39 protein-coding genes and 1 tRNA gene (1 of these 40 running past the window's edge) are annotated in these 45,034 nt (G+C 70.4%); 11 read left to right on the top strand and 29 right to left on the bottom strand.

The window, feature by feature from the left end; translation table 11 throughout:
• The 6 genes from uvrC to Ani05nite_RS00915 all read right to left on the bottom strand — a co-directional run.
• Positions 1-1,529 (bottom strand): excinuclease ABC subunit UvrC (gene uvrC / locus Ani05nite_RS00940; RefSeq protein WP_239129061.1); only part of this gene is annotated, 1,529 nt, incomplete at its 3' end.
• 146 nt (positions 1,530-1,675) lie between these two features.
• Complete coding sequence (locus Ani05nite_RS00935) at positions 1,676-2,221, bottom strand: Rieske (2Fe-2S) protein (protein WP_203762933.1); 546 nt, start codon at positions 2,219-2,221, stop codon at positions 1,676-1,678.
• Between the two features lie 208 nt (positions 2,222-2,429).
• Positions 2,430-5,387 carry an excinuclease ABC subunit UvrA gene (gene uvrA, locus Ani05nite_RS00930; RefSeq protein WP_203762930.1) on the bottom strand — a complete coding sequence of 986 codons (2,958 nt, stop codon included), beginning with the start codon at positions 5,385-5,387 and terminating at the stop codon, positions 2,430-2,432.
• A 110-nt stretch (positions 5,388-5,497) separates the two neighbouring features.
• A complete protein-coding gene (locus Ani05nite_RS00925) occupies positions 5,498-7,294 on the bottom strand; it encodes a DUF6311 domain-containing protein (RefSeq protein WP_203762927.1) in 1,797 nt (598 codons plus the stop codon).
• A gap of 22 nt (positions 7,295-7,316) precedes the next feature.
• Positions 7,317-8,357: a ribosome small subunit-dependent GTPase A gene (gene rsgA / locus Ani05nite_RS00920; RefSeq protein WP_203762924.1), complete on the bottom strand. Its 1,041-nt coding sequence runs from the start codon at positions 8,355-8,357 to the stop codon at positions 7,317-7,319.
• A 38-nt stretch (positions 8,358-8,395) separates the two neighbouring features.
• Positions 8,396-8,542 (bottom strand): hypothetical protein, encoded by a 147-nt coding sequence (locus Ani05nite_RS00915; protein WP_203762911.1) that lies wholly within the window; start codon positions 8,540-8,542, stop codon positions 8,396-8,398.
• Between the two features lie 60 nt (positions 8,543-8,602).
• Here Ani05nite_RS00915 and Ani05nite_RS00910 point away from each other — a divergent pair, with 60 nt between their 5' ends.
• Both Ani05nite_RS00910 and Ani05nite_RS00905 read left to right on the top strand, forming a co-directional pair.
• Positions 8,603-9,307, top strand: a complete 705-nt coding sequence (locus Ani05nite_RS00910) for a maleylpyruvate isomerase family mycothiol-dependent enzyme (protein WP_203762908.1) — start codon at positions 8,603-8,605, stop codon at positions 9,305-9,307.
• A 1-nt stretch (position 9,308) separates the two neighbouring features.
• Positions 9,309-9,962 (top strand): MBL fold metallo-hydrolase, encoded by a 654-nt coding sequence (locus tag Ani05nite_RS00905; RefSeq protein ID WP_203762905.1) that lies wholly within the window; start codon positions 9,309-9,311, stop codon positions 9,960-9,962.
• 4 nt (positions 9,963-9,966) lie between these two features.
• Here Ani05nite_RS00905 and Ani05nite_RS00900 read toward each other — a convergent pair whose 3' ends face one another.
• Positions 9,967-10,581, bottom strand: coding sequence for a cysteine hydrolase family protein (locus tag Ani05nite_RS00900; protein ID WP_203762902.1), 615 nt, complete (start codon positions 10,579-10,581; stop codon positions 9,967-9,969).
• A gap of 151 nt (positions 10,582-10,732) precedes the next feature.
• On the opposite strand from Ani05nite_RS00900, the gene Ani05nite_RS00895 reads away from it, so the two are divergent.
• Positions 10,733-11,338: an ATP-dependent Clp protease proteolytic subunit gene (locus Ani05nite_RS00895; RefSeq protein ID WP_239129060.1), complete on the top strand. Its 606-nt coding sequence runs from the start codon at positions 10,733-10,735 to the stop codon at positions 11,336-11,338.
• 49 nt (positions 11,339-11,387) lie between these two features.
• Here the strand turns inward: Ani05nite_RS00895 and Ani05nite_RS00890 are convergent, their stop codons facing one another.
• Complete coding sequence (locus tag Ani05nite_RS00890; protein ID WP_203762896.1) at positions 11,388-11,813, bottom strand: uL11 family ribosomal protein; 426 nt, start codon at positions 11,811-11,813, stop codon at positions 11,388-11,390.
• A 182-nt stretch (positions 11,814-11,995) separates the two neighbouring features.
• On the bottom strand, positions 11,996-12,787 hold the full coding sequence (locus Ani05nite_RS00885; protein WP_203762892.1) for a transglycosylase SLT domain-containing protein: 792 nt from the start codon (positions 12,785-12,787) through the stop codon (positions 11,996-11,998).
• 161 nt (positions 12,788-12,948) lie between these two features.
• Between Ani05nite_RS00885 and typA the strand changes: the two genes are divergently transcribed.
• Positions 12,949-14,814, top strand: a complete 1,866-nt coding sequence (gene typA / locus Ani05nite_RS00880) for a translational GTPase TypA (protein WP_203762876.1) — start codon at positions 12,949-12,951, stop codon at positions 14,812-14,814.
• 55 nt (positions 14,815-14,869) lie between these two features.
• On the opposite strand, the gene Ani05nite_RS00875 is transcribed toward typA, so the two are convergent.
• A complete protein-coding gene (locus Ani05nite_RS00875) occupies positions 14,870-15,865 on the bottom strand; it encodes a TerC family protein (protein WP_203762859.1) in 996 nt (331 codons plus the stop codon).
• 388 nt (positions 15,866-16,253) lie between these two features.
• On the opposite strand from Ani05nite_RS00875, the gene Ani05nite_RS00870 reads away from it, so the two are divergent.
• Entirely contained in the window at positions 16,254-16,556 is a 303-nt protein-coding gene (locus tag Ani05nite_RS00870) for an antibiotic biosynthesis monooxygenase family protein (protein WP_203762984.1), read from the top strand.
• Between the two features lie 289 nt (positions 16,557-16,845).
• On the opposite strand, the gene Ani05nite_RS00865 is transcribed toward Ani05nite_RS00870, so the two are convergent.
• The 5 genes from Ani05nite_RS00865 to rpsA form a co-directional block, all read right to left on the bottom strand.
• Entirely contained in the window at positions 16,846-17,391 is a 546-nt protein-coding gene (locus Ani05nite_RS00865) for a GNAT family N-acetyltransferase (protein WP_203762856.1), read from the bottom strand.
• A 909-nt stretch (positions 17,392-18,300) separates the two neighbouring features.
• On the bottom strand, positions 18,301-18,699 hold the full coding sequence (locus Ani05nite_RS00860) for an ester cyclase (protein WP_203762853.1): 399 nt from the start codon (positions 18,697-18,699) through the stop codon (positions 18,301-18,303).
• Positions 18,700-18,703: 4 nt separating this feature from the next.
• Complete coding sequence (gene uvrB, locus Ani05nite_RS00855; RefSeq protein ID WP_203762850.1) at positions 18,704-20,827, bottom strand: excinuclease ABC subunit UvrB; 2,124 nt, start codon at positions 20,825-20,827, stop codon at positions 18,704-18,706.
• Between the two features lie 395 nt (positions 20,828-21,222).
• Positions 21,223-22,422: a dephospho-CoA kinase gene (coaE, locus tag Ani05nite_RS00850; protein ID WP_203762847.1), complete on the bottom strand. Its 1,200-nt coding sequence runs from the start codon at positions 22,420-22,422 to the stop codon at positions 21,223-21,225.
• Between the two features lie 82 nt (positions 22,423-22,504).
• Positions 22,505-24,031, bottom strand: coding sequence for a 30S ribosomal protein S1 (gene rpsA / locus Ani05nite_RS00845; protein WP_203762806.1), 1,527 nt, complete (start codon positions 24,029-24,031; stop codon positions 22,505-22,507).
• 358 nt (positions 24,032-24,389) lie between these two features.
• Between rpsA and Ani05nite_RS00840 the strand changes: the two genes are divergently transcribed.
• The 3 genes from Ani05nite_RS00840 to Ani05nite_RS00830 are packed head-to-tail and all read left to right on the top strand — an operon-like array spanning position 24,390 to position 25,754.
• The gene (locus Ani05nite_RS00840) at positions 24,390-25,226 is read left to right on the top strand and encodes a class I SAM-dependent methyltransferase (protein WP_203762981.1); all 837 of its coding nucleotides are present in this window, start codon (positions 24,390-24,392) and stop codon (positions 25,224-25,226) included.
• A complete protein-coding gene (locus Ani05nite_RS00835) occupies positions 25,223-25,438 on the top strand; it encodes a hypervirulence associated TUDOR domain-containing protein (protein ID WP_203762803.1) in 216 nt (71 codons plus the stop codon). Before Ani05nite_RS00840 ends, Ani05nite_RS00835 begins: the two co-directional genes overlap by 4 nt.
• Positions 25,431-25,754 carry a DUF3140 domain-containing protein gene (locus Ani05nite_RS00830; RefSeq protein ID WP_239129058.1) on the top strand — a complete coding sequence of 108 codons (324 nt, stop codon included), beginning with the start codon at positions 25,431-25,433 and terminating at the stop codon, positions 25,752-25,754. Before Ani05nite_RS00835 ends, Ani05nite_RS00830 begins: the two co-directional genes overlap by 8 nt.
• 185 nt (positions 25,755-25,939) lie before the next feature.
• Here Ani05nite_RS00830 and Ani05nite_RS00825 read toward each other — a convergent pair whose 3' ends face one another.
• The 12 genes from Ani05nite_RS00825 to Ani05nite_RS00770 all read right to left on the bottom strand — a co-directional run bounded on the left by Ani05nite_RS00825 (position 25,940) and on the right by Ani05nite_RS00770 (position 40,712).
• A complete protein-coding gene (locus Ani05nite_RS00825) occupies positions 25,940-26,302 on the bottom strand; it encodes an ArsR/SmtB family transcription factor (RefSeq protein WP_377880048.1) in 363 nt (120 codons plus the stop codon).
• Positions 26,303-26,621: 319 nt separating this feature from the next.
• Complete coding sequence (locus tag Ani05nite_RS00820) at positions 26,622-27,800, bottom strand: alpha/beta hydrolase family protein (protein WP_203762800.1); 1,179 nt, start codon at positions 27,798-27,800, stop codon at positions 26,622-26,624.
• A 1,652-nt stretch (positions 27,801-29,452) separates the two neighbouring features.
• Positions 29,453-32,146, bottom strand: coding sequence for a DNA polymerase I (gene polA, locus Ani05nite_RS00815; RefSeq protein WP_203762797.1), 2,694 nt, complete (start codon positions 32,144-32,146; stop codon positions 29,453-29,455).
• Positions 32,147-32,200: 54 nt separating this feature from the next.
• A complete protein-coding gene (locus Ani05nite_RS00810) occupies positions 32,201-32,965 on the bottom strand; it encodes an amino acid ABC transporter ATP-binding protein (RefSeq protein ID WP_275410485.1) in 765 nt (254 codons plus the stop codon).
• On the bottom strand, positions 32,962-33,975 hold the full coding sequence (locus Ani05nite_RS00805; RefSeq protein ID WP_203762794.1) for an amino acid ABC transporter permease: 1,014 nt from the start codon (positions 33,973-33,975) through the stop codon (positions 32,962-32,964). The genes Ani05nite_RS00810 and Ani05nite_RS00805 overlap by 4 nt, the downstream gene beginning before the upstream one ends.
• Before the next feature lie 8 nt (positions 33,976-33,983).
• A complete protein-coding gene (locus Ani05nite_RS00800; protein WP_203762969.1) occupies positions 33,984-34,895 on the bottom strand; it encodes an ABC transporter substrate-binding protein in 912 nt (303 codons plus the stop codon).
• A 32-nt stretch (positions 34,896-34,927) separates the two neighbouring features.
• On the bottom strand, positions 34,928-35,638 hold the full coding sequence (locus Ani05nite_RS00795; protein WP_203762791.1) for an ABC transporter ATP-binding protein: 711 nt from the start codon (positions 35,636-35,638) through the stop codon (positions 34,928-34,930).
• Positions 35,628-36,395, bottom strand: coding sequence for an ABC transporter ATP-binding protein (locus Ani05nite_RS00790; RefSeq protein ID WP_203762963.1), 768 nt, complete (start codon positions 36,393-36,395; stop codon positions 35,628-35,630). The genes Ani05nite_RS00795 and Ani05nite_RS00790 overlap by 11 nt, the downstream gene beginning before the upstream one ends.
• A 115-nt stretch (positions 36,396-36,510) precedes the next feature.
• Complete coding sequence (locus Ani05nite_RS00785) at positions 36,511-37,539, bottom strand: branched-chain amino acid ABC transporter permease (RefSeq protein ID WP_203762966.1); 1,029 nt, start codon at positions 37,537-37,539, stop codon at positions 36,511-36,513.
• Positions 37,540-37,682: 143 nt separating this feature from the next.
• Positions 37,683-38,633, bottom strand: a complete 951-nt coding sequence (locus Ani05nite_RS00780) for a branched-chain amino acid ABC transporter permease (protein WP_203762788.1) — start codon at positions 38,631-38,633, stop codon at positions 37,683-37,685.
• Positions 38,634-38,714: 81 nt separating this feature from the next.
• Positions 38,715-39,878 carry a branched-chain amino acid ABC transporter substrate-binding protein gene (locus tag Ani05nite_RS00775; RefSeq protein WP_203762785.1) on the bottom strand — a complete coding sequence of 388 codons (1,164 nt, stop codon included), beginning with the start codon at positions 39,876-39,878 and terminating at the stop codon, positions 38,715-38,717.
• 216 nt (positions 39,879-40,094) lie between these two features.
• Positions 40,095-40,712, bottom strand: a complete 618-nt coding sequence (locus Ani05nite_RS00770) for an ANTAR domain-containing response regulator (RefSeq protein WP_203762782.1) — start codon at positions 40,710-40,712, stop codon at positions 40,095-40,097.
• Positions 40,713-40,842: 130 nt separating this feature from the next.
• Between Ani05nite_RS00770 and Ani05nite_RS00765 the strand changes: the two genes are divergently transcribed.
• The 3 genes from Ani05nite_RS00765 (at position 40,843) to Ani05nite_RS00755 (ending at position 42,944) form a co-directional block, all read left to right on the top strand.
• Positions 40,843-40,916, top strand: a tRNA-Leu gene (locus Ani05nite_RS00765).
• Between the two features lie 84 nt (positions 40,917-41,000).
• Entirely contained in the window at positions 41,001-41,699 is a 699-nt protein-coding gene (locus Ani05nite_RS00760; protein ID WP_239129055.1) for a transcriptional regulator, read from the top strand.
• Positions 41,700-41,840: 141 nt separating this feature from the next.
• On the top strand, positions 41,841-42,944 hold the full coding sequence (locus tag Ani05nite_RS00755) for an HdeD family acid-resistance protein (protein ID WP_203762777.1): 1,104 nt from the start codon (positions 41,841-41,843) through the stop codon (positions 42,942-42,944).
• Positions 42,945-43,061: 117 nt separating this feature from the next.
• Here the strand turns inward: Ani05nite_RS00755 and Ani05nite_RS00750 are convergent, their stop codons facing one another.
• Both Ani05nite_RS00750 and pyk read right to left on the bottom strand, forming a co-directional pair.
• On the bottom strand, positions 43,062-43,940 hold the full coding sequence (locus tag Ani05nite_RS00750; RefSeq protein ID WP_203762773.1) for an acyl-CoA thioesterase: 879 nt from the start codon (positions 43,938-43,940) through the stop codon (positions 43,062-43,064).
• Positions 43,937-45,034 carry the 3' portion of a pyruvate kinase gene (gene pyk / locus Ani05nite_RS00745; protein ID WP_203762770.1) on the bottom strand. The gene runs 351 nt beyond the window's last position, so the window shows 1,098 of its 1,449 coding nt (coding positions 352-1,449); its start codon lies off the right edge, out of view — the gene reads right to left on this strand; its stop codon occupies positions 43,937-43,939. Before pyk ends, Ani05nite_RS00750 begins: the two co-directional genes overlap by 4 nt.

Raw genomic sequence — 45,034 nt, 5'->3', positions numbered from 1 at the left:
CCGGCCGCCCCGGCCGACGGACCCGCCACTCCGGCCGACGAGCCCGCGAAGCCGGCCGCCCCGGCCGACGGACCCGCCACTCCGGCCGAGGAGTCAGCCGAGCCGCCGCCCACCGGCGAGGTCTCCGCGCGGTAGCGGGCGAACCGTCGCCGCATCACCTCGCTCATCGCGGCCAGGTCGTCGGTGCCCGAGCCGTCCGGGTTGCCGCGGACCGCGAACCGCCTGTACTCGCTCTTGCGGGCCAGCCCGTCCTCGAAGACCACCATGCTGGCCACCACGTCGGTGCCCTGGATCTGGGAGACGTCGAAGCACTCGATGCGCAGCGGCGCCGTCTCCATGCCCAGCGCCTCGGCGATCTCGTCCAGCGCCTTGCTGCGGGTGGTCAGGTCGCCGGCGCGGCGCAGCTTGTGCCGGGCCAGGGACTCGCCGGCGTTGCGGGCCACCGTTTCGAGCAGGGAACGCTTGTCGCCGCGCTGGGGCACGCGCAGGCTGACCCGGCTGCCGCGGTGCTCGGTCAGCCACTTCTCCAACGCCTCGGCGTCCGGGGGCAGGGCGGGGACCAGCAGCTCGCGGGGCACGTCGTTCTCGCCGTGCTCGTCGCCGTACACCTGGGTGCAGAAGTGGTGCACCAGGTCTCCCGTGGTGAGGTCCTCGACCTTCTCCACCACCCAGCCGCGCTGGCCGCGGACGCGGCCGTCGCGGACGTGGAAGACCTGCACCGCCGCCTCGAGCGGGTCCTCGGCGAACGCGACGACGTCGGCGTCGGTGCCGTCGCCGAGCACGACGGTCTGCTTCTCCATCGCCTTGCGCAGGGCGGCGATGTCGTCGCGCAGCCGGGCCGCCTTCTCGAACTCGAGCTGCTCGGACATCTGCATCATGTCGCGTTCGAGGCGCTTGACGAACGTGTCGGTGCGCCCGGCCATGAAGTCGCAGAAGTCGTCGACGATCGCCCGGTGCTCCGCCGCGGAGACCGTGCCGACGCACGGGGCCGAGCACTTGCCGATGTAGCCCAGCAGGCAGGGGCGGCCGATCTGGCCGGCCCGCTTGAAGACGCCGGTGGAGCAGGTGCGGGCCGGGAAGACGCGCAGCAGCAGGTCGAGGGTCTCGCGGATGGCCCAGGCGTGCGAGTACGGCCCGAAATACCGCACCCCCTTGCGCTTGGCGCCCCGCATGACCTGCAGCCGGGGGTATTCCTCGTTGAGCGTGACGGCGAGGAACGGGTACGACTTGTCGTCGCGGTACTTGACGTTGAAGCGCGGGTCGAACTCCTTGATCCAGGAGAACTCCAGCTGCAGCGCCTCGACCTCGCTGCTCACCGTGACCCAGTCGACGGCGGCCGCGGTGGTGACCATCTGCTGGGTGCGCGCGTGCAGGCCGAACGTGTCGGCGAAGTACGAATTCAGCCGGCTGCGCAGGCTCTTCGCCTTGCCCACGTAGATGACGCGGCCGGTGGGGTCACGGAAGCGGTAGACACCGGGGGCGTCCGGAATGGTCCCGGGCGCCGGACGGTAGCTGGACGGGTCAGGCACGACTCAACACTAGTGCGGACCCCTGACATGATTGTCCGACCGGAGGCCCGTTGCCGCCGCCACGGCGTCGGGCCTCCGGCCGGAGGGTGTCGGGGCCGGCCGCGTCGGCAGGATCACGCCGGCCCCCGCTCATCGGGTGCGTGCCGTCAGGCGGCGACGATGTTGTCGCCGTCCACCTTGACCTTGGTCTCGGGCAGCGGCTTCTTGGCCGGGCCGCCGGTGGGCGAACCGTCCTCGATGGAGAACGTGCTGTTGTGGCAGGGGCAGGTGATCACGCCGCCGTCGACCTTGCTGACGTCGCAGCCCTGGTGGGTGCAGACCTTGCTGAACGCCTTGAACGTGCCCGAGGCGGGCTGGGTGATGACGTAGTCACCCTTGATGATGCCGCCGCCCTCGGGGATGTCGGCGACGAGCGCGAGCGCCGAGCCGCCGGAGTCGCCGCCCGAGTCGCCGCCGGTCGTGCCGGTGTCGGCGCCCTTGCTGCCGGCCGGCGCGGGGTTGTTGCTGAAGTCGCCGCCGCTGGAGCCGTTGCTGCCGGCGCCGCTGGTGTCGGTCCCGCAGGCGGCCAGCAGGCAGCCGGCACCGAGGGCGGTGGCCCCGGCCAGCACGACGCGCCGCGACGAGCCCGCTCCCCCGCAGGCCGGCTGGGCGGCGGTGATCTCGGCGTCGGGCCTCGTCTGCACGTCAGTCATCTGTTCCGAACCCTTCCCGTACCCCTGGATCCGCGCGCTTGCGTCACGCGGCGTCGCCTGTACATACGCTGCCATCCGCGAAGTGGTTCATGGGCCGGACGGAAAACATCGGCCCGGATGCCGGGTTTCGCGGGGGTTTCGGCCACGCCGCGGCGCCCGCCCCAGGTGGCGGGGCGGACGGGCGGCGTAGCTGTGCGTTACCTGTGGATCAGACCGCGGCCTTGGCCCGGGACCGGGTGGCCCGCGGTTTGGCCGCGGCCTTGGGCGCGCCGTTGGCCTTGGCCGCGCGGGCCAGCGCGGCAGCCGCGCCGGCGGGCTCGCCGGTCAGCCCGAGCATCGGGCGCAGGTACTGCCCGGTGTGGCTGCCCGGCACGTCGGCGAGCTCCTCGGGGGTGCCGGTGGCCAGCACCAGGCCGCCCTTGTTGCCGCCCTCGGGGCCCATGTCGATCAGCCAGTCGGCGTTCTTGATCACGTCGAGGTTGTGCTCGATGGTGATGACCGTGTTGCCCTTGTCGACCAGGCCGTTGAGCACCAGCAGCAGCTTGCGGATGTCCTCGAAGTGCAGGCCGGTGGTCGGCTCGTCGAGCACGTACACCGTGCGGCCGGTGGAGCGCTTCTGCAGCTCGGAGGCGAGCTTGACGCGCTGCGCCTCGCCACCGGACAGGGTCGGCGCGGGCTGGCCGAGGCGCACGTAGCCCAGGCCCACGTCGACCAGGGTCTTGAGGTGGCGGTGGATCGAGGTGATGGGCTCGAAGAAGGTCGCGGCCTCCTCGATCGGCATCTCCAGCACCTCGGAGATGGTCTTGCCCTTGTAGTGCACCTCGAGGGTCTCCCGGTTGTACCGGGCGCCCTTGCACACCTCGCAGGGGACGTAGACGTCCGGCAGGAAGTTCATCTCGATCTTGATGGTGCCGTCGCCGGAGCAGTTCTCGCAGCGGCCGCCCTTGACGTTGAACGAGAACCGGCCGGGACCGTACCCGCGGACCTTGGCCTCGACGGTCTCGGCGAACAGCTTGCGGATGTTGTCGAAGACCCCGGTGTAGGTGGCCGGGTTGGACCGCGGCGTGCGCCCGATCGGCGACTGGTCCACGCCCACGACCTTGTCGACGTGCTCCAGCCCGGAGATCCGGGTGTGCCGGCCCGGCACCATCCGGGCGCCGTTGATCTGGTTCGCCAGCACGGTGTAGAGGATGTCGTTGACCAGCGTCGACTTGCCCGACCCGCTCACCCCGGTGACCGCGATGAACTGCCCCAGCGGGAACCCGACGGTGATGTCGCGCAGGTTGTGCTCGCGCGCGCCCTGCACGACCAGCTCGCGGCCGGGCTCCTGCGGACGGCGGGTGGCCGGCGTGGGGATCTTCTTGCGGCCGGACAGGTACGCCCCCGTCGGCGACTCCTTGTTGGCCAGCAGCCCCTTGACCGACCCGCTGTGCACGATGTGACCGCCGTGCTCGCCGGCGCCGGGGCCGATGTCGACGATCCAGTCCGCGGTGCGGATGGTGTCCTCGTCGTGCTCGACCACGATCAGGGTGTTGCCCAGCTTCTTGAGCCGCACCAGCGTCTCGATGAGCCGGTGGTTGTCGCGCTGGTGCAGGCCGATGGACGGCTCGTCCAGCACGTACAGCACGCCGACCAGTCCGGAGCCGATCTGGGTGGCCAGCCGGATGCGCTGCGCCTCGCCGCCGGACAGGGTGCCGGCGCCGCGGTCCAGCGACAGGTAGTCCAGGCCGACGTCGACCAGGAAGCGCAGCCGGGCGTTGATCTCCTTGAGCACCCGCTCGGCGATCATCTTCTCGCGGTCGGACAGCTCGATGGTGGCCAGCAGCTCGGCGCACTCGCCGACCGACAGGTTGCAGACCTCGGCGATGCTCTTCCCGGCGATCGTGACCGCCAGCACCTCGGGCTTGAGCCGGGCCCCGCCGCAGGTCGGGCACGGGATGTCGCGCATGTAGCCCTCGTACTTGTCGCGCGACCAGTCGCTCTCGGTGTCGCCGTGCCGGCGCTCGATCCACTGCACCACGCCCTCGAAGCCGGTGTAGTAGGAGCGCTCGCGGCCGTACTTGTTGCGGTAGCGGACGTGGACCTGGTCCTCGGAGCCGTACAGGATCGTCTTCTGGGCCCGGCTCGGCAGCTGCCGCCAGGGCGTGTCGATGCTGAACTTCTCCGCCTTGGCCAGGGCCTCCAGCAGGCGCAGGAAGTATTCCAGGGTGGAGCCGCCGGACCAGGGCTGGATCGCGCCCTCGCGCAGGCTGCGCTCCTCGTCCGGCACGATCAGCTCCGGGTCGACCTCCTTCTTGGTGCCCAGGCCGGTGCACTCCGGGCAGGCGCCGTAGGGCGCGTTGAAGGAGAAGACCCGGGGCTCCAGGTCCTCGATCGCCAGCGGGTGGTCGTTGGGGCAGGCCAGGTGCTCGGAGAAGCGGCGCTCGCGGTGCGGGTCGTCCTCGGGCAGGTCGACGAAGTCGAGCAGCACGATGCCGCCGGACAGCGCCAGCGTCGCCTCGACCGAGTCGGTGAGGCGCTGCTTGCTGCTGGCCTTCACCGAGAGCCGGTCGACGACCACCTCGATGGTGTGCTTCTCCTGCTTCTTGAGCTTGGGCGGCTCGGCCAGCGGGTGCACCACGCCGTCGACCCGGGCCCGGGCGTAACCCTTGGACTGCAGCTCGGCGAAGAGGTCGACGTACTCGCCCTTGCGGCCGCGGATGACCGGGGCGAGCACCATGAACCGGGTGCCCTCCTCCATCGCCAGCACCCGGTCGACGATCTGCTGCGGCGACTGCTTGCTGATCCGCTCGCCGCAGACCGGGCAGTGCGGGATGCCGGTGCGGGCGAAGAGCAGGCGCAGGTAGTCGTACACCTCGGTGATGGTGCCGACGGTCGAGCGCGGGTTGCGCGAGGTCGACTTCTGGTCGATCGAGACGGCCGGGGACAGACCCTCGATGAAGTCCACGTCCGGTTTGTCCATCTGGCCGAGGAACTGCCGCGCGTACGACGACAGCGACTCCACGTACCGGCGCTGCCCCTCCGCGAAGATCGTGTCGAAGGCGAGGCTGGACTTGCCCGAGCCGCTGAGACCGGTGAACACGATCATCGCGTCGCGGGGCAGGTCGAGGTTGACGTCGCGCAGGTTGTGCTCCCGCGCGCCGCGGATGATCAGTCGGTCGGCCACAGCCAGCCACTCCGTAACGTCAAGACAATGGGCGCCGCCACCCTAGCCGCGGGGTACGACAAGTTTTCCGCCAACCAGAAGCAGCACCGCGGGCCCGATCATCATTCCCGTCACCCGGACGGGGGAACGATGTCCCGGACATCCCACAGCTGAACGCCGCCGACCGGCCGCGGTGGCCGGCCGAGCAGCTCGGACACGGTCGTGGCGAGCAGGTCGTGATGCGGCGTGCCGGGCACGAGCACCACCACCGCCGCCCGCCAGTAGGCCAGGTCGGCCCGGGCGGCCAGCCGGTCGGAGACCGAGACGTTCGGCTTCCGACCGTACGCCCCCGTGATGCGCAACAGGTCGGAGGTGGGCCGGGGTGCGGCGTTCCAGGAGCCGGTGCGGTTCAGCGGCGGGTTCGCCGGTCCCATGAAGTATCCGCGCGGCACGGCGTAATCCAGCCCGGACAGGGCGAACCACCGCATCCCGGACCGCCCGGTGGTGACCTCGGGCAGCGGCACGGTGACCAGGGTGCGGCCCGCGGGGACGTACTCGCGCCACATCCGCTGGGCGATGAACGGCGGCAGCGGGTCGGCCTCGACCACCGGCAGCGGCTTGGGCAGCACCGGCACGATGGCCACGGCCAGGCCGATCCAGAACGCGGCGCGCCGGCGCCGGCCCAGCAGCGGGAACCGGTCGGCGGCCAGCGCCAGCAGCAGGCCGATGACCGTCGCCGGGACCATCGCGAACCGGGTGACGCTGACCAGGTCGATCACCGGCAGGTGGGCGATCAGCGCGAACGGCAGCGGGATGCCGGTGTCGTGGCCGCCGACGCGCAGCTCCGGGCCCATCGACATGATCAGCAGCACCAGGCCGGCGATCGCGGCGGCCCGGGCGGCCAGGTTGCGCCACAGCAGCGCCACGCAGACGCCGGTCAGCACGAGCATCGGCAGGCCGAAGAACGAGTTGTCCTCGGTCGGGCTCACGCTGAGCTCGCGGGCGATCGCCGCGTTGCCGGCCAGCGACTGCCGCGCGTACGCGCCCAGCGCGAGCAGGTCGGTGACGAACTTGCCCGGCTCGAACGGCTGCCCGCTGTAACTCTGCGGCCCGGTGAACTGGAACCACAGCGGGTACGCCAGCGGCACCGCCGCCGTGACCACCGCCACACTCAGCCCGGCGAGGAACCGCCGCCAGTAGTCCCGCACCCGCGACCACGCCAGGGCCGCGTACGCCACCACGAACACGCCCAGGGTCAGCGCCGTGAACAGCAGCGTCTCCTCGTTGATGAAGACCTGCAGCACCACCAGCAGACCCAGCACGATCCCGCCGCGCACCGCGCGCCCCGGCTCGCGCAGCCGCAGCACCTGCCAGACGATGAACGGCACCACGTACTGCGAGACGAAGTTGATGTGCCCGTTGGCGTGCGACACCATGGTCGGCGCGAACCCGCACCACAGCCCGCCGACCCAGGCGGCGCGGCGGCTCTCGACCAGGTGCCGCGACAGCACGAAGTACCAGGCGAACGCCGTACCGGCGAGGCCGAGCGTGAGCAGCAGCACGACCGAGACGCCCACGCCGAGCCAGTGGGTGACCGGGGCCAGCGGCACGGTGAGCGCCAGCTCCGTGGTGTTGGCCATCATGTTGACGCCGTCGGGCACGTTCATCCGGTCGCTGAACAGCGGGTTCGCCCCGTCGAAGAGGACCCGCTCGCCGTGCGCCAGGGCGAAGGCGAAGAAGCCGTGGTCGTCGTCGTTGTGCGACAGCACCCGGCCGGCCGGGTCGATCCAGAGCTGGATCAGCACCAGCACCGCGAGGGCGAGATAGCTGAGCGCCGCGGCCAGATCGGTGCGGCGGCGGCGCGCGGGCGCGGGCGCCGCCGCGACCGAGAGGCCGGGCTCGTTCAGGACCTCATCGACCGCGGGCACCGGTGAATTGTGCCAGAGGCGCTCACCGGCGCGGCCTGCGCCGGGACGAGCCGGCCGCCTGGGCCAGCCGCGCGGCCCGCCGGCTGCTCTCGACGGCGACCTCGCGGTGCAGCTTGCGCCAGCTGTCCAGGCGCCGCGCCGGCAGCGTCCCGTCGGCCAGCGCCGCGGCGACCGCGCACCCGGGCTCGCCGTCGTGACCACAATCACCGAAACGGCAGCGCCCGGCCAGCGCCGCGACGTCGGCGAAGGCCCGGTCCAGCCCCTCGGCCGTGTCGAGCAGGCCCACCCCGCGGATGCCCGGGGTGTCCAGCACCGCTCCCCCGCCGGGGATCAGGACCAGGCTCCGGTACGCGGTGGTGTGCCGGCCCTTGCCGTCGGCCCGCCGGATCTCCTGCACGCCCATCACCTCGGCCCCGGCGAGCGCGTTGACCAGCGACGACTTGCCCGCCCCGGACCGGCCGAGCAGGGCCAGGGTGCGCCCGGGTGCGACGTAGGGGCGCAGGGCGTCCAGCCCCGTGCCCGCGTGCACGCTGACCGGCAGCACCCGTACCCCCGGCGCCAGCTCGCCGAGCTGGCGCGCCACCGCCTGCGGGTCCCGCGCGGTGTCGCTCTTGGAGAGCACGATCACCGGTCGCGCGCCGGACTCCCAGGCGAGCGCCAGCAGGCGCTCCAGGCGGGCGTCGTCGGGCGCCGGGTGCATCGGCTCGACCACCGCGACGGTGTCCATGTTGGCCGCCAGGACCTGGCCGACGGAATCCTTGTCGGAGGTACGGCGGATCAGCGCGGCGCGCCGCGGCAGCACACCCTCGACCGTGGTACGCCGGTCCGGCCAGCGCCGCAGCACCACCCAGTCACCGGCGCACGGCAACTGGGCGGGGTCCCGCGCGGCGCCCAGCAGCACGGTGCCGGCCAGGCTGGCGCGGCTCACCCCGGACGCGTCCAGCACGGTGCAGACGCCACGGTCGGCGCGCAGCACCCGGGCCGGCGCGGCGTCGGGGCGGTCGTAGTTTCGGTAGGCGGACGCGAGTGTCTCGTCCCAGCCCAGCGCGGACAGGTCAGACATGGGGAACCCTTAGGTCAGGGGAGGCCCGCCGACAGGCGTCAGGCGGCGGCCTCCGGGAGAAACCGGAACGCACGAACGACGAACAGCACGATTCCCACCCCCTCCGCGATCGTCTGGCGCGTCTGCACCGACGGTACGGACGGCACTACCGCCACGAAAGCGAATTCCGGCGCTAGGGTCTTCACCGTGACTCCCTTGTCTTCGTCATGCCCTCCTGGCCCTCGCTTCGCTCGGTGCAGTCGGTCATGACAGTCGACCCGCTTGTGCTCATGACCGACGTTGATCAGGCCACCGAACGGCTGATCCGTACCGCGGAGGGGCTGGACGACGGCGCGGTGCTCGAGCCGTCCGCCCTGCCGGGCTGGACCGTCGGGCACGTGCTGACCCATGTGGCCCGCAACGCCGACGCCTACACCAACCTGCTGACCTGGGCCCGTACCGGCGTCGAGACGCCCGCCTACGCCAGCCCGACCGCCCGCGCCGAGGGCATCGAGGCCGGCGCCGGCCGGCCGCTGACCGAGCAGATCGCCGACCTGCGCGAGGCGCACGAACGCTTCGCCGACGCGGCCGCGGCCATGCCGGCCGAGGCCTGGACGTTCTACCTGGCGCCGACCGGCGCCTCCGCCGCGGCCGTGCCGTGGGCCCGGCTGCGCGAGGTGGAGGTGCACCACGTCGACCTGGGCCGGGGCTACACGCCCGAGGACTGGCCGGACGCCTTCGCGCTGCGGCTGCTGCGCGAGATCGTCGGCACCGTGACCGACGAGACGTTCCACCTGGTGCTGCGCCCGCAGGGGGTGGAGCACACGCTGGCCGTGGGCGATCCCGCCGGCGCGCCGGAGGTCAGCGGCCCCACCCGCTCGATCGCGGCCTGGCTGGCCGGCCGCGGCGACGGCGCGGATCTCACGGTGTCGCCGGAGGGCGCACTGCCCCGACCCCCGAGGTGGAAGTGACATGACCTACACCGGAGACGTGACCCGCGGCGGCGAGCCGGCCGTCCGCGAGCTGGCCGGCCTGACCGTGCGCAAGGTCTCGGTGGGCCCGATGGACAACAACGCCTACCTGCTGACCTGCCGGTCGGACGGCAGCCAGGTGCTCATCGACGCGGCCAACGACGCGGAGACGCTGCTGCGGCTGATCGGCCCGGCCGGGCTGGCCGCGGTCGTCACCACCCACCAGCACCGCGACCACACCGGCGCCCTGCGGCAGGTGGTCGAGGCCACCGGCGCGGAGTCGATCGCCGGGGCCGACGACGCCGCCGGGATCCCCGTGGTGACCCGCACGGTCGGCGACGGCGACACCATCGCGGTCGGCGACTGCACCCTCGAGGTGATCCACGTGGTCGGGCACACCCCCGGCTCGATCGTGCTGCACTACCGCGAGCCCGGCGGCATCGACCACCTGTGGACCGGCGACAGCCTGTTCCCCGGCGGCGTCGGCAACACCCGCGGCGACAAGAAGAACTTCGCGTCGCTGATCGGCGACGTGGAGACCAAGCTGTTCGGCCGGCTGGGCGACGACACCTGGTTCTACCCCGGCCACGGCAAGGACTCGACGCTCGGCGCGGAACGCCCGCACCTGGCCGAGTGGCGCGAGCGCGGCTGGTAGGGCCTCAGAGGGCGGCGGCGACCCGGGACGACTCCATCGGCAGCGAGAACATCGGGAAGTCGTACGCGATCGCGTTGTCGTGCTCCTCGGCCGAGGTCGCCGCGGTGCAGTCGACCAGCGTGATGACCCGGTAGCCGTTCTCGTACGCGCTGCGCATGGTGGACTCGACGCAGCAGTTGGTCAGGAAGCCGGCCAGGATCACCGTGGTGATGCCGCGGCTGCGCAGGATGAAGTCGAGGTTGGTGCTGGCGAACGTGTCCAGGCCGCGCTTGCCCTCGATGAGGATGTCCCCCTCGGCGGGCGCCAGGTCGTCGACGATCGCCGCGCCCCAGGTGCCCTTGACGAAGGCGTTGCCGTCCACGACTCCCTTGAGGATGCCGTACGGGTGCCGCGACAGCTCCCCGTAGCCCGGCGCGAACGTGATCGGCGCGTGCATGATCGTCACGCCGGCCGCCCGGGCCGCGTCGACCAGCGCCACCGTGTTGGCCAGCATCCCGGTCTTGTCCATCACCGGCGCGACCGCGTTGTGCAGCGCGCCCCCGTCCGAGACGAACTCGTTCTGGTACTCGATCAGCACGATCGCCGTCGTCGCGGGGTCCAGCTGCAGCGGCTCGGACATCACATCTCCTCGTGTACGGACGGTCACATGGAGTCCATGCAAGCACCCCGGACGCCTCCGGGCAATGCGCCGTCCGCCCTCGGCTGAACCGTTCCCCCCTCCGGTGCGCGCGTCCCTAGACTCGGAACTCCCCTCGACGCGCGGAGGTCCGGTGACACCCGATCTGCGATGGCAGCCTTCCAGCCCCGCTCCCCCGCCCGAGCCGTGGTCCGGCGGCGGGCCCACCATCCCCGGCTGGCTCGAGGAACGCCTCTTCGACCAGCGCATCGTCATGATCCGCGGCCCGCTCACCGGGCCGGCCGCCTCGGCGATCGCCGCCGCCCTGCTCACCCTGGACGCCGCCGGGCCCGAGCCGGTCCAGCTGCACGTGGCCAGCTCCGGCGGCGACCTGAACGCGGCGCACGCCGTCATCGACGTGATGGACGCGATGGCCGCACCGGTGCACGCCGTGGTCACCTCCGAGGCCGGCGGGGCCGTGCTCGCGGTGCTGGCCGCGGCCGGGCGGCGCTCGGCGTACCGGCACGCCCGGTTCAAGCTGGTGGAGCCGCGGGCCGCCGGGGTCACCGGCACCGCCGACGAGGTCGCCGCGGCCGCCGGGCAGCACCTGCGCGAGCTCGAGGAGGTCGTGCTGCGCCTGGTGGAGGTCACCGGGCAGTCGCGCAGCCGGATCGAGGACGACCTGTCCGCCGGGCGCGTCCTGAGCGCGGCCGAGGCCCGCGACTACGGGCTCATCGACGAGATCGTCGGCAAGGCATGAAAAACGGCGCGGGCCCCGTGGGGTCCGCGCCGTTCTCCGTGCTGGTGACCTACTCGGCGACCTTGACGCCCATCGAGCGCGCGGTGCCGGAGACGACCTTGATCGCGGCGTCGACGTCGTTGGCGTTCAGGTCGGGGAGCTTGCGCTCGGCGATCTGCTTCACCTGCTCGGCGCTGAGCGTGCCCACGGTCTGGGTCAGCGGGTTGGCCGCGCCCGACTGGATGCCCAGAGCCTTGCGGATCAGGAAGCTCGTCGGCGGCGTCTTGTAGGTGAGCTGGTGGCTGCGGTCCTCGAAGACCGTGACGACGACCGGAATGATCTCGCCACGGGACTTCGCGGTGGCCTCGTCGTACTCGACCTTGACGGCGCGCATGTTGGCGCCGGTCGGGCCGAGCATCTTGCCGAGGTCGACCATCGCGGCGTTACCCGCCTCAAGCGCGAGGGTTACCTCATGGGTCTTCTTCTTGGGCGGCATTACGCAAGAGCTCCTTAGTGTGTGCTGCACGACCCTAACTCAGGAGCTCGCCAGCATCATCTACGCACGACAACCCCGAGACCTTACTACCGCGCTCGAGAATGGGTCAAAGCGGCGGGCACAGTCCCGGGTTCCGCCGACTAGTGTAGCTCGGCCGCCCGGGCGCTCGGTGACCCGGTCACCTAGTAGCGGTCGCAGTAGCAGGACTTCATCAGCGCGCGGACGACGTCCACGTACTCCGGGTTCGGCAGCTGCTTGGCGGCGTACCCGTCGTCGACCGGCTGGCGGCCCACGTTGTAGCCGGCGATCACCATGTTGAGCAGGCACATGCTGGAGTGCGACTTGCACCGGGCCGGGCTCAGGTCGTACTTGCCCTTGAAGTACGCGTCGCCGAAGGCCTTGGTCAGCCAGGCCAGGTAGTTGGCGCCGAGGGTGGCGTTCTGCCGGTAGTCGGTGCTCTCGTACGACTGCTCGAAGCGCTGGTTGATGAACGCCTCGGTGTCCGGCATCACCTGCATGAGCCCGCGGCCGCCGTCGCAGTTGACGATGTCGGACTGCCAGCCGCTCTCGTGCCACGCCGTGGCGAGCACCAGCCGGCTTGGCACCGTGAGCGTGGGCGCGGACGTCGGCCAGTACTTCTTCGCCGCCGCGGCCCGCAGCGCCGCCTTGGCCTTGACCTTGGTCACCTTCTTGCCCTCGCGGTGGGCGCACTCCGGCAGCTGGAAGTTGTTCGGGTCCTCGGTCGGGGTGGCCTTCGGCTTGGCCTTGCTCTTCGTCGGCTTCGGCTTGGCCGTGGTGGGCGCCGGGGAGGGTTCCTCGGACTCGATCACCGGGTTGACGATGTTCTCCGGCTCGGACGCCGACGGCTGCGCCGCCACCGGCACCGGGTCCTCCTGCTGGCCGCCCAGTCCGCAGCCGGCGACCACGAGGACGCCGATCAGCGCGGCGACGAGCATCTGGAGCCTGCGATTCATCGACGAAGTCCCTCCCCGCGCCGGACGGCGACGCCCGAACGCTAGCAGCGGGTCGCCGTCCGTGCTGACCCGTAAAAAGGACATCAGGGACGAGGTCCGCAACCGGTTCCGGGTTGTGACCCCGGAAGGCCGCCGCAACAAAGGCCGGGGACAATGGTGGTATGCAGACCCGCACCGACCTACGCAACGTCGCCATCATCGCCCACGTCGACCATGGCAAAACCACCCTGGTCGACGCCATGCTGCGCCAGGGGAGCCAGTCCCACGCACGGGGCGAGATGGCCGACCGCGCCATGGACTCCATGGACCTGGAGCGGGAAAAGGGCATCACCATTCTCGCCAAGAACACGGCGATCAGCTACAAGCCGGCCGACAGCGAGCCCGTCACCATCAACATCATCGACACCCCCGGCCACGCCGACTTCGGCGGCGAGGTCGAGCGCGGCCTCACCATGGTCGACGGCGTCGCTCTGCTGGTCGACGCCAGCGAGGGCCCGCTGCCGCAGACCCGGTTCGTGCTGCGCAAGGCGCTGCACGCCAAGCTGCCGATCATTCTGATCATCAACAAGGTGGACCGGCCGGACGCCCGGATCAAGGAGGTCGTCGACGAGACGTACGAGCTCTTCCTCGACCTCGACGCCGACGAGCACCAGATCGAGTTCCCGATCGTTTACGCGTGCGCGCGTGACGGCATCGCCTCGCTGACCCAGCCCAAGGACGGCACCGTCCCCGAGGACGCCACCGACCTCGAGGTGCTCTTCGACACGATCCTCAAGACCATCCCGGCGCCGACCTACACCGAGGGCGCGCCGCTGCAGGCGCACGTCGTCAACCTCGACGCCTCCAACTTCCTCGGCCGCCTCGCGCTGTGCCGGGTGCACGAGGGCACGATCCGCAAGGGCCAGACCGTGGCCTGGTGCAAGACCGACGGCACGATCGCCAACGTGCGCATCTCCGAGCTGCTGATCACCGAGGGCCTGGAGCGCAAGCCGGCCGAGAGCGCCGGCCCGGGCGACATCATGGCCGTCGCCGGCATCGCCGACATCATGATCGGCGAGACCCTGGCCGACGCGGAGAACCCGATCCCGCTGCCGCTGATCAGCGTGGACGAGCCGGCCATCTCGATGGTCCTGGGCACCAACACCTCGCCGATGGTCGGCAAGGTCAAGGGCGGCAAGGTCACGGCCCGCATGGTCAAGGACCGGCTGGACCGCGAGATGATCGGTAACGTCTCGCTGCGCGTGCTGCCGACCGAGCGCCCGGACGCCTGGGAGGTCCAGGGCCGCGGCGAGCTGGCGCTGGCCATCCTGGTCGAGCAGATGCGCCGCGAGTCCTACGAGCTGACCGTGGGCAAGCCGCAGGTGGTCACCAAGGAGATCGACGGCAAGGTGCACGAGCCGGTCGAGCGCCTGACCATCGACGCCCCGGATGAGTACATGGGCGCCATCACCTCGCTGCTGTCCACCCGCAAGGGCCGGATGGAAGAGCTGATCAACCACGGCACCGGCTGGCTGCGGATGGAGTGGCTGGTACCGGCGCGCGGCCTGATCGGCTTCCGCACCGAGTTCCTCACCGAGACCCGCGGCACCGGCATCATGCACCACATCTTCGAGGCCTACGAGCCGTGGTTCGGCGAGCTGCGCACCCGGCAGAACGGCTCGCTGGTGGCGGACCGGGCGGGCGTGGTGACCGCGTTCGCGATGACCAACCTGCAGGAGCGCGGCCAGCTCTTCGTCGAGCCGACCACCGAGGTGTACGAGGGCATGATCGTCGGCGAGAACTCCCGCCAGGACGACATGGACGTCAACATCACCAAGGAGAAGAAGCTGACGAACATGCGCCAGTCGACCTCCGACGAGACCGAGAAGCTGATCCCGCCGCGCAAGCTGTCGCTGGAGCAGGCCCTCGAGTTCTGCCGCGAGGACGAGTGCGTCGAGGTCACGCCGGCCGCCGTCCGCATCCGCAAGGTCGTGCTGGACCAGCAGGTGCGGGGCCGGGCCGCGGCCCGCCGCAAGCACCAGGGCTGACCGGGACGAAAAAGCCGGGGGTACGCGCATCGCGTACCCCCGGCTTTCGTCTGTCTCAGGCCTTGATCAGTTCTTTCCTTTTGTCACGCGACGACTTCATCAGGCTCGCGACGGTGGCGATGCCCAGCGTGCCGAGGATGATCAGCAGGGAGAGCCAGATCGGGATCTCCGGCGCCCAGTGCACACCGTGGCCGCCGTTGATGAAGCCCAGCGTGTTGGTGTGCAGCGCCTCGAGGAACAGCTTCACGCCGATGAAGGCCAGCACGAAGGCCAGGCCGATGTTGAGGTAGACCAGCCGCTCCAGCAGGCCGCCGAGCAGGAAGTACAGCTGGCGCAGACCCATCAGGGCGAAGACGTTCGCGGTGAAGACGAGGTACGGCTCCTTCGTGATGCCGAAGATGGCCGGGATCGAGTCGAGCGCGAAGATAAGGTCGGTGGTGCCGATCGCGATCATGACGATGAGCATCGGCGTGAAGAGCCGCTTGCCGGCCTCCGTCACGATCGTCATGTGACCGCTGTCGAAGGACGAGGAGATCGGCAGGGCCCGCTTGCTCCACCGGATGAGGATGTTCTCCTTGAAGTCGTCCTCGTCGTTCTCGCCCTGCTTGAGCAGCGTGACGGCGGTGTAGACCAGGAACGCCCCGAAAATGTAGAAGACCCAGGAGAACTGCGCGATCAGCGCGGCGCCGGCGGCGATGAACGCGCCCCGCATGACCAGGGCCAGCACGATGCCGATGAGCAGCACCTTCTGCTGGAACTGCCGGGGCACGGCGAAGCGGGCCATGATGATCACGAAGACGAAGAGGTTGTCGACGGAGAGGCTGTACTCCGTGAGCCAGCCCGTGTAGAACTCGCCGGCGGCCTGACCGCCCCAGGCCAGCCACACGCCCACCCCGAAGGCCAGCGCCAGCCCTACGTAGAACGCGACCCAGCCCCCGGCCTCGCGCATGCTGGGCTCGTGCGGGCGGCGACCGACGATCAGCAGATCAACGGCGAGGACGACGACCAGGGCGATGAGGGTGATGACCCAGACCCAGGCGGAAACGTTCAACGATTTACCTCCGGCAGACACTGTGCATCGCTGCATCCGCCGAAGAAGCGGCCACAGCGACGTGCGACTGTCGGAGGTCTCTTCCGCCGGCGCCCGGCTGGGCGACGACCGCCGGCCCCGGGCTCACCCCGTGGGGTGAAGACCGTGTTGACGAGACCGGCGCAGAGGAATACTCCCCTCCTACGCCCGCTATTGTGTCGCATCCGCGGGCTGGTTCGCACATCACCCCGACAATCCGTGTCGAGGCTCTCCCCCTCATTTACCCGTGAATCGGACGCAAGTATGCACCCGCCGACGTTTCCGACATGTTCATTCACGCGTCACAGCCGCTTGCGCGTCCTAGGAGGCTAGCCCTCTGGGTGGGAGAGGTTGTGGCATGCTGCAAGCCATGATCCTCGAAGTCGCCCTGATCGACGTGGTGCCCGGCCAGGAAGACCAGTTCGCCGCGGCCTACCGCACCGCTCGTCCCGTCCTGACCGGAACGGAAGGCTGCCGGTCGGTGCGGATGACCCGCGGCGTGGAGTCCCCGTCGCGTTTCGTGTTGCTGGTGGAGTGGGACTCCGTCGAAGCGCACCTGAAGAACTTCCGCGACACCGAACGCTTCGTGGAATGGCGCGCCCTGATCGGGCCGCACTTCGCCAATCCGCCTCTGGTCGAGCACTTCCTGGACGTGCCGGCGGAGCAGTCGTAGTCGGGCGCTGACCGGGGTGGCGCTGCGGTCCCCGCCCGCTCAAGGCTGCGCTGCCCCACGCCGGCGCCGGAGCAGCTCAGCACGGCGACGCCGGGTGCTCGAGGCCGAACTCTCCCATGGCGGCACCGGAGCAGCTCGGCACGGCCACTCCGGTCACTCGAGGCCGAACTTCTCCAACGCCGACACCGGAGCAGCACGGCGACACCAGACGCTCGAGGCCGAACTTCCCCATGCCTGCACCCGAGCGCCCACCCCGATAAATGCCGAAGCTGGGGCTGGCCGAGCAGATCTAGGACGGCCGGTACCGGGCCCGCCGCCCCCGGTGCTCGAACCCCAGCCGGCGGTACAGCCGCACCGCCGGATTGTCGACGTTGACGTCCAGCCAGGCGTGGGTGGCGCCGTCCGCCCGCATCCGCCGCAGGGCCTCCACGACGAGCGCGGCCCCCAGCCCGCGACCCCGGGCGGCGGGCACGACCCCGACCTGCACGATCCAGTCGAGCGCGGCGGTGACGAACCCGGCGTCGCCCAGACCGGGCAGCCCGGCAAGCACCGACCACTGCGGCCGGAAGTCGTCGTCCTCGGAGACGTCGGCGATCCACCGGTCGGCGGTCCACCCGGGAAAACCGGGCCGGTCCCGGAAGGCGGCCGCATACACCCGGTGGAAGCGTCCAGCGCTAACCGCGGACCAGGAGGCCAGCTGGGCGCCGGCCGGCCAGGGCGCATCCGGTACGCCGCGGGCGAGATCGATCCGCATGACGTCCTCGGCGAAGACCTGCCGAAGTCCGTGAGCGGCGAACAGGTCCTCGGCCGCGCGGGTCAATGACTCGGTTTCCACGGTGACGGGCTGGTGGTGGGAGAGAGCCCAGCGGAGCAGGTGGGAGCCGAGTCCTCGGCCTCGCGCTTGGGGGTCGACGAGACCGCAGAAGGTCACGCCGGTGGGGGTGGCGGTCGGCTGGGCGGGGGCGGCCGGGCCGGTCGCGGGACCCGCGGAGTCCGCCGGACCTGCCATGGGCCCGGCCGGAGCAGTCGCGGGCCCGGGTGCATCAGCCGGACCAGTCGCAGGCCCGGCTCGATCAGCCGGAGCAGTCGCAGGCCCGGCTCGATCAGCCGGAGCAGTCGCGGGCCCAGCTCGATCAACCGGAACAGTCGTAGGCCCGGCTCGACCAGCCGAAGCGGTCGCGGATCCTGCTGGACCGGTCGCAGACCCGGCGGCGGGGTCGGCAGGAGCGGTCATGGGCCGGGCGGCGCCGGCGGCCACCAGCCGGCCGGCGTGGTCACGGCCCTGGACGGTCGCGATGCCGGCCGATCGCCAGCGCCGCCGCAGAAAAGCGGGATCGGCGGCAAGCGGCAGGCCGCCGTCGGCGGCGAGACACCGCGCGGCCAGCGTGACGAGCTCGGTCTCGTCCTCGAACGGCCGTAGCGTCCAGGTCACGGAGTCGGTCACTGACACGCGCGCCAGCCTAGAGACTCACAGCCGCACGTCCGAGCGACTTCCCGGCCGCGACCCTCCCGGCACCGAGACCTTTCCGGCCAGGCGACCTTTCCGGCGCCGCGGCTCTCCCCGCCCCCGACCATCGTGGCGCTGCGGCCCTCCGAACCAGGCGACCTTCCCGGCCCCGCGACGCTGTCGCCCTCCCGACCATCGCGGCGCCACCGCCCTCCCGACCGAGCGACCTTCCCGGCCCCGCGACTCTCCCGGCCCCCGACCATCGCGGCGCTGCGGCCCTCCCCGCCGCGACCGCCGTCAGCCGGCGTCTCGGAGCTGATCGAGGATGCTGAGGTTGCCCGCCGTCACCCACACCTCGGCCAACCGCCCGTCCTTCAGGTGGTAGACCGAGAACTCCCGCGTCCGGACGCTGCGGCCGGTCGGAGCCACCCCCATGAACTCACCCCGGTGCGTGCCGGTGTCGATGAAGTGAGCCGCGATGCTCGCGCCGTCGATCAGCAGCCCTTGCAGCCGCCACTGGTAGTCCGGGAAGGCCCGGACCACCTCACGCAGCCCCGCCACGTACGCCGGCAGGCCCTGCACCTCGTCGTTGACCCGGACGTCCTCGGCCACGAAGTCGCTCAGGCGATCGAAGGCGTGGGCGTTGCCGGTCGCCAGGTAGTGGCGGTAGAACGCCGCCGCCTCCGATCGCCGCATGCCGTCAGCGGACGCCGGTCATGTCCATGCCGCGGAGCTCCTTCTTCAGCTCCTGAACCTCGTCGCGGATCCGGGCCGCCAGCTCGAACTGCAGCTCGCGGGCGGCGGCCAACATCTGGTCGTTGAGGTCCTGGATCAGCTTGGCGAGCTCGGCCCGGGCCATCCCCTCGCGGGCGGGCGCCGAGGAGGCGCGGGCCTTGGAGCGGGTCTCCGGCACCGGGCCCTTGCCGCGCGACATCTGCCGGCCACCCCCGCCGACCAGCTGCCCGCTGCTGCCGATCGCCGAGTCGGTGTCCTCGGCCTCGCGGTAGATGTCGTCGAGGATGTCGTGGATCTTCTTGCGGAGCGGCTCCGGGCTGATGCCGTTCGCCTCGTTGTGGGCGATCTGCTTGGCCCGGCGGCGGTCGGTCTCGTCGATGGCGTCCCGCATCGAGGGCGTCATCTTGTCCGCGTACATGTGGACCTCGCCGGAGACGTTGCGGGCCGCGCGGCCGATCGTCTGGATGAGCGAGCGGCCGCTGCGCAGGAAGCCCTCCTTGTCCGCGTCGAGGATCGCCACCAGCGACACCTCGGGCAGGTCGAGGCCCTCGCGCAGCAGGTTGATGCCGACCAGGACGTCGTAGTCGCCCTTGCGCAGCTCCTTGAGCAGTTCGACGCGGCGCAGCGTGTCGACCTCCGAGTGCAGGTAGCGGACCCGGATGCCGTTCTCCAGCAGGTAGTCGGTCAGGTCCTCGGCCATCTTCTTGGTCAGCGTGGTGACCAGGACCCGCTCGTCCTTCTCCGTACGCAGCTTGATCTCGTGCATCAGGTCGTCGATCTGGCCCTTGGTCGGCTTCACCACCACCTGGGGGTCGACCAGGCCGGTCGGGCGGATGATCTGCTCGACGAACTCGCCCTGCGCCTGCCCCATCTCCCACGGGCCCGGCGTCGCGGACAGGAACACCATCTGCCCGACCCGCTCGAGGAACTCGTCGAAGCGCAGGGGGCGGTTGTCGGCGGCGCTGGGCAGCCGGAAGCCGTGCTCGATGAGGATGCGCTTGCGGGAGGCGTCGCCCTCGTACATGCCGCCGATCTGCGGGATCGTCACGTGCGACTCGTCGATGACGGTGATGTAGTCGTCCGGGAAGTAGTCCAGCAGAGTGTGCGACGGCTCCCCCGGCGACCGGCCGTCCATGTGCATGGAGTAGTTCTCGATGCCGTTGCAGAAGCCGACCTGGCGCATCATCTCGATGTCGTAGGTGGTGCGCATCCGCAGCCGCTGCGCCTCCAGCAGCTTGCCCTGACGCTCCAGCTCGGCCAGCCGCTCGGCCAGCTCGGCCTCGATGTCGCGGATCGCCCGCTCCATCCGCTCCGGGCCGGCCGCGTAGTGCGTGGCCGGGAAGATGACCATCTGGTCGACCTCGCGCACGATCTCGCCGGTCAGCGGGTGCAGGTAGTACAGCTTCTCGATCTCGTCACCGAAGAACTCGACGCGGACGGCGAGCTCCTCGTAGGCCGGGATGATCTCCAACGTGTCGCCGCGGACCCGGAACGTGCCGCGCTGGAAGGCCATGTCGTTGCGGGCGTACCGGATGTCGACCAGGCGGCGCAGCAGCTTGTCGCGGTCCCACTCCTCGCCGACCTTGACCTTGACCGCCTGCTCGACGTACTCCTGCGGGGTGCCGAGGCCGTAGATCGCGCTCACCGTCGCCACCACGATCACGTCGCGGCGGGTGAGCAGGGACATGGTGGCCGAGTGCCGCAGCCGCTCGACCTCCTCGTTGACCGACGAGTCCTTCTCGATGTAGGTGTCGGACTGCGCGATGTACGCCTCGGGCTGGTAGTAGTCGTAGTAGCTGACGAAGTATTCGACGGCGTTGTTGGGCATCAGCTCGCGGAACTCCTTGGCGAGCTGGGCGCACAGGGTCTTGTTGGGTGCCATCACGAGCGCCGGCCGCTGCAGCTTCTCGATGAGCCAGGCCGTCGTGGCGCTCTTGCCGGTGCCGGTGGCGCCGAGCAGCACCGTGTTGCGATCGCCGCGGCGCACCCGGCGCTCCAGGTCGGCGATGGCCGTGGGCTGGTCACCGGCCGGTTTGTAGTCGCTGATGACCTCGAAGCGGCCGTCGAGTCGTGGGATGTCGAGCGCCATGCAGACCACCGTACGTCGTGGGTGTGACAAGTTTCCGGGAGCCGGCCGGGAGCCTGTTCGCAGGGTGCACAATCGGCGCCGGAAATGGCATTGTCCGCCGCCGGCCCGGGCTATAGCGTAGCCGCGTAGGCCGCTCGCGGCGGCCGTCCGGTCCGGCCTGCCACCACCACACGGTGCGCGCCGGATCGGCCCGCGGATAGCTGCCCCGGCTCCGGTCGGCGCGCGCATCCGCGATGGTCGCGCGCTGCGCGAACCGGCCGCCGCGAGCGCCCCTCTCTGCCCGGAACCACCTCACCGCGCGGACCGGGCCACCGGCACGAGCGCCAAGGGCCGGCACACGCCGAGCGCCACCGAAGAGCAGCCACCACGGGACGATCCCTCGGACCGCGCGCCGGCTACGCCGTCGAGGGCCGCCAGCCCGTCTCCCGCGCCCAGTTGTGCGCAGCCGCCGCCTCCGCGTCGAACCAGGGCTCCTTGGCCTCGGCGTACCCCTCCACATCCCCGTGCTGGGCCGCCCACCCCAGCTTGGCCGCCGCGTACTCCTCGCGCGCAGCGGGCACCGCCCGCAGGTGGTCGCGCATCAGCAGCGCGAAACGCCAGCCCGGGGATCCGGTCACCCGCACGTGCAGATTGACCGGCCGTCCCGGGTCGGCGTTGCCGTGCAGCCGCTTCGGCCAGGTCTGGCCGGGCATGCCGCGGGCGTTGTCGTACCAATCGCCCGGCCGGCGCGGCAGGCCGGCTTCGCCGAGCGCCCCGGCGACCCGGTCGGCCTCGGCCAGGGTGGGCACGGCCAGCATGAGATCCAGCAGGTCCTTCGCGGGCAGGCCGGGCACGGCCGTAGAGCCGATGTGGGTGACGTCGGCGTCGCCGCCGAGCAGCGGCCGCAGCGCGTGCCGGATCCGGTCGATCACCCGCTGCGCCTGCCGGGGCCAGGTCGGATCCGGGGGTACGACGCGGAGCAGGCCGTCGGCCGGGGCGTGCCGGCCGAGTCGCAGGTTCTTCTCGTACGGGCGCAGCCGGTCCTGCCACAGCCGCTCGACCTGCGCGTCCAGCTCCCCGAGACCCCCGTTGTTGGTGAGCACGACGTCGGCCGCGTCGCGCCGTACGGCGTCGTCGGCCTGCGCGGCGATCCGGGCGGCGGCCTGCTCCTCGCTCATGCCCCGGGTCGTGACCAGCCGCCGTACCCGTACCGCCGGGTCGGCGTCGACCACGACGACCAGGTGGTACGACGCCGCCAGCCCGGTCTCGACCAGCAGCGGGACGTCGTTGACAACGATCGCGTCGGGTGCGGCGGCCGCGGTCAGTTCCGCCGTACGGGCGCGTACCCGGGGGTGGATGATGCCCTCGAGCCGGCGCCGGGCCGCTTCGTCGCCGAACACCCGCGCGCCCAGCGCGGGCCGGTCGAGCTCGCCGTCGGCGCCGAGGACCTCGGGCCCGAACGCCTCGACGACCGCGGCCTGGCCGTCCGTGCCGGCCGCGACCACCTCGCGGGCCAGCCGGTCCGCGTCGACGATGACGGCGCCGCGGGCAGCCAGGCGCTGGGCGACGGCGCTCTTGCCCGCGCCGATTCCTCCGGTGAGACCGACCTTCAGCACCGGGCAAGTATGCCGAAGGGCCGCCCGCGACCGAAATCGCGGACGGCCCCTCGGACCGGACTAGCTAGCTACGAGCTGACGCTCAGGCCTTGCCGCCGGCGAGCTTCTCGCGCAGAGCGGCGAGCGCCTCGTCGGTGGCCAGGGTGCCGGCCGGCTCCTCCGCCGCGCGCGCCGGACCCGAGGACGAGCTCGAGGACGACGAGGACGACGAGGTGGAGCTGGACGACGAGGTGGTCACGCCGCCGGCCGGAACCGGGTTGAGCGCGGCCTCGGCGTCGGCCTCGCGGGACGCCTGCACCTGCTTGGTGTGGGCCTCCCAGCGCTCGCGGGCGTCGGCGTACTGCTTCTCCCACGCCTCGCGCTGCTTGTCGAAGCCCTCGAGCCACTCACCCGTCTCGGGGTCGAAGCCCTCCGGGTAGATGTAGTTGCCCTCGTTGTCGTACGTCGCCGCCATGCCGTAGAGGGTCGGGTCGAAGTGCTCCTCGCCCTCGACGAAGTTCTCGTTGGCCTGCTTGAGCGACAGCGAGATCCGGCGACGCTCGAGGTCGATGTCGATGACCTTGACCATGACGTCGGAGCCCACCTGGACGACCTGCTCGGGCAGCTCGACGTGCCGCTCGGCCAGCTCGGAGATGTGCACCAGGCCCTCGATGCCGTCGTCCACGCGGACGAACGCGCCGAACGGAACCAGCTTGGTGACCTTGCCCGGCACGATCTGGTTGATCGCGTGGGTGCGGGCGAACTGGCGCCACGGGTCTTCCTGGGTCGCCTTCAGCGACAGCGAGACGCGCTCGCGGTCCAGGTCGACGTCCAGGACCTCGACCTCGACCTCCTGGCCGACCTCGACGACCTCGGACGGGTGGTCGATGTGCTTCCAGGAGAGCTCGGAGACGTGCACGAGGCCGTCCACGCCACCCAGGTCCACGAAGGCGCCGAAGTTGACGATGGAGGACACGACGCCCTTGCGGACCTGGCCCTTCTGCAGCTTGTTGAGGAACTCGGTGCGAACCTCGGACTGCGTCTGCTCGAGCCAGGCGCGGCGGGACAGGACCACGTTGTTGCGGTTCTTGTCCAGCTCGATGATCTTGGCCTCGAGCTCGCGGCCCACGTACGGCTGCAGGTCGCGGACGCGACGCATCTCCACCAGGGAGGCGGGGAGGAAGCCACGGAGGCCGATGTCGAGGATGAGGCCGCCCTTGACGACCTCGATGACGGAGCCGCGCACGACGCCGTCGTCCTCCTTGATCTTCTCGATGGTGCCCCACGCGCGCTCGTACTGCGCACGCTTCTTCGAGAGGATCAGGCGACCTTCCTTGTCCTCCTTGGTGAGGACGAGGGCTTCGATGTGGTCACCGACCGACACCACTTCCGCGGGGTCCACGTCGTGCTTGATCGACAACTCGCGCGAGGGGATGACGCCCTCGGTCTTGTAGCCGATGTCGAGCAGGACCTCGTCCCGATCGACCTTGACGACGGTGCCTTCGACAATGTCGCCGTCGTTGAAGTACTTGATGGTCTCGTCGATGGCTGCGAGGAATGCTTCCTCCGAGCCGAGATCGTCGACGGTGACCTTGTTGGCGCTCGAGGTGGCCTCGATGCTGCTCGTCATGTGGACTGTTGCTCCGAACGGATGGTGTCGTGGTGTCTCTCGCGCCCCGCGGAACTGACGGCGGACACAGCACGAACATCCGGTGATCACGACAACTGGAGTCGAATCAAGCGAGCAGGATCATGCTGGGACCGACGACTTGCGGAACCTGCTCCCTGCCGAGGCACACGATCCGCGAGTGCATCGACTAGCTTACCGTGCGCATTACCACAGGTTGCAAGGCCTCCTGATGACCGAGGCACATTGTTCCCGCGGAACCCGTCTGAGCGGGTGTTTTGGGGGGTTTTAGGCGGTCAGCGAGCTGTTCGGCCGCCTCCCCGGAAAAGTGTCACAGGGCCCCCGTACCGTTTGGGCCGTGATGGAAGCGCAACCGCCGGCCCTGGCCGGCACCCTGCGCCGGGCGGTGACCGACGACGAGAGCCGGGTCGCCAGCCGGCACTGGTGGGATCTGGACGCGGACGACTACCAGGACGAGCACGGCGCGTTCCTGGGCGACCTCGACTTCGTCTGGTGCCCGGAGGGTCTGCGCGAGGCGGACGCGCGGCTGCTGGGCGAGGTACGCGGCAAACGCGTCCTCGAGCTGGGCGCGGGAGCGGCGGCCGGGGCCCGCTGGCTGGAGGGGCAAGGCGCGGAGGTGGTCGCGCTGGACCTCTCGGCGGGCATGCTGCGGCATGCGCGCGAGGCCGCCGAACGATGCGGGGTACGGGTGCCGCTGGTGCAGGCCGACGCGCTGGCCCTGCCGTTCGCGACGTCCTCGTTCGACGTGGTCTGCACCGCGTTCGGGGCGATCCCGTTCGTGGCGGACTCCGGCGCGGTGATGCGCGAGGTGGCCCGGGTGCTCAGGCCCGGCGGCCGGTGGGTGTTCTCGCTCACTCACCCGATGCGGTGGATCTTCCTCGACGAGCCGGGCGAGGACGGCCTGCTGGCGGTCCACCCCTACTTCGACCGCCGGCCGTACGTGGAGCAGGACGCCGACGGGGTGCCCAGCTACGTCGAGCAGCACCGCACCCTGGGCGACCGGATCCGCGAGCTGGTCGCGGCCGGGTTCGTGCTGACGGATCTGATCGAGCCGGAGTGGCCGGCCGGCCACGAGCAGATCTGGGGCCAGTGGAGCCCGCTGCGCGGCCGGCTGTTCCCGGGCACCGCGATCTTCGTGAGTTACTTGCCGTCCTCGCCGGGTAACCCCAGCTCATGACACCTGACGAGAAGCTGGGCAAGGGCGACCACGTGTCGTGGAGCAGCCACGGCCAGAAGGTCGAGGGCACGGTCGAGCAGAAGATCACCAAGCGCACCGAGGCGGCCGGCCGCACGGTCGACGCGTCGAAGGACGACCCGCAGTACAAGGTCAAGAGCGACAAGACGGGCCGCGAGGCCGTGCACAAGCCGGGGGCGCTGCACCGTGACTGACGTGTACGAGGAGTTCCGCGCGGCGGTGAACATGACCGCCGGCGAGCTGGAGAAGTGGCTCGGGACCGAGGAGTCCCGGGAGGTCGGCCAGAAGAAGTCCGAGGGCGCCGAATCGGTGGGTCACGACTCCGGCCGGAAGATCGTCAAGCTGCTGCACGCCCGCAAGGGTGACCTGACGCCGGCCGACGAGGAGCACATGCGGAAGGTGACCGGCTATGTGCACCGGCATCTGGCCCAGCGGCCGAGCGGGGACGTCAAGGAGACGAAGTGGCGGTATTCGTTGATGAACTGGGGTCACGATCCGCTGAAGAAGTAGACGGCGGAGGGATCGATGGTCGGTGGTGCCGCGAGGCGGGGAAACGGCACGTCCTCGTCGGTTGCATGAGCCGGCCAGGTTTCCCCGCCTCGCGGCGGCGCGGCCCGATCGACCCAGCCTGAAGTACCCCTGACCCGCGGTCCCGGCTCGGCACGAAGTCCTCCGCTACTGCGTGCCGACCCGACTCACACCCCCGCGGCGACCGAACCGACGTCCAGCAGGCCGGCGAGTAACGCGAGCGCCGCCGGCACGAGCCGGTAGTAGACCCACGTGCCGCGACGGTCGCTGTCGACCAGACCGGCTTCGCGCAGCACCTTCAGGTGGTGGGAGATCGTCGGGCCGGTCAGCTGGAACGAGCCGGTGAGATCGCAGACGCACACCTCTCCCCCGCCGGCCGACGCGATCATCGAGAGCAGCCGCAGCCGCACCGGATCGCCCAGGGCCTTGAACATCGGCGCGAAGGCACGCGCCTGGTCGGCGTCGAGGGGCCGGCGGACGACGGGCACCCAGGCGCTGGACGACGCCATCTCGGTCGTAGAACTCGGCATCAGCCCACCCTTGCAAACCGAAGCAAGTCTCGGATTCGGCCACCCGGCCGACAACCGCGGACGGCCAGGCGGCAGTTGCGCAGGGCCAGGATGCATGACACAGCAACGGTTTCCTCCGCGACCGCGCCGAGTCGACGGGCCCCGCACCTGCCTACGGAATCCGAGGTGGACGGTGCAGGTGGCGCCGGCCTGCCCATCGACGATGACCGCTCGGCCCGGGAGAACCGCACGAAAGGGCAGGCCCTTCGCGCGGACGTGTCCTACATCACCACCCCCGACCGGCGAGGGTGGCGCGGACCGGGCGGTCACGCGACGCGCGTCAGGCGATGAACCGCACCTCGGGGAACGCCGGGCTCGGACCGTCGAGCAGGTGTCCGCGGCGACGCAGGTGCAGGTCGAAGAACGCGAGCGGGTACGCCTGCTGGATCCGTACCGCCCGGACGGGGTCCAGGGTGCCGATCCAGCCGGCGAGCTCCTCGTCGCTCATCCCCACGATCCGCGCCAGCTGCGGGACCAGCCACTGGTGGTCGATGTACGACGAGTGCACCGCGCCCTCGGCCTGCACGTTGAGCCGCCACCCGGACAACCGCGACCAGAACTCCTCGACGCTCGGCTCGGCGGCCCGGGTGAACTCCGCGGTCATCAGCATGAACGGCCGGTCGAGGCCGGCGACCGGCGGTTGCGACTGCATCGGCCCGTCGAGGCTGAGTCCGGCCCGGACCCGCCGGTCGGTGTTCATGAGCAGGGCGGTCGAGGTCGCCCCCTTCGACCAGCCGGCCATGCCGACGCGGCGCAGATCGAGCACGGCGCCCAGCCCGGCCGGCAGCGGACGGCGGTCGGCGTCCGGATTGCGACCGGCGGCGACGTCCTCGATGCGGTCGAGAACGAAACGCATGTCGGCGCAGGAATCCCACGGCGTGAACGACAGTTCGGCCGGCACCGACAGCCTGCCGCCGGGGAACTCGCTGTACGCGTCGTACGTGTGATCCACCGTGACCACGACGTAGCCGTGGCTGACCAGTTCCTGGACCATGATGGTGGCGTCGGCCCGGTTGCTGCCGGCGCCGTGCGAGTACAGGATCACGGGCAGCCGTCCCGCCGCCCGCAACGCCGGAGCTCCCTCGTGGCCGGCCGTGCGGGGCGCCGCCGCGGCATCCGGGTCGAAGCCGCCGGACGCGAGCAGCGCGCGCCACGACGCTTCAGGCATCCACCGTACGACCGGATGGCGCCGGGCGTCCCGGTCGGCGGGATACCAGACGCTGGCCATCAACTCGCGATGGTGTCCGGGACCGGCGACCGGGTCCGGGCGCGCCCGGTCGACGAGACGCAGCGACACGATGCCGAGGCGGTGCGGCCCGGTGGGCGTTGGCAACGTGAGCCGGCCGTGGCCGGACGCCGCCGGGGCCGCCCAGGCGCGACCGGCGCCGCCGAGCGGTACGGCGACCCCGGTGGCGAGCGCGGCGGTGAGCAGGTGTCGGCGGGTCAGTGCGGTGGTCATCGGTCCTCCTGGGTGTTGATGGTTGCGGTGCGGGCATGAGCCGCGCTGTCTCCTTGGTGGACGGCGTAGCTCCGGTCGACTCGGACTGGATCGCGCTGTTGGCAACACGTTCCGGTGCTGGGAAAGGTTGCCGGCGGGTTGGGTCGGTACGGGCGAGCGGGAAGCCGGATCGCCTCGTGTGCGGCGGTGAGGGGCGGGAGGAGGTGAGGATGCTGAGCCGGATCGTTGGTCCGACTTGTCGTCGAGTTCGTTGAGTTCGTCGAGCGGAGGGTGGGGTTGGTTCCGCCCGGCGTGAGGGATGCGGGCGGGACCGGGCATCGGGACCGCAAGGCCGTCAGGCCGGCAGTGCCGCCGTGGCGCCGTGCCGTGCCGCCGTGCCGCCGTGCCGCGGTGCCGCGGTGCCGCGGTGCGCAGCAAGGGCACCGTGCCGCAGCGCCGCCGAGCCGGATCGTTGATCCGATTCGTCGTCGAGTTCGTTGAGCGGAGGGTGGGATCGGCCACCCTGCGCGAGGGGTAGGGGCGGGACTGGGGATCAGGACCGCAAGGCCGGCAGGCCGGCAGGCCCGCAGGCCGGCGGTGCCGCCACGCCGCCGCGCCGAAGTGCCGCAGTGCCGCAGTGCCGCAAGATCGCCGATCCGCAAGAGGCCATCCTGCATGACGCAACGCTGCAAGACCGCAGGACCGCAACGCCGGCGAGCCGCAACCGGGCAGGACCGCAACGCCGCCGAGCCGCAACGCCGCCGTGTCGCAAAGACCGCCGTGTCCCAAGGACCGCCGTGTCCCAAGGACCGCCGTGTCCCAAGGACCGCCGTGTCCCAAGGACCGCCGTGTCGCAAGGACCGCCGTGCCGCAAGGACCGCGGTCACTTTGCGAGAGCGGGGACCCGCGCTATCCGGCGACAGCACCCCGCCACGGCCCAAGCGGCGTGACGGCGAGCGGTGGGTAGAGGCACCCCAGTAGACGATGGCGGAGGCAAACCCGGCGTGTCCACACAGGTCTCTCGGCCTACGAGCACGGCCGGAGAACGCGCCACCACAAGGGGTGGCGAACGGCAGCGACACGACGCCCCAGCAACGACCGCTTGCACAGACATGCCAATAGGTTTCCACAACAAACCTATTGGCGCTAGTGTCATCTTGAATCGATGCTGGGCCACCGCCCAAGTCGATCCTTTGAGGACAGAAGCTGAGTGCGAAGGACCGCGGGGTGGTGGACGAGGGCCGCGGTCGAGGATGCGACGGCCTGCGGGCGAGACAGATGCGCCCTTACCGAGGAAGTCCAGCAGAAGGGAAGCCGGCACGAGAGGCACAGACGACACCGGCACCAATGCGCGGAACAGAACGCACGGACGAAGTGCCCGGGCGGGCGGAGCTGTGGCCGCACGGAAAGACGCGGCTACGGGAGGCGAACACCGGCGGCGGGCGGCAGAACCAGATCGGGGCGCAGGCAGAGGGGCGGGTATCAGCAGGCCACCCAGCGCGGCCTCGCACGGCAGCACGACAGGGGCGACGGGCAGGAACCAGCGATAGACGTGTGGCCACCACAGCCCTGTGAGCAGCCCACAGGGGTCAACCGTGCGCGCCCGGCGCGGCCGAAGGATCAGCCATCGGCGCGCCGGGCGCGGGGACAGGGGGCAGCGGGGCGCGGACGCCCTAGTGGTCGGCCCCGTTCCAGTCGCGGCCGACGCCCACCGACACCTCCAGCGGCACCGACAGCGGGTAGGCCCCGCCCATCTCCTGGCGCACCAGGGCTTCGAGCTCGGCCCGCTCCCCCGGCGCCACGTCGAAGACGAGTTCGTCGTGGACCTGGAGCAGCATGCGGGACCGCAGGCCGGCCGCGCGCAGGGCCGCGTCGACCCGGAGCATCGCCACCTTGATGATGTCGGCCGCCGAGCCCTGGATGGGGGCGTTCAGGGCCATGCGTTCGGCCATTTCGCGGCGCTGGCGGTTGTCGCTGCTCAGGTCGGGCAGGTAGCGGCGGCGGCCCAGGATCGTGGCCGTGTAGCCGTCCTGCACCGCCCGGCGGACCACTGCCTGCAGGTAGTCGCGGACGCCGCCGAAGCGCTGGAAGTATTCCTCCATCAGCCCGCGGGCTTCCTCGGTGGAGATGGTGAGCTGGTTCGACAGGCCGAAGGCGCTCAGGCCGTACGCGAGGCCGTAGTTCATCGCCTTGATCTTGCGGCGCTGATCGGGCACGACCTCCTCGACCGGGACGTGGAAGACCGACGAGGCGGTGGCCGCGTGGAAGTCGGCGCCCGAGTTGAAGGCGGCGATCAGGGCCTCGTCGCCGGACAGGTGCGCCATGATGCGCATCTCGATCTGGCTGTAGTCGGCGGTCATCAGCTGCTCGAAGCCCTCGCCGACCACGAACGCGCGGCGGATGCGCCGGCCCTCCTCGGTGCGGATAGGAATGTTCTGCAGGTTCGGGTCCGTCGACGACAGGCGGCCGGTCGCCGCGACCGTCTGGTTGAACGTCGTGTGGATGCGGCCGTCGTCGGAGACCGACTTGAGCAGGCCGTCCACCGTCGACTTCAGCTTGGCCACGTCGCGGTGGCGCAGCAGGTGCTCCAGCACCGGGTCGCCGGTCTGCGCGAACAGGCTCTGCAGCGCGTCCGCGTCGGTGGTGTAGCCGGACTTGATCTTCTTGGTCTTGGGCAGGCCCCGCTCGGTGAACAGGATCTCCTGCAACTGCTTGGGCGAGCCGAGGTTGAACTCGCGGCCGACCACCTCGTGGGCCGCCTGCTGGGCCGCCTTCACCTCGGCGGCGAAGTGCGCCTCCAGCTCCGACAGGTATTCGGTGTCGGCGGCGATGCCGACGTGCTCCATCTCGCCCAGCACGATGGCCAGCGGCTGCTCCACCTCGGCCAGCAGGCGCTGCGAGGCCCCGTCGTCGCGGGACAGCTCCTCGGTGATGGTGTCGGCCAGGTCGAGGGTGGCGCGGGCGCGCAGCATCACGTTCTGCTCGGCCGTGCCCTCGTCCTCGCCCAGGCCCTCCAGCGTGAGCTGGCCGGTCTGCGGGGCGTCGACGCGCAGCTCGCGCTTGAGGTAGCGCAGCGCCAGGTCGGTCAGGTCGTACGCGCGCTGGTCGGGCTTGGCCAGGTAGGCCGCCAGGGCGGTGTCGACGCGGACGCCGGCGAGCGCCCAGCCGTGCGCGCGGAAGGCCAGCATGGCCGGCTTGGCCTCGTGGATGATCTTCGGTCGCTCGGGGTCGGCCAGCCACTCGGCGACCGCGCGCTCGTCGGCCTCCTCCAGCGCGGCCGGGTCGAACCAGGCCGCCGGGCCGTCGCCGGTGGCCACCGCGATGCCGGTCAGCTCGCCGGTGCCGCGGCCGAAGCGGCCGGTGACGGCGACCCCGACCGGGGCCTGCCGGGCGTGCTCGGCCAGCCAGCCGGCCACCTGGCCGACGCCCAGCACCGAGCCGGCCAGGTCGAAGCCGGACTCGGCCTCGGGCTCGACGGCCTCGAGGTACGCATACAGCCGCTCGCGCAGCACCCGGAACTCGAGCGCGTCGAAGACCTGGTGCACCGCCTCGCGGTCCCAGCCCGGCCACTTGACGTCCTCCGGGCGCAACGGCAGCTCGAGGTCGCAGACCAGGGCGTTGAGGTCGTAGTTGCGCATGACGTCGGCCAGGTGGGCACGCAGGCTCTCGCCGGCCTTGCCCTTGATCTCGTCGACGTGCGCGATGATGCCGTCCAGGCCGCCGTACTGCAGGATCCACTTGGCCGCGGTCTTGTCGCCGACGCCGGGCACCCCGGTCAGGTTGTCGCTGGACTCGCCGACCAGGGCGGCCTTGTCGCGGTAGAGGTGCGGGGGGACGCCGTACTTGGTCTCGATGGCCTCGGGGGTCATCCGCCAGACCTCGGAGACGCCGCGGACCGGGTAGAGGATCGTGGTGTGCTCGCCGGCCAGCTGGAACGCGTCGCGGTCGCCGGTGGAGATGACCACCTCCATGCCGGCCGCGCGGGCCTGGGTCGACAGCGTGGCGATCACGTCGTCGGCCTCGTAGCCGGGCTTCTCCACCACCGGGATGCGCAGCGCCTCGAGGACCTCCTTGACCAGGCTGACCTGGCCCAGGAAGGGCGTCGGGGTCTCGGACCGGCCGGCCTTGTACTCCGCGTACTTCTCGGTGCGGAACGACACCCGGGAGACGTCGAAGGCGACCACGATGTGCGTGGGCTTCTCGTCCCGCAGCATGTTGATCAGCATCGAGGTGAAGCCGAACACGGCGTTGGTCGGCTGGCCCGTCTGCGTCGAGAAATTCTCCACCGGCAGCGCGAAGTAGGCGCGATAGGCCAGCGAGTGCCCGTCGAGCAGCAGCAAGCGGGGGGTCTGGGCGTCGTCACTCACGTCGCTGAACTCTAGTCTCGCCGTACGACAAGAACCGGGACCGCCCCGCCTGCTTTACAGCACCTTGCTCAGGAATGCCTGGGTTCGTTCTTGCTGCGGATTGCCGATGACCTCGCGCGGGGGTCCCTGCTCGACCACGACGCCGCCGTCCATGAAGATCAGCGAGTCGCCGACCTCGCGGGCGAAGCCGATCTCGTGGGTCACCACGACCATGGTCATGCCGTCGCGGGCCAGGTCCTTCATCACGTCCAGCACCTCGCCGACCAGCTCGGGGTCGAGCGCGCTGGTGGGCTCGTCGAAGAGCATCAGCTTGGGCCGCATGGCCAGCGCCCGGGCGATCGCCACCCGCTGCTGCTGGCCGCCGGAGAGCTGGCTGGGGTACCCGTCGATCTTGTCGGCCAGGCCGACCCGGTCGAGCAGCGCGGCCGCCCGGTCGCGGACCTCGTTCTTGTTCTCCCGCTTGACCCGGCAGGGCGCCTCCATGACGTTCTGCAGCACCGTCATGTGCGGGAAGAGGTTGAACCGCTGGAACACCATGCCGATGGCCCGGCGCTGCGCGGCGACCTCCTTCTCCTTGAGCTCGTGCAGCTTGCCGCCGCGTTCGCGGTAGCCGATCAGGTCGCCGTCGACGAAGATCCGGCCGGCGTTGATCTTCTCGAGGTGGTTGATGCAGCGCAGGAAGGTCGACTTGCCGGAGCCGGACGGCCCCAGCACGCAGCACACCTCGCCCGGCCTGACCACCAGGTCGATGCCCTTGAGGACCTCCAGCGAGCCGAAGGACTTGTGCACGTTCTCCGCGCGCACCATCTCGTCCGTCATATCCCCGCTCCTCCCGGACCCGGCGTGGGCGCCGCGCCGCCCTGCTCGGCCGCCAGCCCGCTCAGCCGCATCCGGGCCTTGCCGGCCGTGCCGTAGCCGCGGCTGAAATAGCGCTCCACGAAGAACTGCACGACCATCAGCACGCTGCAGATGATCAGATACCAGAGACACGCCGCGATCAGCACCGGCAGCACGACGAACGTGCGCGAGCTGATCGCCTGCAGCTGGAAGAACAGCTCGAAGGTCACCGGTACGAAGGCCACCAGCGACGTGTCCTTGACCATCGCGATGGTCTCGTTGCCGGTGGGCGGGACGATCACCCGCATCGCCTGCGGCAGCACGATGCGGCGCAGCACCTGGCCGCGGGACAGGCCGAGCGCGGACGCCGCCTCGGACTGGCCCTCGTCCACGGACTGGATGCCGGCCCGGACGATCTCGGCCATGTAGGCCGCCTCGGACAACCCGAGCGCCAGCACCCCGGCCAGGAAGCCGGAGAGCAGGTCGGTGGCCTTGATGCTGTAGAACTGCGCGTTCAGGTCGTGGATGCCGAACAGGTTGCCGATCTGCTGGTCGAACGGCAGGCCGAAACCGATCCGCTCCCACAGGATGCCCAGGTTGCCGAAGAGGATCGCCAGCACCAGCCGGGGCAGGGCGCGGAAGACCCAGGTGTAGACGAACGCGACGCTGGACAGGATCGGGTTGGTCGACAGCCGCATGATCGCCACCACGATGCCGAGCCCGACACCGATGAGCATCGCCAGCACCGTCAGCAGCAGCGTGCCGCGCAGGCCCTCCAGCACCGGCCCGGTGAACATGGCGCCGCGCTTGCCCTCGCCCATGCTGACGAAGATGAAGCGCCAGTTGAACCGGTCGTTGGTGAGGACCAGGTGGAGGAACATGGCGACGAGCACGGTCAGGACCGCGATCGCCACCCAGCGCCCGGGGTGCCGGACGGGCACGGCCTTGATGGCCTCGGGCCGGGCCCGTCCGGTCTCTGTCTCCGTCGTCATCGCGCGGGTCAGGAAACCTGCGGGTTGACGGCCGGGTCGGTGACGGCGCCGGCCTCGACGCCCCACTTGCTGAGGATCGTCTTGTACGTGCCGTCAGCGATGAGGGCCTCGAGCGCGCCCTCGAGGGCCGCGCCGAAGTCGGCCTGCGCCTTCGGCAGGACGTAGCCGTAGGGCGCCGAGTCGTAGATGTCGCCGGCCAGGGCCAGCTGGCCGTTGGTCTGCTTCACCGCGTACGCGCAGACCGGCGAGTCCGCCAGCATCGCGTCGTCCTTGCCCGAGACGACCGCGTTGGTGGCGTCGCTCTGGGCCTGGTACTGGTCGATCGTGATCTTCGGCTTGCCGGCGTCGGTGCACTTCTTCGACCGCGCGGTGATGTCGTCGACCTGCACGGTGCCGACCTGCACGGCGACCTTCTTGCCGCACGCGTCGTCCGGGTTGATCGTGGCGCCGGCCTTGGCCGCCCACTGCGTGCCCGCGGAGAAGTAGGACACCATGGTGGCCTCCTTCAACCGGTCGGCGTTGACCGTGAACGACGAGACGCCGACGTTGTACTTGCCCGAGGTCACGCCCGGGATGATCGCGTCGAACTTGGCCGACTGCCACTCGGTGGTCAGGCCCAGCTTCTGCGCGACCGCGTTGAACAGGTCGACGTCGAAGCCGATGATCGTCTTGCCGTCGGCGTCCAGGTACTCGCTCGGCGCGTACGTGGAGTCCGTACCGATGGTGAGCTTGCCGGCCGCCTTGATCTCGGCCGGCACCTTCTCGGCCAGCGACGTGTCGGCGGAAGCCGACGGCACGGTGGCGCCGGACCCGGTGCCCGGGGTGTCGGACTCCTCGCCGCAGGCGGTCAGGGAGATGGTCATCGCGAACGCGGCGGTCAGGCCCACGATCGCGCGCCGCATGGGGGTGGTGCGGAACATCGTCGTCAACTCCTCAATGGTGTTCGAGTTTCTCAGGCCACGCCGAGGTAGGCGTCCTTGACCGAGGGGTCGGTCAGCAGTTCGGCGCCGGTACCGGACTTGACGATCTCGCCGGTCTCCAGCACGTACGCCCGGTGGGCCCGCGACAGCGCCTGCTGGGCGTTCTGCTCCACCAGCAGCACCGTCGTGCCCTGCTGGTTGATCTCGACGACGATGTCGAAGATCTGCTGGATCAGCATCGGCGCCAGCCCCATCGACGGCTCGTCGAGCAGCAGCAGCTTCGGCCGGCTCATCAGCGCCCGGCCGACCGCGAGCATCTGCTGCTCGCCACCGGACATGGTGCCACCGACCTGCTTCTCGCGCTCCTTGAGCCGCGGGAACAGGGTGAACACCCGGTCCAGATCCTCGTTGATCTCGGCCCGGTTGCGCCGCGTGTACGCGCCCATCTCCAGGTTCTCGCGCACCGACATGCCCGGGAAGATGCCCCGGCCCTCGGGCGACTGCGAGACGCCCCGCACCACCCGCAGGTCGGCGCGCAGCTTGGTGATGTCCTCGCCGTTGAAGGTGATCGTGCCCTGGGCCACCGGGCGCAGCCCGGAGATCGCCCGCATGGTCGTCGACTTGCCGGCGCCGTTCGCGCCGATCAGGGCGACGATCTCGCCCTGGCCGACCGACAGGCTGATGCCGTGCAGGGCCTGGATGCGCCCGTACATCAGCGTGACGTCCTTGAGCTCAAGCAGCATCGGTCGGCACCCCCAGGTAAGCGGCGATCACGGCCGGGTTGTCGCGCACCTCGGCGGGCGTGCCCTCGGCGATCTTCTTGCCGAACTCCAGCACCACGATCCGGTCGGTCACACCCATGACCAGGCGCATGTCGTGCTCGATGAGCAGCACCGTCACCCCGCTGTCACGGATCTTGCGGATCAGCGCGAGCAGGTCGGCCTTCTCGGCCGGGTTGAACCCGGCCGCCGGCTCGTCCAGGCACAGCAGCGTCGGGTTCGTCGCCAGGGCCCGGGCGATCTCCAGGCGCCGCTGCTCGCCGTACGACAGGTTGCGCGCGACGTCGCCGGCGCGGTGCTCGATCCCGACGAAACGGAGCAGCTGGTACGACCGGTCGCGGCCGGTCCGCTCCTCGCGGTGGTGCCGGGGCAGCCGGAACAACGCGGCGATGACGCTGGTCTTGTGGTGGGCGTCCGCGCCCACCATCACGTTCTCCAGCGCGGTCATCTCCGGGAACAGCCGCACGTTCTGGAACGTGCGGGCGATCCCGCCGCGGGTGATCTCGTGCTTCTTCTTGCCGACGATCGACTGGCCCTGGAACCGGATCCCGCCGCTGGTCGGGCGGTACACCCCGGTCATGGCGTTGAAGCAGGTGGTCTTGCCGGCGCCGTTCGGGCCGATCAGACCGAAGATCTCACCCTTGCGCAGGCTGAAGCTGACCTCGTTGAGCGCCACCACGCCGCCGAAGCGCAGCGTGACGTTGTCGACCTCGAGCAGCACGTCCTCGCCCGGCGCGGCCGGAGCTGTCGCCCCCGTGCCCGTGCCCTCGGGCGCGGGCCGATCGAACGGACGCGCGTTGGCCGCGTCGGCCTCGGCCGGCGTCTCGATATGCGGCTCACTCAATGGGAGCCACCTCCTTCTCGCGGTCCTTGAGCTCCATCGCGCGGCGCCGGCTCGGGATCAGCCCCTGCGGGCGGAAGATCATGATCACGATGATCACCGCGCCGAAGATGGCGAACCGGAAGCCGAACAGGTCGGTGTGCCAGATCGGGTCCTGGATGCCGCGCAGCCGGTCCGGGATGTACGAGATCAGCGCGCCGCCCAGGATCGCCCCGGCGATGTTGCCCGAGCCACCCATGACCACGCCGGCGAGCACCAGGATCGAGAACTGCAGCACGAAGGTCTGCGAGTTCATGAAGCCCTGCTGGCCGGCGAACATCACGCCGCCCAGGCCGCCGATGAACGCGCCGATGGCGAACGCCCACAGCTTGTACTTGATCGTCCGCACGCCCATGATCTCGGCGGCTTCCTGGTCCTCGCGGATGGCCAGCCAGGACCGGCCCACCCGGCTGTTGTCCAGGTTGCGCACGCCCAGGATGACCAGAATGATCACCGCGAGACCCAGCCAGTAGTACGGCACCGCATCGGCCACGCCGAAGATCGGCTTACCGTCGGCGAACTCGCCCGGCGGGTGCGGGATGTCCGAGAAGCCCCGGTCGCCCCGCAGCGTCTCGGTACTCGTCGCCACGATCCGGATGATCTCCGCGAAGCCCAGCGTCACGATGGCCAGATAGTCACCGCGCAGCCGCAACGTGGGGTAGCCGAGCACCAGGCCGGAGAGCATCGCCACCGCCAGGCCGATCGGCACCGCGGCCGTCCAGCCCCACTCGGTCCGCAGCACACTGTCCGGCGAGGACAGCAAGGCGACCGTGTAGGCGCCGACGGCGAAGAAGCCGACGTAACCCAGGTCGAGAAGGCCCGCGAAGCCGACCACCACGTTCAGGCCCAGCGCCAGCAGCACGTAGTAGGACATGTTGAACAGCGCGCTCGGCCAGTCGATGCCCTGGGTGACGATCTGCGGGCCGATCAGCGGGATCTCGCCCACGTACGGCAGCAGGAACGCCAGCACCGCGAACAGCACCATCAGCCCGGCGCGGACCCACGGGTTCTGCCGGCCGAACCAGCCGCGTACGCCGCCGCTGTCCTGCCGCCTGTTCTTCTTCTCCCGCGCGGAGACCGCACCGGGAACCGGCGTCTGCGGCGCGGGGGAACTCGTCGCCTCGGTTGTCATGCCCGTGCCCTCCCGAGAGACTCGCCCAGCAGGCCCGTCGGACGGACCAGCAGGATCAACACCAGCAGCACGAACGACGCGGCGTGCAGCCACTCGGTGCCGAACAGCGAGGCCGCGTAGTTCTGCAGCAGACCCAGCAGCAGGCCGCCGAGCAGCGCGCCACGCAGGTTGCCGATACCGCCGAGCACCGCCGCGGTGAACGCCTCGATGCCCAGCAGGAAGCCGGCGTCGAACCGCGTGACGCCGATCTTCAGGTCGTACATGACCGCCGCGATGCCGGCCATCAGGCCGCCCAGCAGGAAGACGAGAGAGATCACGCGGCCCTTGTTCACGCCCATCAGAGCGGCGCTGTCCGGATTCTGGGCCACCGCGCGGATACCCCGACCCAGCCGCGAGCGGTTGATGAAGCGATCCAGCAGGAACATCGACATGAGCGCCAGCACGATGATCAGAATCTGCAGATTCGTCACATGCATGTTGCCGATGACGAAGACGTCCCGCGGTTGGATCAGCGGCGGTACACCCTTGATGTTGCGCTGGGTCATGACGCCGACGGTCTCGGAGATGAACAGGGAGGCGCCGATCGCGGTGATGAGGAACGCCAGCGGCGGCGCGTTGCGCTTCCGCAGCGGCCGGTAGGCCACCAGTTCCACACCCAGAGCCGTGATGCCGGAGATGACGATCGCCGCCACCAGCCCCAGCAACAGCAGGCCGATGACGCTCAAGGTCGAGGGGGTAGCCGAGTTCTGGTCGAGTCCGAAGAAGCCCCAGACGATGAGGCAGGCGTAGGAACCGAGCAGGAAGACCTCGGAGTGCGCGAAGTTGATCAGGCGAAGGACGCCGTAGACCAGGGTGTAGCCCAGGGCGAAGAGCGCGATGATCGCGCCCTGGGCCAGGCCCGTGATCGTGAGCGGCCCGAAGTCCTGAATCAGACCGGAGAAGTTCACAAGGGGCTCCTGAAACGAGAAGGTCGGTGCGGCCGGAGATCATCCGGCCGCACCGGCCCTACGACAAGGTACTCAGTCTTTTCAGGCGGTCGGAACCTCTTGGTCCGCGATCGTGTTGCCCGTTGCGTCGAACTTGAACGTCCAGACCTTGATGTAGTTCGGGTCCAGCTCGCCCTTGTCGGTGAACTTGTACGTGTTGGCGATGCCCTTGTACTCCACCGTCGACAGGTAGGTGTTGAGCTTCTCCGGCGTCGTGTTCCCGGCGTCGATGCCCTGCAGGAACATGTTGGCCGCGTCGAACGCCACGTCGCTGTAGGTACCGGCGTCGACGTTCCACTTCGCCTTGTAGTCGGTGACGAACGTGCCGCCCGCCTTCTCCGGCGGGGAGCACGGGCAGGTGGTGATGGTGCCGACGGCCGCGGCGTTACCGGCGGCCTTGGCCAGACCGGGGTCCTTCATGCCGTCGCCACCGACCAGCGTGCCCTTCCAGCCGGCCGTGGTGAGCGCCTTACGGATGAGGCCGGCGTTCTGGTAGTAGCCGCCGTAGAACAGCACCGTGGCCTGCGAGGAGACGACCTTCTGCACCAGGGCGGAGAAGTCGGTCTGCTTGCCGTCGGCCTCGGTCTTGTCCTTGGCGACCACCGCGGAGCCGAGGGTCTTCTCGACGACCTCGGACAGACCCGCGCCGTACGCGGACTGGTCGTTCGCCACGAAGACCTTCTCGGCCTTCATGACGTTCTTGATGTAGTTGCCCGCGGCGGGGCCCTGCGCGTCGTCGTTGGCGACCGCGCGGTGGAACGTCTTCCAGCCGTTCGCCGACAGGGAAACCCGCGTCGCCGACGGGGTCACCGTCGGGATGCCGGCGGCCTCGAAGATCGGGTCGGCGGCCTCGGACTCACCCGAGAACGGCGGGCCGACGATGCCCAGGATCTTCTTGTCGGCGACCAGGTTACGGGCCACACCGGGCGCGACACCCGGCTCACCCTGCGAGTCGAACTTCGCCACCTCGATACAGGTGGACCCCTTCTTCTCGTTGTACTGGTTGATAGCCAGCTCGAAGCCCTGCTCGATGTTCACACCGAGGTTCGCCGAAGACCCCGTCAGGGCACCAAAGAACGCGAGCTTGTAGCCGCAGTTGCCACTGGCCGTGTCATCACTGCCGCTGTCGCTGTTGCAAGCAGCAGCACCGGCGATGAGGCCGATAACGGCCAACCCGCCGATGGCACGTGCGAGAACCTGCCTCAAGGTTGGAACCCTCCTCCATACCGAACCCACCGAGCCACGGCCGGTCGATTGGCACTTGCGTGCCGCAGGACACAACTGCGCCCGTCATGGGGCGGGACGCTATCCCACGATCCGGCACCGAAGTAAGTGTTCACACGGGCATTCACCGAACCGTTACGTCCGGTGATCCCCCACGGGGGAAGGTGTAACAAACAGGCAGTTCCCGGAGGTCACCGGTCAGGAGACGGGCGTACCCGGCGACTCCTCACCCTCGGCGAGAATCCTGTCCGCGACCTCACGCATCGTCATCCGGTGATCCATCGCGGTGCGCTGGATCCACTTGAACGCCTGCGGCTCGGTCATCGCGTACTTGGTCATCAGCTCGCCCTTGGCCCGCTCCACCGACTTGCGCGTCTCCAGCCGGTCGGTCAGTCCCGCCACCTCGGACTCCAGGGCGGCGATCTCGGAATACCGGGAGAGCGCGATCTCGATCGCCGGCACCAGGTCCGACTTCTGGAACGGCTTCACCAGGTACGCCATCGCGCCGGCCGCGCGGGCCCGCTCGACCAGCTCGCGCTGGCTGAACGCGGTCAGGATGACGACCGGCGCGATGCGCCCGCCGGCGATCCGCTCCGCGGCCGCCAGGCCGTCCATGATCGGCATCTTGATGTCGAGGATGACCAGGTCCGGCGTGAGGTCCTCGGCCAGCCGTACGGCGGTCTCACCGTCACCGGCCTCACCGACGACGTCGTAGCCTTCCTCCACGAGCATCTCGGCCAGGTCCAGCCGGATGAGCGCCTCGTCCTCGGCGATCAGAACCCGCCTGCGCTCGGCACTCGCCTGCGTGTCGGCCACGAACCCCTACCCCCAACGCTCCCGATGTCGCGACACCCGGGTATCTGGGTGCCACCACCCTCAGCGTAGTGGGTAGGCTGTCCCCGGCTCAGCTTGGCGTGACGAAGATCGTCGAGAACCGGGCCCGTTCGTCCCCGTAGACCAATCGGCAGAGTCGATGGACTCAAAATCCATTCAGTGTGGGTTCGAATCCCACCGGGGACACAAAGTGTCACACCCCAGGTCGATGATGTGCCGGTGCATCCACGACACCTGCGGGCACGGGCAATCTCCCTGAAATCCGCCGGCGTGCCGTTCACCGAGATCTACCGGACGCTGGGATTGTCCCGTAACACGGTGGCCTGCTGGCTGTACCGGTCGCGATCCAAGATCGATTCTTCGCCCGACCGGCGCTGCCCGTTCTGTGCCCGCCCGGCGCGACCGGTCGACCACCCGGCGGACTACGCCTATCTGCTCGGCATGTACCTCGGCGACGGCCACCTGTTGACGACGGGCCGGGTGCCGCTGCTGAGGGTGGCGTGCGACCTGCGCTATCCGCGGGTGATCGCGGAGGTGGGCGATGCGATGCGGGCGTGCGGGGCGCGGGTGGTCGGGCATCAGCGCCGCGAGGGCCGCGACGACGTGCGGTCCTCGTGGATGCACTGGCCCTGTCTGCTGCCGCAGCACGGGCCGGGAAAGAAACATGAACGCGCGATTCGGCTCGTGCCGTGGCAGCAGCGGATAGTGGACGCCCACCCCGGCCGGTTCCTGCGCGGCCTGTTTCATTCCGACGGCTGCCGGACGACCAACAGAATTGTCCGCGCCGGCCGCGAGTACGTTTATCCGCGCTACCAGTTCGTCAATGAATCCTCCGACATCATGCGGCTCTGCCAGGAATCCCTCAATGAGCTGGGCGTGCGCTGGCGGATGGGCCGGCGCACCATGCTCTCGGTCGCCCGCCGCGACGATGTCGCCGAACTCGACCGACATGTGGGAGCCAAGTGCTGACGGCGGTGGTCCCGCCTGCCCGTACCCCCTCGGCGGGAACGCCGAACCGGGCGCCGCACCGCCCGGCCGAATTCCGGAAAAGGCCGGTTTGCCGGTCTCCCTGGTGTTGTCATGGCAGTACCAGCACTGCCAGGAGGCTCCATGTTGTGGTCCGGCTCGTCGCCCTTGACCGTCGTCCGCGACGGGATGTGGGGGTTCCTTCTGTTCGCGGGTGTGGCGTGGCTGGCGATCGCCTGGAGCGTGTTGCGGCTGGAACCGGCCGACCTGGCGACCGTGGCCGGGCCGGTGATCCTGTTCGCGGCCGTGACCGAGGCGCTGCGGGCGCTGGCCGGCACGCGGACGTGGTGGCTGAACGCGGGCATGGCCGTGCTGTTCGCCGCCACCGGCGTCATCCTGCTGCGGGACCACGGCAGCTCCTGGATCACCCCGGCCACGATGATCGGCTGGTATCTCATGGTGCGGGGTGCGGCCGACATCGCGATCGGCGTGCTGTCGCGGGAGTCGGACCGGGTGTGGGGTCTGCTGCTGGTCGTCGGGGTGGCGGAGACCGCGCTCGGGTTCTACTCGGCCAGTTCGTACGTGCGGACGCCGGAGCTGATGGTCGTGGTGCTCGGCGGGGCGGCGCTCATCCGGGGGGTCGCCGATCTGGTCGCGGCGTTGCGGCTGCGGGAGGCTTCGTCGGCCGCGCGGGCGGGCCGGCTGCTGGAGTTGAGCTCGGAACGCGCCGTCGGGGTGGCCGGGTATTCGGCCGGGTTGACCGATTTCGAGGCCGGGTCGCGGCGGCCGTCGGGCCCGCGGCACCGGGCGGCGCCGCGGACGTCGGCGGGGGCGATGGCGGATCTGTCGGCGCCGGGTCCGACTCCGGTACGGGCGCAGGCGCAGCTGCCGCCGGGGCAGAGTGAGCCGGCCGGCAGCTTCCACGACGAGGTGCTGCGGACCACCGCCGACCTCGACGCGATGCTGGCGCTGGCCGGGGTGACCGGGGCGGCCGTGCCGGGTGCGGCGGCGCAGGCCGCGGCGGACGAGCAGGTCGAGGTGCCGGACACCGCCGAGGGTGCGGAGTTGCCGGCGGCCGAGGAGGCGGCTGCGGCGGCCGCGACCGCGCAGCAGCACCAGCAGCAGCGGGCGCGGGCGCCGGAGGATGCGGCGCTGCCGTTGCTGGATCCGGCGGCGCGGGCGTCCGAGCAGGCGGCGCCGGGGATGGACGACACGTCGATCATCACGCGCAGCCGGCTGGTGGACTGAACGTTTCCCCTGCCCCGCCGGTGGCGGGACCCGCCCAACGGCCAGTCGCCGGGCCGGGGTCCCGCGCCGGCGGGGCCCTTTTCCGTCGTGGGGGGCGGCGAGCGGGCCGCCGAGCGGTCAGGCGCCGACCCGCCGGAGCAGCCCCTCCTGGACGGCGCTGGCGATGTGCCGGCCGTCCTCGGTGAACATCCGCCCGCTGGCCAGCCCCCGGCTTCCGCTCGCCGAGGGGCTCGTGCAGTCGTACAGGAACCATTCGTCCGCGCGGAACGGCCGGTGCAGCCACAACGCGTGGTCCAGGCTGGCGCCGATCACCCCGCCCGGCCCCCACACCTCGCCGTGCATCGACAGCACCGAGTCGAGCAGGGACAGGTCGGAGGCGTAGGTCAGGGCGCAGGCGTGGATCAGCGGGTCGTCCGGCAGCTTGCCGTTGATGCGCATCCACACGCGCTGCTCGTCGGCCGCGTCGCGGTCGCCGGGGGGCACCCATCCGGGGGTGCCCACGTAGCGGACGTCGATGGCCTGCGGCGCCTTCTTGAACGCGGCCGCGCGGTCGGGGTAGCGGGCCAGCCAGTCGAGCATCGTCGGGGTGTCGTCCGGGCCCGGCACGCCCTGCGGCGGCGGCGTGTGGTGATCGAGGCCCTGCTCGACGACCTGGAACGACGCCGACATGAAGAAGATCGTCCGGCCGTGCTGCTGCGCGGTGGAGCGGCGTACCGAGAAGGAGCGGCCGTCGCGGATCTTCTCGACCGTGAAGTCGATCGGGACCGTCGGGTCGCCCGGGCGCACGAAGTAGCCGTGCAGGGAGTGCACGGGGCGTTCCGGGTCGACCGTGCGGCCGGCGGCCACCAGGGCCTGGCCGGCGACCTGGCCGCCGAAGACGCGCTGGGCGCCGACCTGTGGGCTCTCGCCCTGGAACGTGGCCGCGTCGATCTGCTTGAGGTCGAGCACCTCGAGAAGCTGATCGACGGCGGCCTGTCCCGTCAGCGGCGTGCTCACCTGGTCCGGGTCACCGAGGCCGGGTCGACGAGCGAGCCGAGCTGGTGCACGCGCAGGGTGTTGGTGGAGCCGGGCGCGTTCGGCGGGCTGCCGGCCACGACCACGACGTACTCGCCGGGCTTGGCCAGGCCGAGGCCGAGCATGCTCTGGTCGACCTGGCGGAACATGTCGTCGGTGTGCTGGACGAAGTCCGTCAGGAACGTCTCGACGCCCCAGGAGAGGGCGAGCTGGTCGCGCACCTCGGGGACCGGGGTGAACGCGAGCAGCGGGAGCTCGCAGTGCAGCCGGGAGAGGCGGCGGACGGTGTCGCCGGTCTGGGAGAACGCGACCAGGGCCTTGGCGCCGATGTTGCGGGCGATCCGGCTGGCCGCGACGGTCAGCGCGCCGCTGTGGGTGCGCGGGTCGTGCTGGAGCACCGGGACGCCGAAGTCGCCGCTCTCGGTGGTGGTGACGATCTTCGCCATGGTGCTGACGGTGAGGACCGGGTACTTGCCGACCGAGGTCTCGCCGGACAGCATCACCGCGTCGGCGCCGTCGAGGACGGCGTTGGCGACGTCGGAGGCCTCGGCGCGGGTCGGGCGGGAATTCTCGATCATCGAGTCGAGCATCTGGGTGGCCACGATGACCGGCTTGGCGTTCTCGCGGCAGAGCTGCACCGCCCGCTTCTGCACCAGCGGCACCTGGTCGAGGGGCAGTTCGACGCCGAGGTCGCCGCGGGCGACCATGACGCCGTCGAAGGCCAGCACGATGGCCTCGAGGTGGACCACGGCCTCGGGCTTCTCGACCTTGGCGATGACGGGCAGGGTCGTGCCCTCCTCGGCCATGATCTGGTGCACGAGCTTGATGTCGTCGGGCGAGCGGACGAACGACAGGGCGATCAGGTCGACGCCGAGGCCGAGCGCGAAGCGCAGGTCCTCCTCGTCCTTGTCGCTCATCGCGGGGACGCTGACGGCGACGTTGGGCAGCGAGACGCCCTTGTTGTTGCTGACCGGGCCGCCCTCGGTCACGAGACAGCGGATGTCCGCACCCTCGACCGCGCTGACCTCAACCGCAACCTTGCCGTCGTCGATCAGGAGCCGGTCGCCGACCTTGAC

This window comes from Actinoplanes nipponensis (genome assembly GCF_016862275.1).
Lineage (GTDB): Bacteria > Actinomycetota > Actinomycetes > Mycobacteriales > Micromonosporaceae > Actinoplanes > Actinoplanes nipponensis.
The sequence above is the reverse complement of the archived record's forward strand: the minus strand, read 5'-3'. Positions and strand labels throughout refer to the sequence as shown.

Excerpts from the sequence above, each read along its gene's own strand:
- Ani05nite_RS00935 (WP_203762933.1), bottom strand. The coding sequence starts at position 2,221 with ATGACTGACGTGCAGACGAGGCCCGACGCCGAGATCACCGCCGCCCAG.
- rsgA (WP_203762924.1), bottom strand. The coding sequence starts at position 8,357 with ATGTCTGACCTGTCCGCGCTGGGCTGGGACGAGACACTCGCGTCCGCC.
- Ani05nite_RS00910 (WP_203762908.1), top strand. The coding sequence starts at position 8,603 with ATGACAGTCGACCCGCTTGTGCTCATGACCGACGTTGATCAGGCCACC.
- Ani05nite_RS00905 (WP_203762905.1), top strand. The coding sequence starts at position 9,309 with ATGACCTACACCGGAGACGTGACCCGCGGCGGCGAGCCGGCCGTCCGC.
- Ani05nite_RS00900 (WP_203762902.1), bottom strand. The coding sequence starts at position 10,581 with ATGTCCGAGCCGCTGCAGCTGGACCCCGCGACGACGGCGATCGTGCTG.
- Ani05nite_RS00890 (WP_203762896.1), bottom strand. The coding sequence starts at position 11,813 with ATGCCGCCCAAGAAGAAGACCCATGAGGTAACCCTCGCGCTTGAGGCG.
- Ani05nite_RS00885 (WP_203762892.1), bottom strand. The coding sequence starts at position 12,787 with ATGAATCGCAGGCTCCAGATGCTCGTCGCCGCGCTGATCGGCGTCCTC.
- typA (WP_203762876.1), top strand. The coding sequence starts at position 12,949 with ATGCAGACCCGCACCGACCTACGCAACGTCGCCATCATCGCCCACGTC.
- Ani05nite_RS00870 (WP_203762984.1), top strand. The coding sequence starts at position 16,254 with ATGATCCTCGAAGTCGCCCTGATCGACGTGGTGCCCGGCCAGGAAGAC.
- Ani05nite_RS00860 (WP_203762853.1), bottom strand. The coding sequence starts at position 18,699 with ATGCGGCGATCGGAGGCGGCGGCGTTCTACCGCCACTACCTGGCGACC.
- uvrB (WP_203762850.1), bottom strand. The coding sequence starts at position 20,827 with ATGGCGCTCGACATCCCACGACTCGACGGCCGCTTCGAGGTCATCAGC.
- rpsA (WP_203762806.1), bottom strand. The coding sequence starts at position 24,031 with ATGACGAGCAGCATCGAGGCCACCTCGAGCGCCAACAAGGTCACCGTC.
- Ani05nite_RS00840 (WP_203762981.1), top strand. The coding sequence starts at position 24,390 with ATGGAAGCGCAACCGCCGGCCCTGGCCGGCACCCTGCGCCGGGCGGTG.
- Ani05nite_RS00835 (WP_203762803.1), top strand. The coding sequence starts at position 25,223 with ATGACACCTGACGAGAAGCTGGGCAAGGGCGACCACGTGTCGTGGAGC.
- Ani05nite_RS00825 (WP_377880048.1), bottom strand. The coding sequence starts at position 26,302 with ATGCCGAGTTCTACGACCGAGATGGCGTCGTCCAGCGCCTGGGTGCCC.
- Ani05nite_RS00820 (WP_203762800.1), bottom strand. The coding sequence starts at position 27,800 with ATGACCACCGCACTGACCCGCCGACACCTGCTCACCGCCGCGCTCGCC.
- Ani05nite_RS00810 (WP_275410485.1), bottom strand. The coding sequence starts at position 32,965 with ATGACGGACGAGATGGTGCGCGCGGAGAACGTGCACAAGTCCTTCGGC.
- Ani05nite_RS00805 (WP_203762794.1), bottom strand. The coding sequence starts at position 33,975 with ATGACGACGGAGACAGAGACCGGACGGGCCCGGCCCGAGGCCATCAAG.
- Ani05nite_RS00800 (WP_203762969.1), bottom strand. The coding sequence starts at position 34,895 with ATGTTCCGCACCACCCCCATGCGGCGCGCGATCGTGGGCCTGACCGCC.
- Ani05nite_RS00795 (WP_203762791.1), bottom strand. The coding sequence starts at position 35,638 with ATGCTGCTTGAGCTCAAGGACGTCACGCTGATGTACGGGCGCATCCAG.
- Ani05nite_RS00785 (WP_203762966.1), bottom strand. The coding sequence starts at position 37,539 with ATGGTGCTGTTCGCGGTGCTGGCGTTCCTGCTGCCGTACGTGGGCGAG.
- Ani05nite_RS00755 (WP_203762777.1), top strand. The coding sequence starts at position 41,841 with ATGTTGTGGTCCGGCTCGTCGCCCTTGACCGTCGTCCGCGACGGGATG.